Genomic DNA, 57,291 nt, shown 5'->3' on the forward strand with positions numbered 1-57,291 from the left:
ACACGTCGTGCGGCCAGTTGCCGTTGCGCAGCGCGCCGCGCGGCGCGATGCCCGAGCTGCTGAAGAACACCCAGCGTCGGCCGTCGCCGGCGTCGGCCACGCCGATTCCGTGCATGAAGCGCCGCGGGTCGCCGCTGTCCTGCGGCGACGCGGGCGCCCGCACCGTGACGGTGTGCACGACCGGCGCGCCGGCGAACGTGTGCGACGGTGCCGCGACGGCGCAACATGCGCCGCAGAGCACGGTCGCGACACGCCACGCGGCGGCGCGCGCGCCCGCATGGGCGCGCACGGTGGCGATCGGCGCCGCGACCGGCCGTCGCATCATTCGACGGTGACGGATTTAGCGAGGTTGCGCGGCTTGTCGACGTCGGCGCCGCGCGCGCACCCGACGTGATACGCGAGCAGCTGCAACGGGATCACGTTGACGATCGGCGACAGCGCGTCCCCCGATTCGCGCACGCGGATCAGGTGCGTGTCGCGATCGGCGTCGATCTCGAGATGATGGCCCGCGAGTACGTACAGCCGCCCGCCGCGTGCGCGCACCTCGGCCATGTTGGACTTCAGCTTCTGGAACAGGCGGTCGTCCGGCGCGATCGTGACGACCGGCATCGCGCTCGTGACGAGTGCGAGCGGGCCATGCTTCAGTTCGCCGGCCGGATAGCCTTCCGCATGGATGTACGACACTTCCTTGAGCTTCAGCGCACCTTCCAGCGCGATCGGATAGTGAATGCCGCGCCCGAGGAACAGCGCGTTCTCGGTGCGCGCGAACTTCGCGGCCCAGCCCATGATCTGCGTTTCCAGCGCGAGTGCGTGAGCGATGCGATCCGGCAGTTCGTGCAGTTTCTTCAGGTGCATCGCGACATGTGCCGCATCGAGCCGGCCGCGTTGCTGCGCGAGCGTCAGCGTCAGCACGAACAGCGCGACGAGCTGCGTCGTGAACGCCTTGGTCGATGCGACGCCGAGCTCGATGCCGGCGCGCGTCAGGAAGCTGAGTGGCGCGCCGCGCGCGATCGAGCTGGTCGCCACGTTGCAGATCGCCATCGACATATCCTGGCCCATCGCGCGCGCGCGCTCGATCGCGCCGATGGTGTCGGCAGTTTCGCCGGACTGCGAAATACCGACGACCAGCGTGCGCGGATCGGGCACGGTGTCGCGGTAGCGGTATTCGCTCGCGATCTCGACCTGCGCCGGAATGCCTGCGATGCTCTCGAGCCAGTATTTCGCAGTGAGGCCCGCGTAGTAGCTGGTGCCGCAGCCGAGCAGCAGCACGCTCCGGGTCTTCGACAGCAGCGCGCGCGTGCTGTCGCTGCCGCCGAACAGCGCGGGCGAAATCGTGTCGACACCATCGATCGTGGCGGCGATCGCCTTCGGCTGTTCGAAGATTTCCTTCTGCATGAAGTGCTGATACGGGCCGAGCGCGGCGTCGTCGTCGCGCGCCTTGACCAGGCATAGCGGACGCTGGGCCTCGCTCCCGATCGCGTCCACCACGTCGATCCGTTCCGGCGTGATCAGCGCGACGTCGCCGTCTTCCAGGTAGACGAAGCGGTCGGTCAGGTCGCCGAGCGCCGCGCAGTCGGACGCGAGGTAGTTCTGGTCCGCGCCGATGCCGATCACGAGCGGCGAGCCCGCGCGCGCGGCGACGAGCCGCTGCGGCTCGCGCGCGCTCAGCACGGCGATCGCGTACGCGCCGTGCAGCCGCTTGACCGCGCGGGTGACGGCATCGAACAGGTCGTCGCGATACATGCTGTGGATCAGATGCGCGATCACCTCGGTGTCGGTCTCGCCGCGAAACGTGTAGCCGCGCTCCCGCAGTTCGGCACGCAACGCATCGTGGTTTTCGATGATCCCGTTGTGCACGACCGCGATCGTGTCGCCCGACATGATCGGGTGCGCGTTCATTTCCGACGGCGCGCCGTGCGTCGCCCAGCGCGTGTGCGCGATGCACGTCTGCGCTTCGAGGCCGAGCGTCACCACGCGGTCTTGCAGGTCCGCCACGCGTCGCAGCGTGCGTTCGCTGCGCAGGCGGCCGTCACGCAGCACGGCGATGCCGCACGAGTCGTAACCGCGATATTCGAGCCGGCTCAGTGCATTGACCAGTTGCGGCACCTGATTGTTCAGGCCGCTTGCTCCGACGATTCCGCACATGATTCACCTCGTCTACAGGAAGTTGCCGGCCGGCGCACGAGCGCGACGGCGCGAATTCGGGAGCCGTGTCGCGTCGCACGGCAGGCGTCGCGTCCGGCGCGGCACGTCTCCGGTGACCTACTCGCGCGGCTGCGGTCCCGCATGCGCGATCCATTCGATGCCCGAGATCGAGCCGTTCGCATCGTGCGACGCGACGAGAATGCGCGACGTGCGCCGCGCGCCGCGCCGGCGGGCGCCCGCGAGCGCGGTCGGCGGCACCGAGCGCATCTTCACGCTGGCAGAGCGCCGCAGCATCTTCGACACGCGCAGCCGGTACGCGAGCGGATGCACGACACGTCCCGCGATCAGCCACGTGACGATCGTGCCGGCGATCAGCGCGATGCTCGTCACGTAGAACACGATCTGCTCGATCGGCATCTCGGCCTGGTTGAACGGCAGCAGGTAGCGGTACGTATAGATGCAGATCGATGCCCACACACCTCCGACGAGCGCGGGCCGCACGAGGCGGAACCATGCGACGAGCACAGGCCCGACGATGCCGCCGCGTTCGGCGATCAGTTCGCGCGGGGCGCGCAGGGAAAGATCAATAATCGGCGCGTTCTTCATGTTGAATGCCTCGGTCGGGACTGACCCAAACGGCGCGCTTGCCGCGGCCCCGCAATACGACGGCGGGCAGGGCGACGACGGTGGTGACCATGCTGATCAACCAGAACGCGACGGGGTACCAGACGGTGTCAAGGAAATACATCAGGAGTTTTTCGTCGTAACGACGATCGATCATGCTGCCGATGATCAGCTGCAGGATGCAGGTCGCGACCAGCAGCATCCCGTGCCAGTGTGGCACCACGGATACATGCCAGGTCTGCGGAAGCGGGTAGACGACGTCGATCAGCGCGAGCAGCAGGATGAACGACATCGAATAGGCCCACGCGATGCCGATCAGGTACTCGACGAACAGCGGCCACATCATCATCTGCGTCGGTCGCGCGAGCGTGCCCGCGTACTTGAGCAGCACCTGGATGCCGCCCTTCGCCCAGCGCAGCCGCTGCCGGTAGAGCCCCTTCAGCGTCTCGGGCATCAGGATCCAGCTGAGCGCGTGCGGCTCGTACACGACGCGCCAGTCGCGGCACTGCAGCTTCCAGCTGATGTCGATGTCCTCGGTCAGCATGTCCGAGCTCCAGTAGCCGACATCGGCGAGCGCGGTCTTGCGGAACATCGTGATCACGCCCGATACCGTGAAGATGCGGCCGTACACCTGCTGCGTGCGCTTGATCAGCCCGACGATCGACGAGAATTCGCCGACCTGCATGCGCCCCAGCAGCGATGTGCGTGTGCGGATGCGCGGGTTGCCCGTGACCGCGCCGACGCCCGGATCGGTCAGGAAATGCTCGAGCATCCAGCCGATCGCGTCGTGCGCGAGCAGCGCGTCGCCGTCGATGCAGAGCAGGTAATCCGCGTTCGATACCGCGGCCGCGGTGGTGAGCCCGACCGCCTTGCCTTCGTTGCGCGCGTGATGGATCACGAGCAGCCGCGGGATCTCGACGGCCAGCTCGTTGAGGATCTCGCCGGTGCGGTCCTTGCTGCCGTCGTTGACCGCGATGATGTCGTAGTTCGGGTAGTCCATCGCGTTCAGGTGGCGGATCACGCCGCGTGCGTTCGCCGCTTCGTTGAAGCACGGCACGACGATCGAGATCTTCGGGATTCCGCTCGCCGCGATCGTGCGCGTCGACAGCTCGCGGCCTTCCTCGAGCAGGAAGTAATGGACGACGCCACCGATCATCCACAGATACGACATGAAGAACGGATAGTAGAAGACGAAATCCTGCAGGCGCTGGATGATGCTGTGGGTGGTCATGGCGTCTTGGTTCCCTGCGCATGCTGCATCTGCATCAGCGCGTTGATCGAGGTCGGATCGAGCCGCGACTTCAGCGACATCACGTCGCGCATCGCGTCGAGCTCCGGCTGGCCGTTCAGGAAGTTGTCGGGGTAGTAGCCGAAATTCACCGCGCCCTCGCTGCGCAGTCGCCGCATCTGAGCGAGCAGCGTGCGGGCCGGCACGTCCTTGTGCGCGTGCCAGTCGTACGACTGCAGTTCGAACACGGTGCGCTGCAGCCCGCGCTGCTTCGTACGGACGGTGCGCACGAGCTGGTCGAGCCAGCCCTCGGGGTCCTTCGCCTGTTCCATGTACGGCATCGCCATCAGCGCGACGTAGTCGTAGGTGGCAAGGAAATCGTCGTAGTTCTGCGCGTACCACGCTTCCGACTCGGGCTTGAGCACCGGCATCGCGAAGATGTTGCGCGCGGTCAGCACGTCGCCCACGTTCTGGTGCGCCAGCACGATCTGCTCGAGCTGGCGGGTCAGGTCGATCAGGTAGCGCGACTTCTGGCGCGTCCAGCGCTTCATCAGGTCGGGGTTCTCGCGGATCTTGCCGACGTCGGCCGGCAGCCCCCACTGCGAATAGGTACGCAGCGCATGTCGGCCCGCATCCTCGTAGTCGTCGAGCACGGCGTCGTCGCTGAACAGGATGCCGCTGAACGACGCGTGCTTGCTGAGATCCTCGTAGACCTGCTGGATCATCAGCCGCGCTTCCGGATCGAACGGGCTCAGCCGGAACACGCGCGTGCCGTTCTCGCGGGCCGGCGCGCCGCCGTATGCACTGACGGCCTCGAGCCCCTGATGCTTGTCCGGCGGCGGCCGGAACGCGAGCACCGGCATCCACGCGTACACCTGCACGTTGGAGCGCGTGTTGAGCTGCCACGCGGCGCGCGAGAACAGGTCGGCGCGCATCGGCAGGTGCCGGTTCGGGAAATATACGGCTTCGGCCACGCCCGTGCCTTTCGGGTCGGCATAGGCCTGCAGGTACACCGATTTCGGCTGCATCCGGTAGATGCGCTCGATCAGCTTGCCGAGATTCGCTTCCTGCCGCGCGGGATCGGGATCGTAGACCTGATCGAGATCGACCTGCACGATGCGCTCGGGCACGTCGACGTCGCCGCGGTTGGATGCCGGCTCGCGCATCGAGCGCTCGAACCCGCCGATGTCGACGTCGTACATCATCAGGATCCGCCTCAGCCGGTCCAGCGGCACGTCCGGCGTATTCGGGCCGGCATCGAGGCTGAACTGGATGTCCATGCCGAGCGACGTCGATATCTTGCGCACGGGCTGGTTTTCCGCGCCGTATGGCCACACCATCGAGCGTGCGACGATGCCGGTGCGTTCGCGGATCTGCCGCACGCATGTCTGAAGGTCGTCGTGCACGCGCGCTTCGAATTCGGCGTCGGTTTCATAGCGCTTCTCGTTCTGCAGGTAGAGGTGCGACGTGGTCGCCGGCAATTCGTTGCCTTGTGGATTCGCGACCGCGCCGTGATGGAGGTTGTGGGTGTGGCAGCCGAGCTCGACGAGGTGAGATTGACCGACCTTCTGCACCTCCTCCCACGACATGAAGTAGTCGCGCGGCACCTGGATCTTGTCGCTGATGCGGATCGGCGCATTCGGCGGCGCATCGATCCACGCGGTGACGATGCCCATCACGGCCGGATACTTGAAGCGCTCGAGCAGCGGCAGCACCTTCGTGTAGTGGCTGCGGTAGCCGTCGTCGAACGTGAGGAGCACCGCGCGCGGCGGCAGCGGCTTGCCGCCGTGCCGCGATTCCTCGATCTGCTTGACCGTGATGGTGTGGTAGTTGTTGGTCTGCAGCCACGAGAAGATCGCGGTCAGCGTGCCGGTATCGACCGCGAACGGGTCGACCATTGCCGACGGGGAGGAGAACGACGCCATCAGGTTGTCGCGCACGTCGTGCAGGCAGATCACGCGGAACGTCTTGCCGTCGGCCGGATCGGACGGCGGCAGCAGGTCGATCATCCGGGCGTTCGTCACGCCCGGGAACAGCGAACAGGCGGCGAACGTGCCGAGGCATCCGCACATGAAGGTCCGTCTGGTTTGCATTGCGCGATCTCCTTGCTAGAACGGCAGGTTGACCGACAGGAAGCCGGTTTCGGAGCGCTCGCGCTGGCCGTCGTACGCGTGGCTGCTGACCTCGACGCCATAGCTCAGCGTGATGTCGTGCTTGAACGTCCACGCGTGCTCGAGGCGTGCGCTCCAAAGCGGGCTGGTGCCGAAGCCGCGCTCGTTGTACACGCCGCCCGACACCGATACGCGCTGCTGCAGCGACATGTCGCCCTTCTTCCACAGCGTCAGCTGGTGCATGACGGTCGCCGCGGCCGCGTAATCGCGGCTCGGGCTGAAGTAGGGCGCGTCGTGGCGCGTGTTGCTGTCGGTGCCGAGGTCCAGCGATACGTTGACGAGCTGATTGGCGGACGTGTACACGCGCTGCGTGGCGATTGCCGTGATTTCCTGGTGCAGGTTCGAATCGCTGTACCGGCTCACGCCGTAGTTCAGCTTGACCTCGCGACGATCGTTCTGCCGATACACGACCGAGACGTTCGCCGAGCGGCCCCAGATGTGCGCGGCATACGCCTTCCACGGCAGCGAGTTGTCGTTGGTATCGAGCCCGGCGTTGACCGTCCAGTAGTCGTTCAGCGCGTACGCGATCGATCCGCGGCCGCCGGTTCGGCCGTCTGCGCCGAACGAGCGCGTGACTTCGCCCTGCACGGTGAGCGGCCCGTGCCGGTAGTCGCCGCCGACGCCGGTGCGCGTGCGGCTGACGCTGCCGGAGTCAGTCTGCGCATGGCCGAAGAACGTGTGCGAGAAGACGCGCCAGTTGTCGCCGAACGGTTGGGAGTACACATAACTGTCCGACGTGAAGCTGTTGTCGGCCAGCGCGCTGTTGCCGTGCTCGAAACTCAGGTCGGTCGTGAACACGGGGCTGCGGTATGCCTTGTAGTCGCGCTTGAAACCGCGCACGGCGCCGCTGTCCGGAAACACGTTGTCCACGGTCTGGTCGACGTACTTCGCGGTCGCGTAATCGTCCGCCACGAGCGCCGCGCGGCCGAGGCCCGCGAGCATCTCGACGCTGTCCGGGTGGTCGGTCAGCGAAGCGCGATACATCGCGATCGCCTGGCGCGGATGCGCCTGGCCCGACACCGCGTCGGCATGCGCGGCACGGACCTCCGCATTGAACGGCACCTGTTGCTCGAGCTGCTCGAGCGCGGCGATCCCTTCGTCGACGCGGCCCGTATAAATCAGGTATTGCGCGCGTAGCCGGTAGTAGCGCAGAAAGTCGCTTTCTTCCGGACCGTAGTTGCGCACCTCCTTGGCCGGCGGCAGCGAGTTGCCGATGTCGTCGAGCACCTGCTTCGCGTCCGCCGCGCGTCCCTGGTCGACGTACGACCAGAACAGCCCTTCGCGCAGTTCGATCGCACGCGTGCGTGCACCGTACTGGAAGCCGCGAGTCGCGCGGTCCGTCGGCGCGGCGGTCGCCTGCTTCAGCGCGCGCTGGTACACGCCGTTCGCCTTGGCCGGTTCGCTCAGGTAGAGGTAGGCGTCGCCGACGGCCGCCAGCGCGTCGATCGAGATCTCCGCGTCGGACGGAATCGTCTCGAACGTCGCGACGGCCTTCGTCATGTCGCCGCGCGCCGCGTAGGCGACGGTGCGGTCGCCCGCGAGCGCCGTCCTGACCGGCGAATATTCGGGCGTGGCCGGCATCCGCTTGTCGAGGTCGTCCGCGGCGTGCAGCGCGCTGTCGAGGCCGTCGAAGCGGTCGGAACTCGTCATCGAGCGCGACTTGTCACGTCCGCCGCGCACCTGCTGGCGAATCGCCAGTTCCTCCAGCTGCGCGACGTCGACGGCGGAGAACGCATCGGGCCGTGCCTTCGCTTCCTCGAGCGCCTGGATCGCGCCGCCGCTCGCCGCGAGGCCGAACACGTCGTTGCGCACCGTCGCGATGTCGGCGGTACGCAGATTCGGCATCTGGGCATTCGGCGCTTCGACGTCGGGGCCTTGCGATCGTTGCGTCTGCTCGCCGGGCAGCTGGGCGCCGGGCGTCTGTGAATTCGGCGTCACGGAGGACGGGGGTGGCGAGCCCGGTGTCTGGGTGACGGGCGCGGGCGAGCCAGGCATCGGGGTGCCGGAGGCCTGCGCGGTTTGCGTCGCGGAATTCGAGGGCGCGGGGGTTGCGGCCTGCGCGGGTTGCGGCGGCGGCTCCGGTGTGTGCGCGACGGGCGCGGGCGGACTGGACGCAGGTGTGTCGGACGTTGTCGCGGTAGTTTGCGCCGGCGTGTCGGGCGGCTGCGGGTTCGCGGCCTGGGCGACGCCGATCGGCGCGTCCGATGCCTGCGCGACGGGTGCCGGCATATTTGACGGCGCGGTGTCGGATGCCTGGGCCGGCTGCATCGGGGCGCTCGACATCGGCTCGACCGGTGGCGGCGTACTCGGCGGCGCGGTATCGGTCGCCTGGGCGATCTGGATCGGCGCGCCCGGTGCCGGTTCGCTCGGCTGGGCGACGTTGGGGTCCACCACGACCGTGGTCGGCATCGCCTGCGGTGGCGGGTCCGACGCCTGCGCGAGCTGCATCGACGCATCCGATGCCTGCGCGATCGGCGTCGGCGCCTGCGGGGGCAGGGCGTTCCGACCCTGGGCGATTCCCAGCGACGCCGCCGTCGGTTGCATGTCGGGCGGCAGCGCATCCGCCGCGCCGCGCGTCCCGGCGATTTCGCTCGCGCTGCCCGGGGCCGCGTCGCCTTCGGCGGCAAGACAGGAGCCGGACGCGATGAGCAGCAACAGCAATGGCGCATGCAGGAGGATCCGCCGGTTGGGCGGAGCGGCGGTGGTGCATTGTTGCCTACGATTGTTAGCCACGATGTCTCCTCACTCTGAAACGATCACATCGGTTGCACGCCCGACGACGCGCGTCGCCGGTCGTCGTGCCGCCGGCAGCGAGGCCCGGCGGCATCCGGCCGCTTCACAGGCGGTTGCGGATCGCTTGTCCAAGCAGCGCGCGCGATTCGCTGTTTTTCGGGTCGATGGCGAGCGCGCGGCTCGCGTTCTGCTCCACGCAATTCCATTCGTCGATCCGGGCGCACCAGCGCGCCCGGGCCAGTGCGCGCGCGCCTTCCAGTTCGTCGCGCGTGACGCTGGTGGCCTCCATGTGCGGCGAGTCGGCGAGATACGATTGCGGTTGACGACGCGGCGCGGGGTCGGTGTGTTTTTTCGTGCTTGCGAGCGCCTGCGAACGTGACGTACGGTGCGTGTCGCCGGGCCGCGCCGCGCGACCGCCGGCCGATGCGGCGTGCGCGTTGGCCGCGAGCGTCGTGGGCGGCACATGCGCGGGGTGCGGGTGTCTCGCGGCGGCGCGGGCAGTCGTGCGTGGCGGCGCGGCCGGCGCCGCCGTGGCCGACACGGCAGATGTTGCCGACGCAAACGGCGTTCCCGGTACGGAAGGCGTAACCGGCTCGGCCTGCGCGACGGTCGATGCCGCGCGGGAGGCGTCGGCCGTCGCGGCCGCAATGGCGTTGCGATACTTTCCGACGGCGCTGCCGATCATGCCGGCGATGTCGTGCGTCACGGTTGCATGGCCGACTCCCGCGTCCCGCTGGACGTACGCGAAACCGCCGAAGATCGCGGCAAACGCAATGATGCTGAGTGCCGCACTCTTTCCGGGGCCCCAGGCGGGCTTCGACTGACGGACGGGCGAGCCGTCCGGTCGTTCTGCACGAGTCATTCAGTCCTCCTCGATTCGGCGGATCGCAGTGCACGACATGAGCACGTGCCATCGCCATGCGGATTCAATCGACGCTCACCACCGCAACTGCGTGGTGAGTGCGCCCGTTTCGACGACCGCGAATTGGGTCGAGCCCTGATAGGTGCCCTCGACCCGGTAACTTGCATCGGGCACGCTGAACAGACAGCGCGGCCCCGTTGCCTTGAATTCGACGAGCACGCGGCCATGCCGTCGCAGCCGCACCTGCACGTTGGACAGCGGTTGCCCGTTCGCGCCTGATACGAACGACACGCCGAGGTTGTAAGGGCGGCCATCGGGGGGGAGCGGTGCCGTACCGTCGATTCGCGCATCACCGCAGATGTACGAAATCATGTATCGGCCGGCCTCAGCGTCGGACGAGGGCGCCGGGGGCTGGGTCTGTGCCGCGGCGTTGATGCAGAGTGCGGATACGACGATGCCGAGGAGCGGGCGAGCATGCTGTTCAAACGAGGAAGACATTGCAACCTCCATCCGAAATCGCTGACAGCGCATTTATTCCGATTTGAAAATTAGCGACGTTCTTTTTGCGACATGCTATTGATACCCGATGGGTTTTGAACAAACAATCGCGTGTGGCCAGAATGGGACATGCTTTAAATGTCTTATTTAAATAGGATTGGTGCTCATTCGACGAAATGGATCAGCACTGAACAAAGTCGATATTGCCGAACATGAAATTTGCTCGCCGGTAGCGATGACCATTTTGCAAATTTACGACGTAAGTGGTGCCGAACTTTGTGCCGAAAAATAACGACTGATAAAAGGAAGACTTGCCTCTGTCATCGGCGCATCACGATGAATCCTGAAGCACAGGTCAGCTAAATCGAAAGGGCTGGTATGACGTTTTTGGCGAGATTGTCGTTACATGAAAATCGAAACTTTTGATATGTTGTGTAACAGGGTATTTCCGTCATCCAAGTCGACAATTCATTCGGATTCGCAAACGTTTGGCAGTATCGGGGAATTGATCGAGCGTGCGGAACGCATATTGAACACGAAACGGGATCGAAAAATGCTTCGCGACGGCGAACATGAAATACCGGAGCGCCGTGCGGATTGCATCCGCGCGGCGCTCCGGCAAATCGGGCGATGAGGGGCGGTGGAGGGTGTTACCGGCTGCCGCCGGCGCTGCGGCGCGCGATGCGCACGGCCGGCTCGATCGACGGCTCGGCCGCACGCGTGCCGTCGGCCGCGACGCGCGGGCGGTTCATGATGTAGGTCCACAACTGTTCGGCCGCGAGCCCGCGCTTGCGGGCCGACCGGTACAGGCGAATCTCGAGCTCGGTGATCCAGTCCGCCGAACCCGCACGAACGAGCGAACCATCCGCGAGTTCTTTCGCCACGCAGCTTTCGGGCAGCCAGCCGATGCCGTGCCCGGCCACGACCATTCCTTTCAACGCCTCGGACATGTGCGTCTCGAAGCACCGATGCAGCGCATACGATTCGGACGCATTCAGCAGCAGCATCTCGACGACGTTCCCGAGGAACGCGCCCGACGAATACGCGAGGAGCGGCAGCGGCGCGTCCGGCGTGCCGGGCAGTTCGAATAGCGGCTTGCCGCGCGCGTCGGGCGTCGACACCGGCAGGATCCGCTCGACGCCGAGCGTGACGAACGGGAAGTGGTTCGGATCGAGCACGATCGGCAGTTGCGGATGGTGATAGCCGAGCAGCAGATCGCATTCACCTTCGACGAGTTGCTGCACGCCTTCGGGCACGTTCACCGCGTTCACGCGCGCGGTCACGTGGCCGACTTCGCCGTTCAACTGCTTGAGCCATTCGGGGAACAGCGTGAACACGAGCGTATGCGCGACCGCGAAGCGCACGACCTGGTCGCTTGCCGCGAACTGGTCGTAGCCGTTCACGAGGTTGCGTGCCGCATACATGCTGCGCAGGATGTCCGCGGCCAGCCCGCGGAACATCTGCCCGGCCGGCGTCAGCGCGATCGGGTTGATGCTGCGGTCGACCAGCTTCGCGTCCATCCATGTTTCGAGCGCGGCGATTCGTCTGCTGAATGCCGACTGCGTGAGGTGCCGATGACGCGCGGCCCGGGAAAAACTCTTGGTATCCGCAAGGCTCAGGAAATCTTCCAGCCACTTTGCTTCCATGTTGATCTTCGCTTTTTATAGTCGGCGCCGGAAGGCCGCGGCGCCGTTTCACTGAACCGGTTTGGTAGCGTACCGCGCCTCGCGCATCGGAGCCGATGTTTTTTTTCGATCGGTGTTAGTCGAAATATGCATGGGCGTTGTCGGCGGGATTACGGCTACATACGGTTGAGGTGCCGGACCCGGCTAACCGGTTAGTTCACCGCGTCGAACTGCCCGACTTGCCGCAGACGGTACTTCCCCCCAGGGCCGGCCGCGCACCTGCGCGCGCCGGCTCGCCTTTCCGCTATTCCGCCCGGGCAACCGAAGGATGTGGCGCAATCCCCGTCGCGGTGCAGGGCGGGCCGCCGCAATGGCTCGCCGATGCCGCGTCGCGGTTCGCTGCGATGCGGCAAGATCGGGCGGGAAGGTGGCGGGGCGCGGGCGATCGCACGGCGGCGGGGGAAGCCGCGCCGACGCAGGCGCGGCACCGCTGCCGGCCGGCAGCGCGGAGAGTCGCGGCGGCCCGCCGCCAGGGGAAGGATTGGTGCAGTGCAGATTGCACAGTCGTGACACGCGGGGGAACTATGTTCGACAGGCGCGGTGCAGCAGAGGCCGTGCGCGGGCACGGCGCGCCTCCGGCGCGTCCTGCGTCGTGCGCATCGCACCATCGTGGTGCGGCGTGCCGCGGGGGCGTGCCGGCCGTGCGACAAAAAGGGGGAACCTGAGGGAATATCGCAAGGCACGTTCCTTGCAAGGCAGTCAGTACGCCGGTCCGGCATGCGCAATGCCGGGGAAAACGATCGATGGAGAAAAGATCGATGAAGCCATTCGATGAAATGCTGCAATCCGGCGACATGGTGAGGGCGCCTTACGCGCGCCTCAAGCAGTGGCTCGACACGCAGAACCCCGCGAGCCTCGCCCAGAAGGCCCACGACGCGGAAGGCGTGTTCCGCAGGACGGGCATCACGTTCGCCGTATACGGCGACGCGCAGGCCGCCGAGCGGCTGATTCCGTTCGATATCGTGCCGCGGATCATCTCGGGCGCGGAATGGAGCCGGCTGTCGCTCGGCATCGAGCAGCGCGTGATGGCGCTCAACGCGTTCCTCGACGACATCTACCACCGCCAGGAGATCGTGCGCGCCGGCATCGTGCCGAAGCATCTGATCGCGCACAACGAGGCGTTCATCCCGGAGATGATCGATTTCCGGCCGCCCGGGAACGTTTACACGCACATCATCGGCGTCGACATCGTGCGCACCGGCGAGAACGAGTTCTACGTGCTGGAGGACAACGCGCGCACGCCGTCGGGCGTGTCGTACATGCTGGAAAACCGCGAGACGATGATGCAGCTCTTCCCCGAGCTGTTCCAGCAGGTCAAGGTGCGCCCGGTCGAGACCTATCCGCAGATGCTGCGGCAGTCGCTCGCGGCCGTATGCCCGCCGGGCGGCAACGCCGACAACCCGACCATCGCCGTGCTCACGCCCGGCATCCACAATTCCGCGTACTACGAACATTCGTTCCTCGCCGACCAGATGGGCGTGCACCTCGTCGAGGGCAGCGACCTGCAGGTGGTCGACGGCCGCGTCGCGATGCGCACCACCGAAGGCTTCCGGCCGATCGACGTGCTGTACCGCCGCGTCGACGACGCGTTCCTCGATCCGCTCACGTTCCGGCCCGATTCGGTGCTCGGCGTGGCCGGGATCATGGACGTCTACCGCGCCGGCAACATCACGATCGCGAACGCGCCCGGCACCGGCATCGCCGACGACAAGGCGATCTACTCGTACATGCCGGAGATCGTCGAGTTCTACACGGGCCGCAAGGCGCTGCTGGAGAACGTGCCGACCTGGCGCTGCGGCGAGGCCGACAGCCTGAAATACGTGCTCGACCATCTCGACGAACTGGTCGTGAAGGAAGTGCACGGCTCCGGCGGCTACGGGATGCTGGTCGGTCCGTGCGCATCGAAGGCCGAACTCGAGGCGTTCGCCGCGAAGCTGCGCGCGCGCCCCGCGAACTACATCGCGCAACCCACGCTGGCGTTGTCCACGACGCCGATCCTGACCGAAGCCGGCCTCGCGCCGCGCCACGTCGACCTGCGGCCGTTCGTGCTGGTGTCGGACCGGATCCGCATCACGCCGGGCGGGCTCACGCGCGTCGCGCTGCAGGAGGGATCGCTCGTCGTCAACTCGAGCCAGGGCGGCGGCACCAAGGACACCTGGGTGCTGGCCGACTGAGCCGGGCACGACCGCGCGCGCCGCAGCCGGCGCGCGAACCGAACGAAGACGGAGTGGACACGAGATGCTTCTGGGACGAACTGCGAGCGGTCTCTACTGGATGTACCGCTATATCGAGCGCGCGGAGAACATCGCGCGCATCGTGGATGCCGGGCTGCGGATGGCGCTCACGCGCACGTCCGACGCGCCGGCCGAATGGTCGTCGGTGCTGGTCAGCTCGGGCGCGGACGAAGGCTATCGTCAGAAGTACGACGCATATGCCGCCGATACCGTGACCGACTATCTGCTGCGCGATCGCGACAACCCGTCGAGCGTGCTGTCGTGCATCGAGAACGCGCGCTCGAACGCGCGGATGGTGCGCACGGCGCTCACCCGCGAGGCGTGGGAGAGTGTAAACGGCGCATGGCTCGCGCTGCGTCACGCGCTCGCGCAGCCGGTGCCGGAGAGCGGGCTGCCGGCGGTGCTCGACGAAGTGAAGCGTGAAACCGCGCTGATCCTCGGCAGCTTCTACAGCACGATGCTGCGCAACGAGATCTTCGATTTCGCGCAGATCGGTGCGTTCGTCGAGCGCGCCGACAACACCGCGCGGATTATCGATGTGAAATACCACCTGCTGCTGCCGTCGGTGTCGCACGTCGGCACGATCCTCGACAACTACCAGTGGGAGACGATCCTGCGCTGCGTGGCCGCACACCGCTCGTATCGCTGGGTGTACGACGTGCAGTACAAGCCGATGAACATCGCCGATTACCTGATCCTGAACGGCCGCATGCCGCGTTCGCTGCGCTATTGCTACGGGCGCGTGGTGTCGAGCCTGAACATGCTCGCGAAGGATTACGGCGTGACACACCCGTGTCACGACACGGCCACGAAGATTCTGCAGATGCTGTCCGACACCTCGGTCGAGCGCATCTTCAAGAGCGGCCTGCACGAGTTCCTGACCGACTTCATCGGCCGCAACAACAGCCTCGGGATCGACATCGCCCAGGCCTACAACTTCGACTGAGACTTGCCATGCGACTCGCCATCCGACACATCTCGCGTTATCAGTTCGACGATCAAGCCACCTACGCGTTGCAACGGCTGCGGCTGCGCCCGCAATCGGGGCCCGGGCAGACGGTGCGCGCGTGGCAGGTCACGATCGAAGGCGTCGAGCCGGCGCTGTCCTACACGGACGGGCTCGGCAACCGGATCGACCTCGTGCGCCACGACCGCGGCGCGAAGAACGAGATCGTCGTGGTCGCGGCCGGCGTCGTCGAGACGCAGGACCGCGCCGGCATTCTCGGCAACTCCGAGGGCTATGCGCCGCCGTGGATCTTCGAGCGCGAGACCGCGCTCACGAAGGCCGGCGACACCGTGCGCGAACTCACGCAGGCGCTGCCGATCGAGCCGCACAGCCTCGACGCGCTGCACTGGCTGATGACGGAAGTGCATGGCCGCATCGCGTACGCGCCGAACCTGGCCGACGCGCCGGTCGATGCCGAAACCGCGCTGCAAAGCGGCGAGGGCACGAGCCGCGACCATGCGCATGCGTTCATCGCGGCCGCGCGCGCGCTGAAGGTGCCCGCGCGCTATATCTCCGGCTACGTGCTCGCCGACAGCGCGATGCAGCGCATCGCCGACGCGAAGCAGAGCGCGGCGGACGACGAGGAAGAGGAGGCGCTCGCGCTGCAGAGCGGCGACGGCATGCAGCAGGCGCTCGGCGCATCGCACGCGGCGCAGTCGCAGGGCTTGCCGCAGGCGGCGCTCGGCGCGCAGCCGCAGGCCGCCGCGCTGATGCAGCAGCCGGCCGGTCATGCGTGGGCGGAGGCCTACGTCGAAGGGCTCGGCTGGGTCGGCTTCGATCCGTTCATGAACCGCTGCCCGGACGAGCGCTACGTGCGCATCGCCGTCGGCCTCGACGCTCGCGACGCGCAGCCGGTGACGGGACTCGGCGCGAGCATCGTCGGCATCGAGATCAGCGTCGTGCAGTCGCCGGAACTGGTCTGACGCACCCCTTCGCCGAATCCGCCGTGCCGTGCCGCCGCAGCGACGGCGACGCGGCGCGCGCGGCCGGCCCAACCCGAACCGAGCGGCTCTCCCATGCCCATCCACGTCGCGCTGCATCACACCACCCGCTACCGCTACGACCGGCCCGTCAACCTCGGCCCGCAGATCGTGCGGCTGCGGCCCGCGCCGCACTGCCGGACGCCGATCGTCGCGTATTCGATGACGGTCGAGCCCGCGCAGCACTTCATCAACTGGCAGCAGGACCCGTTCTCGAACTATCTCGCGCGGCTCGTGTTTCCGGAACGCACCGAACACTTCGAGATCACGATCGACCTGGTTGCCGAGATGTCGGTGTACAACCCGTTCGACTTCTTTCTGGAAGCGAGCGCGGAGCAATATCCGTTCAACTATGACGATGCGCTGAAGACGGAACTCGCGCCGTACCTCGCGTGCGATCCGCAGACGAGCGCGGCGCCGCTGTTCCGCGCGTATCTCGACGGCGTCGACCGCACGCCGGCCGGCACCGTGAACTTCCTCGTCGCGCTGAACCAGCAGCTGCAGCACGACATCGGGTATCTCGTGCGGATGGAGCCGGGCGTGCAGACGCCCGAGCAGACGCTCGAGCTCGCGTCCGGGTCGTGCCGCGACAGCGCATGGCTGCTCGTGCAGCTGTGCCGGCACCTCGGCATCGCCGCGCGCTTCGTGTCCGGCTACCTGATCCAGCTCACGCCCGACGTGAAGGCGCTCGACGGCCCGAGCGGCACGTCGGTCGATTTCACCGACCTGCACGCGTGGTGCGAAGTCTATCTGCCGGGCGCGGGCTGGATCGGCTTCGATCCGACCTCGGGCCTGCTTGCCGGCGAAGGGCACATCCCGCTCGCGTGCACGCCGCAGCCGACCAGCGCCGCGCCGGTCGAAGGGCTGATCGACGAGTGCGAAGTCGCGTTCGAACACGAGATGGCGGTGACGCGCGTATACGAATCGCCGCGCGTGACGAAGCCGTATACCGAGTCGCAGTGGGACGCCGTGCGCACGCTCGGCGCGCAGGTCGACGGCGCGCTGACGGCCGGCGACGTGCGGCTCACCCAGGGCGGCGAGCCGACCTTCGTGTCGATCGACGATCGCGACGGCGCCGAGTGGAACACCGATGCGCTCGGCCCGACCAAGCGCGGCTACGCGACCGAACTCGTGCAGCGGCTGCGCGCCGAATACGGCGAAGGCGGCTTCCTGCATTTCGGGCAGGGCAAGTGGTATCCGGGCGAACAGTTGCCGCGCTGGGCGCTGTCGATCTTCTGGCGCGCCGACGGCCAGCCCGTGTGGCACGATCCGTCGTTGTTCGCCGACGAGCGCGAGCCGTCCGCGTGCACGACCGACGACGCGAAGCGCTTCATCGACGCGCTGGCCGCGCGCCTCGGCCTGACCGACGAATTCGTGCGGCCCGGCTACGAGGATGTCTGGTACTACCTGTGGCGCGAGCGCCGGCTGCCCGTCAACGTCGATCCGTTCGATTCGCGCCTCGACGACGAGCTCGAACGCGCGCGGTTGCGCAAGGTGTTCGACCAGCAGCTCGACAGCGTGGTCGGCTACGTGCTGCCGATCAAGCGCGCGGACGATGTGCCGGGTCGGCCGGGTCTCGACGGCCCGCGCTGGCAGACGGGCCCGTGGTTCTTCCGCGACGAGCGGATGTATCTCGTGCCCGGCGATTCGCCGATGGGCTATCGGCTGCCGCTCGATTCGCTGCCGTGGGTCGCCGGCGCCGACTATCCGTACCTGGTCGAACGCGATCCGTTCGCGCCGCGCGACGCGCTGCCGGACGCGGCCGCGTTCCGTGCGCGTCACGCGGGCACGGCCGACGCGCCGCGCTATCTGGCCGGCGCGCATCGCGAAGCACCCGTGCAAACGGTCATGCAGTGGCGCGGCGACGGCACGGCCGCCGGCGGACGGCACGCGCATGGCACGGCGGACGCCCAGCGCCGCCCCGAGCGCTTCGAATCGGCCGCGTGGATCACGCGTACCGCACTGTGCGCCGAAGTGCGCAACGGCATCCTGTATCTGTTCATGCCGCCGCTCGCCGCGCTCGAAGATTATCTCGACCTGCTCGCCGCGATCGAGCTGACCGCGCACGCGCTCGACGTGAAGCTCGTGCTCGAGGGCTATCCGCCGCCGCGCGACGCACGGCTCAAGCTGCTGCAGGTCACGCCCGATCCCGGCGTGATCGAGGTGAACATCCATCCGGCGAAGAGCTTCGACGAACTCGTCGGCCAGACCGAATTCCTGTACGACGCTGCGTGGCAGTCGCGCCTGTCCAGCGAGAAGTTCATGGTCGACGGCCGGCACGTCGGCACGGGCGGCGGCAACCACTTCGTGCTCGGCGGCGCGACGCCGGCCGACAGCCCGTTCCTGCGCCGCCCGGACCTGCTCGCGAGCCTGATCGCGTACTGGCACAACCATCCGTCGCTGTCGTACCTGTTCTCGGGGCTGTTCATCGGTCCGACGAGCCAGGCGCCGCGCGTCGACGAGGCGCGCAACGACCAGGTCTACGAGCTCGACATCGCATTCGCGGAAATCCAGCGCAACAAGCTGCTGTACGGGCAGGACATGCCGCCGTGGCTCGTCGACCGCGTGCTGCGCAACCTGCTGATCGACGTGACCGGCAACACGCACCGCAGCGAATTCTGCATCGACAAGCTGTATTCGCCCGATTCGTCGACCGGGCGGCTCGGCCTGCTCGAACTGCGCGCGTTCGAGATGCCGCCGCATGCGCGGATGAGCATCGTGCAGCAACTGCTGCTGCGCGCGCTGGTCGCGCGTTTCTGGGCCGCGCCGTACACGACGCCGCTCACGCGCTGGGGCACCGCGCTGCACGATCGCTTCATGCTGCCCGCGTTCCTGAAGATGGATTTCGACGACGTGCTGGCCGAGCTGCGCGACGCCGGTTTCGCGTTCGATGCGGCGTGGTTCGCGCCGCACTTCGAATTCCGCTTCCCGCTGTTCGGCCAGATCGCGGTGAACGGGATGCAGCTGTCGCTGCGCGGCGCGCTGGAGCCGTGGCACGTGATGGGCGAGGAGGGCGCGACCGGCGGCACGGTGCGCTACGTCGATTCGTCGGTCGAACGGCTCGAAGTGCGCGTGACCGGGCTGAACGACAACCGGCACGTCGTGACCGTCAACGGCCGCGCGCTGCCGCTGCAGCCGACCGGCACCGTCGGCGAATACGTCGCGGGCGTGCGCTACAAGGCATGGGCGCCGCCGTCGGCGCTGCATCCGACCATCGGCGTGCATGCGCCGCTCACGTTCGACATCGTCGATACGTGGCTGCAACGCTCGCTCGGCGGCTGCCGGTATCACGTCGCGCATCCGGGCGGGCGCAACTACGCGACGTTCCCGGTCAACGCGTACGAGGCCGAGAGCCGCCGGCTCGCGCGCTTCGTCGCGATGGGGCACACGCCGGGGCGGATGAACGTGTCGGCCGCCGCGCCGAGCCGCGAATTCCCGTTCACGCTCGACCTGCGACGGCCTTGATCCTCGGATGAAAGCACGGACGACGATGCGCGGTTCGCGACCTCCCGGCGCGCCGGCCGGAGTGCTAGGATGCGGGCAGAACGCGGCCGCCCGCCGCGTCCGCCGTGCCCGGCCGCCGGTGCGGCGGCGCGCGGGTGCGCTCGCCCCCTGACGACGCAACGATATCGACCGTGCCGCCCATTCACCCCGACGATCTCGCCGACGCCGACGCGATGCCCACGCTCTTCGATACCGGCGCGCAGCCGGATGCCGCGGAACTGGCCGCCGCGCTCGCGGCGCCGGCCGCGGCCGGCCGCTACGACGAACTGCGCGGCAGCGCCGCCGGCCTCACCGCGCCGCTGCTCGCGCCTGCATGGCGCAGCTTCTTCACGTCGATCGGCAGCGACGGCGTGGCCGACCTCGACCGCCGCGCCGACGCGCTGCAGCGCCGCATGCGCGAGAACGGCCTGTTCTATCAGCTCCACGAACAACGCGCGGGCGACGGCGCGGCCGGCCCGTGGTCGCTCGACCTGCTGCCGCTGATCGTCACGCCCGAGGACTGGGTCGCGATCGAGCGCGGCGTGCTGCAACGCGTGCGGCTGCTCAACGCGACGATGGCCGACCTGTACGGGCCGCAGACGATCCTGCAGCGCGGGCTGCTGCCGCCCGCGCTCGTGACCGGGCATCCGGGCTACCTGCGCGCGATGCGCGGCGCACGCGTGCCGGGCGATACGTGGCTGCACGTCGTCGCGTTCGACCTCGCGCGCGGCTCCGACGGGCAATGGCGGATCGTCGCGCAGCACACGCAGGGCCCGTCCGGGCTCGGCTATCTGCTCGAGAACCGGCTGATCGTGTCGCGGCTCTTTCCGCGCGGCTTCCGTGGGCTGCGCGTGCAGCGGCTCGCGTCCGCGTACCGGTCGCTGCTGCAGAGCATGCAGGCGCTCAGCCCGGCCGCCAGGAATTCGCGGATCGTGCTGTTGACGCCGGGGCCGCACAGCGCCACGTATTTCGAGCACGCGTATCTCGCGCGCTATCTCGGCCTCACGCTCGTCGAGGGCGGCGACCTGACCGCGCGTGACAACCGTGTATTCCTGAAGACTTTGCGCGGGCTCGAACCCGTGCACGGCATCCTGCGGCGCGTCGACGACGCGTGGCTCGATCCGCTCGAACTGCGGCCCGATTCGCTGCTCGGCGTGCCGGGGCTGCTGCAGGCCGTGCGCGCCGGCAACGTGCTGCTCGCGAATGCGCCGGGCTCCGGCTTCCTCGAATCGCCGGGCATGCTCGGTTTCATGCCGCGCCTCGCGGAAGGGCTGCTCGGCGAAACGCTGACGTTGCCCGCCGTGCATTCGTGGTGGTGCGGCGAGGCGGCGGCATGCGACGACGCGCTGCCGCAGCTCGCGCGCTGTATCGTGAAGCCGTCGTATCCGCCCGACGCGCAGGCCGGCGGCGCGTTCGACCCGGTGATCGGCGCGCGGCTCACGCCGGCGCAGCTGGCCGAATGGCGTGCGCGAATCCTGGCCCGGCCCGAGCATTACACGGTGCAGGCCGACCTGCCGCTGTCGCAGGCGCCGACCTGGCCGGGGCCCGACACGCCCGACGGCTCCGGCGGCGCGCGCATCGTGCCGAAGCCGCTGCTGCTGCGCGTGTTCGCGCTCGCCGATGGCGCGCAACGCTGGCGGCTCCTGCCGGGCGGGCTGTCGCGGGTCGGCACGCGCGATACGCTGTTCAACGCGCCGATGCCGCGCGGCGGCAGCACCGTCGATACGTGGGTGATGACCGAAGGCATCGTCGATTCGACGACGCTGCTGCAGACCCGTCTCGGCCCCGACGATCTGGTCGAGCGCCCGCGCGCGATCGCGAGCCGCGCGGCCGAGAACCTGTTCTGGCTCGGCCGCTACACCGAGCGCGCGACCAACCTGATGCGTCTCGCGCGCGCCGCGCTGGAGCGGCTGCGCGGCGAGGACGACGTCGACAGTCCCGCGCATCTGGAATTGATCGACACGCTATGCCGCGACACCGGGCTGATCGCGCCCGACGCACCGAACGCCGTCGATGCGCCGCGCGCGTTCCAGCACGCGCTCGCGACGTCGCTGACGCGCGGCGCGGACCGTACGTCGGGCATCGCGTCGTGCCTGTTCGGGATGCGCGCGGCCGCCGCCGCGATCCGCGAGCGGCTGTCGAGCGATCAGTGGCGGCTGATCGACGACGCGACGCAACTGTTCGCCGACAGCGCCGATCATCCGGAAGCCGAGGAGCAGATCGGCAACGAGGCGCTGCAGCTGCTCGAGCGGCTGGGGCTGCTGCTCGGCGCGATCACCGGCGCGCAGACCGACAACATGACGCGCGACGACGGCTGGCGACTGCTGTCGATCGGCCGGCAGATCGACCGGCTGGACTTCCTGTGCAGCGTGCTGAAGTTCGCGTTCGACGATGGCGCCGTGCATCGGCAGGACGGCTTCGAACTCGTGCTGGAACTGTTCGACAGCACGATCACGTTCCGCTCGCGGTTCCAGCGCGGCTTCGACGTCGCGCCGCTGCTGTCGCTCGTGGTGCTCGACACCGACAACCCGCGCTCGCTGGGCTGGGTCGTGCAGGCGCTGCGCGGCCGGCTGACGAAGGTCGAGCGCAGCGAGGGCTATGCGCTGTCCGAACTGGCCGAGACGATTCCGGACGTGCCCGCGTGGTCGCTGCACGAGCTGTGCGAAACCGGCGACGACGGCCGGCACGACAAGCTGCTCGATGCGCTCGACACGACCGTGAAGGCCGTGTGGGAGCTGTCGAACCGGATCGGCGAGCGCTATTTCAGCCACGTGCGCGAGGCGGGCAGGACGCTATGGTGACGACGAAACACGCGGCGAAGACGCCGCCTGCGACCGGTTCCGGCAGCGCGAAGGAGGCGGCCGCGCCCGCCGCACCCGCAACGCCGGCGGCCGTCGCGGCCGGCCGCGTGCTGCGTGTCACGCACGACACCGAATACCGCTACGCCGCCCGCGTCGAATCCGCCCAGCACCAGGCGCGGCTGCAGCCGCTCGCGACACCTCGCCAGCAGGTGCTGTCGTTCGCGCTCGACATCGAGCCCGCGCCGGAAGCGGTCTGCACCGAGATCGACGCATTCGGCAATGCGCGCGCATCGTTCGCGCTGAACCAGCCTCACGACGCGCTGCTCGTGCGCAGCCGCAGCACGGTGCGCGTGAGCCCGCCCGTCTGGTCGCAGGGCGCACGCGGCGCGCCGCCGCCCGCGATCGCGCATCCCGACGCCGAACATGCAACGGCATGGGAAGCCGTGCGCGACCGCTTGCGGTTTCGTGCCGGGCAGCCGTACGACGCGGCGAGCGAGTTCGTGTTCGCGTCGCCGCACGTCGCGTGCGATCCCGAACTAGCCGCGTATGCGGCCGCCAGCTTCACGCCGCGGCGGCCGCTCGTGCAGGCCGCGTGGGACCTGATGCGGCGGATTCACGCCGACTTCGCGTATACGCCGAACAGCACCGACATCACGACGACGGCGCTCGATGCGTTGCGATTGCGCAAGGGCGTCTGCCAGGATTTCGCGCACGTGATGATCGGCGCGCTGCGCTCGCTCGGGCTCGCCGCGCGCTACGTGAGCGGTTATCTGCTGACGCAGCCACCGCCCGGACAGCCGCGGCTGATCGGCGCGGATGCGTCGCATGCATGGGTCGACGTCTACGACCCGGCGTGGCCCGAAGACGGCGGCTGGCTGCAGCTCGATCCGACCAACGACCGCGCGCCGGGCGACGACTACGTAATGCTGTCGATCGGCCGCGACTACGCGGACGTGACGCCGCTGCGCGGCGTGATCCGCGGCGGCGGCGCGGATCAGGAGCTGAAGGTCGGCGTGACGGTCGAGCCGCTCGATACGCCGTAAGTCACGCGGCATGGTCGCGCCGGCGCCGCGCGCGTCGACCGTTTAAGTCTTCGTTAATTCTGCCCGCCTAGCATGGTGATGCCGACGAACGGACCGGATCCGGGTCCGGCGCCGGCGGCACGCACGGGTGCGTCGACGTCACGGCGCCGCGCCGTCGCGCGTGGCCATTTCATTGCAACGGCGGCAGACATGATCAAGAACTTCGACTACCCGCTCGGTAACGAGACGATCGCGCTCTGCGCGAGCTTCGGCGCGGGCCCCGCATTCCGTCGCGTGCTCGTGAGCCGCGCGGATTCGATGGAGACGCTCGTGGTGCTCGATGCGCGCGGCCTGTCGGGCCTGCTGAAGGTCGCGACCGAGCAGCCCGAAGGATTGCTCGACGATGCGATCCGCAAGGTCGGCGACGAACAGCTCGTCGAGCGCGCGATCAGCGGCCGGACGATCGTCGAAGCCGCGCTTTGAGCGGGCGGCGCGTGCAGGCCGGCATTGCCGGCTGCAACGTGCCGCCTGGCGTTGCGGCTTACGCGGCGAACCGGTCCGTCGCGGCGAGCAGTGCCTTCAGGATGCCCGGTTCGTTGTACGCATGCCCGGCGTCCGGCACGATCTCGAACGTCGCGTCGGGCCATGCCTTCGCGAGGTCCCACGCGGTGCGCGCGGGCGTCGCGATGTCGTAGCGGCCTTGCACGATCACACCCGGAATGCCGGCGAGGCGATGCGCGTCGCGCAGCAACTGGCCTTCGTCGACGAAACCGCGGTTCACGAAGTAGTGGTTTTCGATTCGTGCGAACGCGAGCGCGTAGTGGCCGTCCGCGAAGTGCGCGGCTAACGCCGGATCGGGCAGCAGCGTGATCGTGCGGCCTTCCCAGATGCTCCATGCGCGCGCGGCTTCGAGCTTCGCGGCTTCGTCGTCGCCCGTCAGCCGGCGATGGTATGCGGCCATCAGGTCGCCACGCTCGGCTTCCGGGATCGGCGCGAGGAATTCCTCCCACAGGTCCGGGAACAACCACGACGCGCCTTCCTGGTAGTACCACAGCAACTCCGCGCGGCGCATCGTGAAGATGCCGCGCACGACGAGCGCGCTCACGCGCCGCGGGTGCGTTTCCGCGTAGGCGAGGCCGAGCGCGCTGCCCCACGAGCCGCCGAACACGAGCCATTGTTCCGCGCCCACCATCTCGCGCAGCCGCTCGATGTCGGCCACCAGGTCCCAGGTCGTGTTGTTGTCGAGGCTCGCGTGCGGCGTCGAACGTCCGCAGCCGCGCTGGTCGAACAGCAGGATGTCGTAGCGCTCGGGATCGAACAGGCGGCGATGGTCGGGGCTGCAGCCCGCACCCGGGCCGCCGTGCAGGAACACCGCCGGCTTGCCGGACGGGTTGCCGCAGCGCTCCCAGTAGATGCGGTGGCCGTCGCCGGTGTCGAGGTGGCCATGGGCGTAGGGTTCGATCGGTGGGTACACGGGGCAGGCTCCGGGGTGAAGGTCGGCAGGAGGGCGGACGAGGTACGGGCCGGTGTGCGATCGGAATACCGCGGCGCCGGTATCGCGGATATTGCGGCGCCGCAAAATTCGTTGTGTCTGCATCGGACCGGCCGCCGCCGGACAAGGCTTGTCATTATGCCCATTCATTCCGCCCGTCGTGCGCCGGCCGGCATCGGGTGTGTGGCGCGGCCATTTCGGCCGACAGGCGCACCGAAATTTTTTGAAGCAATTTCGTTCCGATATTTTTCAGACAAAATCCCGGCGACATATCGGCGAGCCGGTCGCGGGCGCCGGCCTTCATACCGTTCCTCCACCGTGCCAACGGGAAACGAGCCGATGAACCATCGCGTCAAGCAGCTGACCGGGTTGCGCGCCGTCGCGGTCACGATGGTCGTCGTCGGCCATGCGGAGCACGTGCTGCCAGGCGGCTACACGGGCTGGTTCGCGCCGCTGCGGCTGATCGCCGACGGCCGGCTCGGCGTGCTGATCTTCTTCGTCCTCAGCGGCTTCCTGATCACCAACGTGCTGCGCGCGGAATTCGCGCGCACCGGCGGGATCGCGCTGACGTCGTTCTACGTGCGCCGCGCGTTGCGGATCTGGCCGGCCTGCTACGTGTATCTCGCGACCGTCGGCGTGCTCGCCATCGCCGGCTGGCTCGACGTCGATCGCCGGCAGTGGCTGTATGCGGCGCTGCATCTGTGGAATTACTCGGCGTGGTTCGGGCTGACCGGCGACAACACGCTGCATCCGGCCGGCGCGTGGTATCTCGGCCATTTCTGGTCGCTCGCGCTCGAGGAGCAGTTCTACTGGTTCTGGCCGCTGCTGTTCGTGTACGGCGCCCGCCGTCGCGGCACGCGCTGGCTGGCCGTGCTGATCCTCATCGTGCCGCTGGTGCGCGCGCTCACGTATTTCGTCGCACCGGCGCTGCGCGGGCAACTCGGGATGATGTTGCATACGGGCGTCGATCCGATCCTGATCGGCTGCTACGCGGCGCTCAACCGCGAACGGCTCGAAGCATGGATCCGCTCGTGGCGCGGCGAGACGCGCATCGTGACGGCGCTCGTCGTCATCGTGCTGTTCGGGATGCCCGTTGCCGAGCATCGGCTCGGTGGCTTCTGGAATGCAACCTACGGCGTGACGCTCGAGGCCGCGCTGATCGCGATCTTGATCGTCGTGCTGAATTTCCGCAGCGAGTTCTGGTGCGCGCGGTGGCTGCGCGCCGCGCCGGTCGTGTTCGTCGGCACGATCTCGTTCAGCCTGTATCTGTGGCAGCAGCCGTTCGCGAATCCGGATCTGGCGGTTCCACACGCGTTCCCGCTCGGTATCGTGTGGGCGCTGCTGGCCGCGACGGCGAGCTATTTCCTCGTCGAGAAGCCGTTCCTGCGGTTGAAGGATCGCTACGCCGCGCGCGAGGCGCGACGCATGCGCGACGATGCGCTGCGGATGCCGGTGCCGGCCGATGCGATCGGGCCGAAGGTGGTGGAGTAGGGCGTCGCGTGCTCGCCTGCCGTCTCACTTGAAACGCTTCAGGGCCTCGGACGAATGCGCGTCTTCGCTTCGCGCGTTGCCTGTGCCGGCGGCGAGCGCGAGCAGAGGCAAAAGGCGAAGGTGTGTCGTCATGGTCATGATCGAAAATGCTGCGCGGCTTTCCGGGGAGTGCGCTACCGGCCCGAAGCCCGCTTTCCGCGCCGTCCGATCGCACGTCGCTGTTCGGCGAAGAACGGACAGCGCGTGATGCGCCTATTGCTTCTGTTTCGCTGCGACAGGCGTGTCGCTCGTCTGTAGGCCGTGCCGCCGAAGGACGATGGAAACGACTGACCACATCTGATTGTTGACTTGCTGAGACAGCGCGGCCATATAGCGCGTCGTATCGCCATCCCGCATCGCGACCGTCCATCGTTGCATGACCGGATCCTGAAGCATGGCGAGGAGATGCCGGAGTTCATCGTCCGAGAATTTGGCATTCTTGATGAAACGCCTTGCCAGAAGCGCCTGTTCGCCGTACCCCGGCCTGATCTTGTTCGAGATGATTTCATCGACGTCGGCGCGCACGGATTGCCACGTATTGTCCGGAACGTTCGCATTGAATCGTTTGGACGCATCGATCAGATAACCTGCCATGGTCTTTTCCATGCTGGCAGGATCCCCGCGCTCGGTCAGCGCGACCGCCTGATCGATCAGGGCCTCGGTCGCGGCGTTGCTCTCTGTGGCGGCGTGAGCGGGCCCACCCGGAAGGACGAAGCACAGCGACGCCGTGATGACTCCTGCCCGGGCGAAGGCGACACGATTCCTGATCATGGGCTTCCAGTCGTTGATTGGGGGATTTCGCATCGCACCGTGCGTTGTTCGCCGAGTTGGGAAATTCGAGGATGCGCGATGGAGGTGCGATAGCGTGCAGATTCTACACACGATGTCCCATTCGACCGAACCCGAACGACCCGTATCACATTCGCCGAAAAATCGGCGCAAATGAAAAAGGCCCTTGCGGGCCTCAGGTCGACGAGAAAGGTCAGCCGTTTACCGCGTCAACTCGGTAAAACCGTCCAGCAACCGCTCAACATCGGCCGGCTGAATCGCGCCCATCGTCGAGATGCGGAACAGTTCCTTCGACAACCCGCCTTGCCCCGCGTAGATGACGAAGCCGCGCGCCTTCAGGCCGTCGTGCAGCGTCTCGTACGTGACGCCCTGCGGCAGCCGGTACGCGCGCAGCACGACCGACGATGCGCCTTCGGGCAGCACGAGCGGCATCCCGCGCGCGGCGAGGCCGGCCTGCGCCTGATCCGCGAGCGCCTTGTAGTGCGCATGGCGCGCACGCCAGCCACCGGCTTCGTCGAACTCGCGCAGCGCTTCGACGAGCGCGTAATACGCGTGCACGGACGGCGTGAACGGCGTATTGCGCTGGTCCTGAAGCTTCGCGAGGCGACCGAGATCGAGGTAATACGTGCGGCTCGCGGCCTTCGCAAGCGCGCCGCGGCGCACGATCACGAACGCCGCGCCCGGCACGCCGTGCAGGCACTTGTTCGCGGTCGCGGCGACCGCGTCGATCATGCCGCCGGCGAAGTCGATCGCTTCCGCGCCGAAGCTGCTGACGCCGTCGACGAGCATTTTCACGCCGCGCGCGCGGCACACGTCGGCGATCGCGCCGAGGTCGTTCAGCCGGCCGGTCGTCGTTTCGTGATGAATTACCGCGACGTGCGAATAACCGCCCGCGTCGAGACGCGCGGCGATCTGCGCGAGATCGGGCACCTGCATCCATTCGTGCTTCAGCACGTCGTGCGCGATGCCGTACTGCGTCGCGATCTGCGTGATGCGCTCGCCGTACACGCCGTTCTCGATCACGAGCAGCTTGCCGTCCTGCGGCACGAGCGCCGCGATCATGCTTTCGACGGCGGCGGTGCCCGAGCCCGTCATCAGCACGGCGGCCCATTCGGCCGGATCGAGCTCGTACGCGGCGACGAGGCGCGCACGCGCTTCATCCTGCAGATCGAAGAATTCGCTTTCGCGATGGCACAGGTCAGGTTGCAGCAGGCTGCGGCGCACGCGTTCGGTCAGCGTTACCGGGCCGGGATTCAGCAGCAGCATCAATGAGCTCCTTCGGCATGGGCTTCAGCCTGCGCGGCGCCGATATGCCGCATCAGGCGGGTCTTGACCTCGACCGGCGTGACGGTCGGGCGGGGCAGGCCGTCGGGCACGCCCGTGCGGATCGCCACGCGCACGAACTGCGCACCGTCGGCTTGCGTCGCGAGCGTCGCATCGAGCACGTCGAGCGTATCGCCTTCGACGGCCGATGCGTAGCCGCATGCGGCCGCGACGCCCGCGAACGACACGTGCCGCGACACGGTCGCCTGACCGCCGGTCGATTCGTGCGCGCCGTTGTCGAGCAGCACGTGCGTGAGGTTGGACGGACCGTAGGTGCCGAGTGTCGCGAACACGCCCATCCGCATCAGCGCGGCGCCGTCGCCGTCGACGGCCACCACGCGCAGGTCGGGGCGCGCGAGCGCGAGACCCAGCGCGAGCGGCGTCACGCAGCCCATCGAGCCGACCATGTACAGCTGGTTCGGGCGGTCGTCGATGGCATAGAGTTCGCGGCCGCAGAAGCCGGTCGACGCGAGCACGACGGTCGAATCGACCGGCGTGTGCGCGATCACGCGCTGCAGCGCGTCGTGGCGGGTCGGCCACGCGGCGGGCGCTTCGGCGCGTGCCGCCGACTGCGCGGCGACGTGCGCGCGCGGCGGCGCCGCCGGGTTCGCCTTCAGTTCATACGGCGCGACGCTGCCTTTCTGCATCACGAGCGCGTACGGGCGGCCCGTTGCGTCCATGTGCGCGATCGCGCGGTCGAGTGCCGGGCCGACCTGTTCGGGGTCGGTCGGGAACGTCTCCCACGGGATCTCCATCGTGTCGAGCATCGCGGGCGTGATCGGCCCCATCAGCGCATGCTGCGGCTCGTCGGCCACGCCCGGCTGGCCGCGCCACGTGACGATCAGCAGCTGCGGCAGCCGGAACGTCCAGGTCAGCGACGTGAGCGGGCTCACCGCGTTGCCGAGCCCCGAGTTCTGCATCATCGCGATCCCGCGCTTGCCGCCGAGCGTGGCGCCCGCGATCAGCGCGACCGCGTCGCCTTCGTTGGCCGCCGACAGGTAATGCAGCGTCGGGTCCTGCAGCACGTAGTTGATGAACGGCGTCAGGTACGAGCAGGGCACGCCCGCGTACCAGTCGAAGCCGCGTTCGCGCGCGGCCTCGACGAACTGGGCCGCTTCGATCATTGCGCGCCCCCGTTGCCGGCGCCCGGCTCCGACAGCGGCGTCTGGCCGTGCGCGAAGTCGCCCGCGCGGCGGAAGTCTTCGAGATCGTTGACGCCGCGCCAGTGGCCGTGCACGTACTGCACCTCGATCTTCTCGCCGGCGGCGATCAGTTCGTTGAGCAGGGACGGGATGTCGAGCGTGTCGAAATCGGGGCGCGCCTGCAGCGTCGCGAGCATCGCCTTCAGACGATCGACGCCTGCGCCGCGCACGTTCAGCAGACCGATCCAGCGGCCGTGCGGCGTGCCGGCGGCGGCGACGTCGCTCGATACACGTTGCAGATACGTCTTCTGGCCGAACAGGCCGCGATCGTCCGCGGCCGAGCAGAGCGCGAAGTCGCGCACGCTCTGGTGGGTCTCCGTGAGCGACGAATCGACGACGACGCTGAACTCGGCCTCGCTCTCCGCCAGGTCGCGCAGGATGTAGCTGCGGAACAGCAGGTCGCCGTACGAGATCACGGTGTCGCCGGTCAGGCGTTCGGCCGCGCATGCGAGCGACGTGAGTTCGCCCGTCTGCGCATGGCGCTCGTTGACGACGAGCTTGATGCCCGACGTGTCGATCGCGTCGGCGCGATAGCCGCCGACCACGGTGATGTCGTTCACGCCATGCTTCTTGAAGCCATCGACGAGCCAGCGCAGGAGCGGCTTGCCGGCGACCGGCAGCATGACCTTGGGCTTGTCTTCGGTGACGGCCTCGAGCCCCTTGCCGCGGCTCGCGGCGAGCACGATCGCGGCGTTCGACGCGCGCGACGACGACGACAGGTAGATACGCTCGGCCGCCGAGTATTCGTCGGCGTCCTGCAGGCGGAAGATTTCGTTGACCGACGCGACGCGGTCCTCGACGTTGATCAGCGTCTGGTTTTCGTGGATCTCGCGTGCGACGGACTGCATCGCCGATGCCGACGCACGGATCAGGTGGTTCGCCCAGATCACGGTGCTGATGCCGGCCTGGCGGAACACGTCGGTCGGCGTGCTGTAGTACTTGGTCGGCACGATCACGAGCGGCGCGCGGCCGCTCCATTCGCGCGCGAACTGCAGGATCTCGTCCGGGCGCGACAGCTTGCTGTGAATCAGGATCGCGTCGGCGCCGGCTTCCGCATACGCGTTCGCGCGGCGCAGCGCCTCGTCCATCCCCCAGCCCGCGATCAGCGCCTCGACGCGCGCGACGATCGAGAAGTCGGGATCGCTCTGCGAATCCTTGCCGGCCTTGATCTTGCCGCAGAACTCGTCGATCTCGGCGAGCGGCTGGCGCTCGCCGTCGATGAAGCTGTTCGTCTTCGGGAACTGCTTGTCCTCGATGCACACGCCGGCGATGCCGCGCTGCTCGAGCTTTTTCACGAGGCGGCGCACGTTGTTGAAGTTGCCGTAGCCGGTGTCGCCGTCGAGCAGGATCGGCAGGTCGCTCGCGTCGGCCATGAACTCGAGCACGTCGACGACCTGGGTCCAGCTCGCTTCGTTGTTGTCGCGCACGCCGAATTGCGCGGAGATCGCAAGGCCCGATGCCCAGATGCCCTTGAAGCCGGCTTCGCGGACGATCCGTGCCGACAGGCCGTTGTGCGCTTCCATCAGGAATTCGAGGTCGCTGCTGACGAGCATGCGGCGCAGGCGTGCGCTGCGCGATTCGGAGAAGTTGGGTTCGCGTGCGTTCATCGTGCGGCTCCTGCGGTCGTGCGTTGAATCAGGGGAAGAATTTCTTGCGTGGCGCGTGCGACGTCGTTCGGGAAGTCGATCTCGATCCACGGCGAGCCCGTGACGTCGGCGACGTCGAACGAATGGCCGCCTTCGAGCAGCAGGTCGCGCACGGCTTCCTCGTGCGGCATGTTCGCGCGGCCGCTGTCGACGTAGCCCGCGACGATCGTCGCGAGGCGGCGCGCGGTGCCTTCGGTGAAGCGGAAGAAGCCGACCGACTCGCCGATCGTGTCGTATTCGAGGTCGACCGCGAGCTGCTTGCGCAGCTCGACCGGCACGCCGTTCTTCAGGCACAGCTTGACGGGCTCGTCGCCGGCCTCGAAGTCGCGATCGATCAGCAGGCGGTCCACCGATTTGTCCGGATCGGCGACCAGCGCGTGCAGGATGTTCTCGTCGTACAGCACGTCCGCGTCCATCAGCAGCACGTCGCCGCCGCGCGTCATCGCATCGGCGACGGTGTGCACGGTCAGCACGCTGCCGAGGTCGTAGCGCTCGTTCACCACGATCTCGGCGCTGCGGCCGAGGCGCTCGAGTTCCTGCTCGACCTTCCCGGCCTGGAAGCCGAGCCCGAGCACGATTTCATCGACGCCGGCGGCGTCGAGCACGCGCAGATGGCGCTCGAGCAGCGACACGTCGTCGAAGCGCAGCAGGCACTTCGGGAATTGCGCCTCGGGCGGTTGTTGCAGGCGCAAGCCGAGGCCTGCCGCAAGAATGATGGCTCGCATGGGTTCTCCAACCAAAAAGCCGGCGGATCTGAACGATCAGTCGGCGATGGGCTGCGGCGCGCGGCGCCGCTGCCAGTTTCTTTCACTGAAATGCAGATAGAGCAGGCCGGGCAGGCCGAGCGCGAGTTCGCGCGCGCGCTTCGCGAGCGACAGCGCGAGCGCCGCGTCGGGCGGCAGGCCGACCAGCGGCGCGAGCAGCAGGTAACCGCCTTCCTGTGCGCCGAGCGAGCCCGGGATCGCGAATGCCGCACCGCGAATCGCCTGGCCGACGCTCTCGAGCAGCAGCGCGTCGAGCCAGCTGACCGGGTGCCCGAGGAAGTGCAGCGCGAGCCACACTTCGGCGGTGCCGACGATCCAGCCGGCGAGGCTCAATGCGAAGGTCTTCGCGACTTTCGCGCGATCGCGGTAGAGCGCGCCGACGGCGTCGTCGATCGCGTCCGCGCGCGTCGCCAGCGACGACCAGTCGCGCGGGCCGAGCAGCTTCGACGCGAGACGCAGCCCGCGGCCGAACAGCCCGCGCCGCTGCGCCACGTAGAACGCGACCGCGAGGGCGCCGAGCACGCCGGTGGCGATCAGCGCCGGCGTGCGCAGGTGAGCGACGGACTCGTGCGTCGCATACACGCTGAACGCGGCGATGCCGATCAGCGCGAACGCCATCTGCGCGAGCGCCTGCATCGTCGTGCTGACGGTGACCGCGGCGGCGGCATCGGCCATCCGCGTGCCGCGCTGCGCGAGGTGGCGCACCATCAGCACCGGGCCGCCGATCTGCCCGGCGGGCAGCAGGCTGTTCACCGATTCGCCGACCCAGCGCGCGCGCAGCGCGTTGCCGAGCTCGGCGCCCGGCTGGCCGCGGCGGAACATCACCGAGATCGCCAGCGCGTCGATCACGAGCGGTACGACGTGGAATGCGGCGACGAGCGCAAGGCCCCAGCCGGCCGCGAGAAACGTCGACGCGACCGCGCCGACGCCCTGCCACGCGAGCAGGGCGACGAAGAGTGCCGTTCCGAGGGACAGCAGGATCAGGCCGGCGCGTGTCATGACCCGGCCGACCGTCGCGTGGCCAGCTGCTTGAACACCTGGCGGAAACCGAAATACGCGATCGCGTCCTTCATGTTCGAGATGAAGCGCTTCCACGGCCGCATGCCGGGGTTGGTCACGTATTCGAAAGTGAGCGACACGCGCGTCTCGTTCTGGCCGAGCGGCGTGACGCGATGCCGCAGCTTGTCGCCGTCGAACAGCACGATGCCGCCGTCGGCGATCTGCACGGAGCCCGGCGTGTCGGGCACGTCCGGATTGCGCGTATGCAGCTCGTAGTCGAGCCGGCACGACGACTCGTCGATCACGCCGATCAGCAGCGTGTAGCGGCGGCCGTCGTAGTACGACGTGTCGTAATGCCAGCCGATGTGGTCGCCCGGCTTCGTGTAGTAGTACAGCGCGTACGCGTGCGGATCGTCGTCCGGCGAAAGCATCAGCTTGTCGCCGGTGATCTTCTCGAGGAAGCCGATCAGCGCCTTCGACCGGTACAGCTCGGCGATGTACGGCGCCTGTTCGTCGATCGTGTGCCGGCTCACGCTGCCGCCTTGTTTGTGGCCGGGCAGGTAATTGCGGTTCAGGCCGGCCTGCATCGCGCGGGCGGCGGCGGCGAGTTTCGCGTGCGCGTCGGCCGGCAGGAAGGTATCGAGGTACAGGAACGACCCCTGGCGCGTGTAGTCGCCGCGCAGGCGGTCGAGGTCGAGACGGCCGACGCAGTCGGCCACGGTGCGATCGGGATCGGCCGCTGCCGCGCGCGCAGGCGCGGGGCGTGCCGGGCTCAGCACGGAGTCGTCGCGCGTGCTAGGAGTCATTTGGAAGCCTGGATTTCGGTTGAATTCTGAGGGGCGCCGCTTCGCCGAACGATGCGCCACCAGTCGATCACGACCCACGCGGCGAACAGCGGGGCGCCAATCGATGCCGCGAGCAGGAACGGCTGGACGCCGTCGACGAGCGTCACGATCGGCAGCAGATAGAGCACGTCTTCCGTCTCGAAGCCGCCGGCGAACGCCTGCTTGGTGCCGGCCTTGCCGGCGATCGATTCGATCCGCATGCGCAGGAAGAAGATCAGCGCGACGGCTGCGCCGGCCACCGCGCCGAGCAGCACCGGCGACGCGGCCATCTGGCCGCCCTGGGCGACGATGCCGACGCCCATGCTGACGAACAGCGCGACCGTCACGAGCGCGTCGGCCGCGAGGTCGTAAAAGTGACCGATCTTGCTGGACTTGCCGCTGATGCGCGCGAGTTCGCCGTCGGTGTGATCGACGAAGTTCGACAACACGATCAGGAATGCGCCCGCGTTGCTCCAGCCGAAGCCGCCGTGCGCAAGGCACCAGGCGCCGGCGAGGCCGATCAGCAGACGAAGGGTGGTGAGGTGATTCGGGGTAATGGGCGTGTCGATCAGCGGTCGGACGAGCGAGCGCGCGAGCCGAGCATCCCAGGTGCGCGGCAGGGGCGGTTCGGAGCGTGTAGCGGTTTTTCTTTGGTCCATCGGCGAAATATATACGGAATTGTAATTTGTTGCTTTTTCTTCGACCAATGTCCTGACATACGGGAGTGTTACCGCGCATTCCGGGCATCGGCCGGTTGCAAACCGGATGCGCGAAACGGCGTTCGCGCAGGCGGACCCTGTCTGATCCAGTGTGGTTCGCCTCACGCCGCTGTCAAGGGCGGACGGGCCTTGCACGCGGGCCTGGCGGCGATTCGCGCGCGTCGATGCGTTGACGTGCATCAGGCCCGCAACCGCCGCGACGGGCGACAATCGGCCGCGGCGATCGCCGATTGGCCATCGCATGCGGATTCTTCGCGGAGATGCGACTAATCCGGAAAGGAATCGGTCGATTCGCGTTCAGCCGTTCGTAATTTTCGCGCGGAAAACTGGCGGTCCGCTTTCGCGCACCTTTCGGATGTATGCGCTTGCGGCCGCCGCGGGCTGTCACAGAACTGTCGTTCGATACCCGGTGCATTCAGCAAGTATCTTTTGCATCCAGCGGACATTTCGCGGCGATGGCCTCTGCGATACTCCGACCGTGCCCGTGGTGCCGGGCCGCCCCTCGCGGCCCCAAGGGCTTCGCGTCGCTCAGGAGACACCCCCCCGCGACGTCAACGACAGACCAAAGCGTCAGATATACAGCCATGTCTTCTTCACGCATCCTCGCTCCCGCCCTGCGTTCGCTCGTCCGCACCGCTGACGAAGCCGCCGCACTGATCCGCCCCGGCATGACCGTCGCCATGAGCGGCTTCACCGGATCCGGCTATCCGAAGGCCGTGCCCGCCGCGCTCGCCGCCCACATCGACGCGGCCCACGCGCGCGGCGAGGACTTCCGGATCAACGTGCTGACGGGCGCGTCGACCGCGCCGGAACTCGACGGCGCGCTCGCCCGCACCGACGGCATCTCGATGCGCCTGCCGTACCAGTCCGACCCGACGCTGCGCGACAAGATCAACGCCGGTGAAGTCGACTACCAGGACGTCCACCTGAGCCACGTCGCGCAATACGCATGGTTCGGGCTGTATGGCGAGCTCGACGTCGCGATCGTCGAAGTCGCGGGCATCCGCGAGGACGGGCTGCTGATTCCGTCCGCGTCGATCGGCAACAACAAGACGTGGCTCGAGCAGGCCAAGCACGTGATCCTCGAAGTCAACGCGCGTCAGCCGCTCGGTCTCGACGGGATGCACGACGTCTATTACGGCACCGCGCTGCCGCCGCACCGCAAGCCGATTCCGCTGACGAAAAGCGACGACCGGATCGGCGAGCCGTACCTGCGCTGCCCGGCGGAGAAGATCGTCGCGATCGTCGAGACCGACGCGCCGGATCGCAGCAACGCGTTCTCCGCGCCGGACGCCACGTCGAAGCAGATCGCGCTGCAGCTGATCGACTTCCTGCGCCATGAAGTGAAGCGCGGCCGCCTGCCGGAAAACCTGCTGCCGCTGCAGTCGGGCGTCGGCAACATCACGAACGCGGTGCTCGCGGAACTGAGCTCGGCCGGCTTCTCGAACCTGACTGCTTATACCGAAGTGATCCAGGACGGCATGCTCGACCTGCTCGACGACGGCACGCTGAGCTTCGCGTCGGCCACGGCGCTGTCGCTGAGCCCGGCCGCCGTGCAGCGTTTCGCCGACGAGATCGCAACGTTCCGCGAAAAGATCCTGCTGCGCCCGCAGGAGATCAGCAACCATCCGGAACTCGTGCGCCGCCTCGGCTGCATCGCGATGAACGGGATGATCGAGGCCGACATCTACGGCAACGTGAACTCGACGCACGTGATGGGCACGAAGATCCAGAACGGCATCGGCGGCTCGGGCGACTTCGCGCGCAACGGCTACCTGTCGTGCTTCATGTCGGCCAGCACCGCGAAGGGCGGCGCGATCTCGCGGATCGTGCCGATGGCGAGCCACGTCGACCATACCGAGCACGACGTCGCGGTGGTCGTCACCGAGCAGGGGCTCGCCGACCTGCGCGGCCTGTCGCCGAAGCAGCGCGCGCGCAAGATCATCGCGACCTGCGCGCATCCCGACTACCGGCCGATGCTTGAGGACTACTTCGAGCGCGCGTCGCGCGAGAGCTTCGGCAAGCACACGCCGCACCTGCTCGCCGAGGCGTTGTCGTGGCACGAGCGTTACGTGCGCACCGGGACGATGAAGGCCTGACGTTGCGGCCTGCGGCGGGTATGCGCCCGTCGCATCGTCAATCCATCGCCGCGTGCGCGACGTCGACGCTCGCCGTTTTCTGCGGCGGGCGGATGAGCAGCAACAATGGGATCATCAGCAGCGTCGCGACGAACATCAGCTTGAAGTCGTTCAGGTAGGCGATCATCGCGGCCTGCTGGTTGATCGTGCGGTCGAGCAGCGCGATGTCGACGTGGCTGCCGGCCATCGCCTGCACGGCCGGGTCGAACGGCGTGATGTGGGTCGCGAGGTCGGCATGCGCGACCTGCGTGTTGCGCGTCATCAGCGTCTGCACGATCGAGATGCCGATACTGCTGCCGATGTTGCGCATCAGGCTGTAGGTGGCCGTGCCGTCCGCGCGCAGCTCCGGCTGCAGCGTCGAGAACGACAGCGCGCTCAGCGGCACGAACACGAGGCCCAGCCCGAAGCCCTGGACCACCCCGGGCCACACGATGTCCGCCTCGGACAGCACGATCGTGTACTGCATCATCTGCCACAGCGCGAGCGCGGAAATCGCCAGCCCGGCGAACAACAGCGCCCGCGCATCCACGTATTTCAACAAGCGCCCGACGAACAGCATCGCGATCATCGTGCCGGCACCGCTCGGCGCGGTGACGAGGCCCGTCGTCGCGACCGGATAGCCCATCAGGTTCTGCAGCATCGGCGGCAACAGCGCGCGCGTCGCGTACAGCACCGCGCCGACGACGAAGATGAACAGCGTGCCGGTCGCGAAGTTCGGGTCGCGCAGCAGCTCCGACTTGAAGAACGACGCCTTGCCGACGGTTGCCGTATGCACGAGGAAGAACGCGAAGCTCAGGGCCGCGACGAGCGCCTCGATGCGTATTTCGTACGAGCCGAACCAGTCGAGCTGTTCGCCGCGGTCGAGCATCGCCTGGAACGCGCCGATCGCGAGCGTGAGCGTCGCGAAGCCGAACGCGTCGAATTTGACGTGCGGACGCGGCGCGCGCGCGGGCAGGAAGGTCAGCACGCCGGCCAGCGCGAACGCGCCGATCGGCACGTTGATGAAGAATACCCAGCGCCAGTTGTAGCTGTCGGTGAGCCAGCCGCCGAGCGTCGGGCCGAGGATCGGGCCGACCATCACGCCCATCCCCCAGATCGCCATCGCCTGGCCCTGTTTCTCGCGCGGGTTGATGTCGAGCAGGATCGACTGCGACAGCGGCACCAGCGCGGCGCCGAACACGCCCTGCAGCAGCCGCGCGCCGACGATCTGCACGAGCGATTCGGACAGTCCGCACAGCGCGGACGCGATCGTGAAGCCCGCGATCGAGATCGTCAGCAGCCGCTTCATGCTGAGGCGGTCGGACAGCCAGCCGGTCAGCGGCGTCGCGATCGCCGCGGCGACGATGTAGGAGGTCAGCACCCAGGTGATTTCGTCCTGCGATGCGGACAGCGTGCCCTGCATGTGGGGCAGTGCGACGTTCGCGATCGTGCTGTCGAGGGTCTGGATCAGCGTCGCGAGCATGATCGACAGGGTCAGCATCGGGCGGTTGAGCGCGGGCGGTGAGGCGGGGGCGTCGTCGGCGGTGGGGTTCAAGCGAGTGTCTCCGTGGGGCGGTCGCCGTGGGCGGCGATCCGGTATGGCTCGAATTATAAGCATGCTTATTATGTTCGTGCTCATCGCCTGGCCTGAGCCCCGGGTGATTCGCGGCCTGCCCCTATAATCGCCGCATGGACAAGACTTACGAGAACCGGATCGGCTACCTGATTTCCGACGTGGCCCGCCTGCAAGGACGCCTGTTCGACCGGCGCGCGAAGCGCATCGGATTGACGCGCGCGCAAAGCCGCGTGCTCGCGTACCTGACGTGGAAGGGCGAGATGAATCAGGCGCGGCTCGCGGAATGGCTCGAGATCACGCCGATCTCGCTGACGCGGCTGCTCGACCGGATGGAAGTTTGCGGATGGATCGAACGCATCGCGAACGACGACGATCGCCGCGCGTTCGTGATCCGGCTGACCGACAAGTCACGCGACATCTTTCCGCAGATGCTGGAGGTGGGCGACACGGTCACCGACGACGGGTTGCGCGGCTTCACGCGCGACGAGCGCGACACGCTCGTGCGTCTGCTCGGGCGCGTGCGCCACAACCTGATCGACAGCGGCGGCGAATGAACGCGGTGCGCGGCGCCCAACGACCCGGTGCCGGCGGTTCATGGCGGTCCAGGCTTGTATCGAAGGAGTCGAGCGGCTATCTTGCGACTTCAAGTTCACTTGAGATCGAGCATGAGCCGCCTGGACATTGCCGAAGTCGCGCGCCGCTCGGGCTTGCCCGCGTCGACGCTGCGCTACTACGAGGAAAAGGGATTGATCGTGCCGAACGGCCGTCACGGGCTGCGGCGCCAGTACGACGAGTCGGTGCTGGAGCGTCTTGCGCTGATCGCGCTCGGCCGTGAGGCCGGCTTTTCGCTGGACGACATCCTCGCGATGTTCGGCGCGGACGGCCGGCCCGCGATCGATCGCGCGAAGCTCGACGACAAGGCCGACGAGCTCGACCGTACGATCCGCCGTCTCGGCGCGGTGCGCGACGCGTTGCGGCACGCGGCCGTCTGCCCGGCGCCGAGTCATCTCGAGTGTCCGTCGTTCCGCAAGCTGCTGCGCATCGTGGCGCATCGGCATCCAGCGCGCCGCACGAAGACGGAAGGAGCGTAAGCGGTCAGGCGGTCCGGTTTGCCGAAGCGTGGACGCTCGAGCGCGCCACGGGGCGGCCGCATCGCCACGGCTGGCGCCACGAGCGCCTCATCCCGCGTAATACACGCGGCATTCCATCTCGCGTCCGCGCACGATGCGCTTGCCGACGAGCGAGCCGAGCGTTTCGGTGACGACGGTCCGCTGGTTCTCGCATTGCAACGCATCATAGAAGTAGAGCGCGACCCAGTCCGCGGTGCGCCCCGACTCTTGCGGGCGCGCGGGATATGGGCACAGCGCGGTGAAATGCCAGCCGCCTTTCGTCATGTGCATCACGGGCGGCTGAATGCTCACATCCGCGTTCAGCCGGCGTGACACGAGCGTGGGCAGGATGCCGGCGGCGGCCTTGTTGCGGTACAGGCGGTCGATGTACAGCAGCAGTTCGACGGGCGGCTCGGTGCCGAGGCTGGCGTCGCGTGCGTGGCCTTGCCAGCGCCGGCGCCGGCTCAGCACGTCGTCGAGCGCCGCGCGGATGCCGGCCGCGCGCCGCGGGCCGACGCCCGGAATCGCCTCGAGCTGGCCGCTGCGGGCCGCGCGTTCAAGATCCTCGAGCGTATCGATGTGCAATTGGTCGTGAATCCGCAGTGCGAGCGCGTGGCCGATGCCCGGCACGGCTTCGAATGCGGATGCGCGCTCCGCGTCGCCGCGCAGCCGGTCGAGCAGCCGCCAGCGTCCGGTCACCAGCAGTTCGGCGATCGCCTCTGCGACGCCCGTGCCGACCTCGGGCAGTGCGTCGAGCGCATCGACGCCGCCCGCGTCGAACCGCGTGCGGATACCGTCTTCGAGCGACTCGATCGTATCGGCCGATGCGCGGTAGGCGGCAACCCGATAAGGATTCGCGCCCTGGTCGGCAAGCAACTGCGCGGCCTCGCGCAGGCAGGCCGCGATCTGCCGGTTTTCCTCGTGTGTTTGGCCGATGGTCGTTTGCATGTGCGGAGCCCGGAGATGTGCAAACGGAATGGACACGGCGCGCAACGCCCCGGTCCACCTCTTATTTCAGCACATTGTCACGGCAAGCGACGAGCAAAAATTGATGTGCGTCAACGGCAAACGTTGCACGGGCGGGACCGGTCCCGCGCGCGTTCGTGCCGGCGTGCAGCACGAGCGCGCGACCCGTTACGCGTCGAGGAACGACTGCGCGCCCTCGGCCTCCGCGGCCATGCGCAGCGTGGCGAGCGCGCGCTTCTCGATCTGCCGCACGCGTTCGCGCGACATCCCCGCGTCCTGCGCGATCGCATCGTAGGTGTCGGGCTCGGCGCCGCCGAGGCCGAACCGCCGGCGCAGCACGTCGGCCTCGGCCGGCGTGACCGAGCGCAGCAGCGACGTCACGCATTCGCGCATGCGCGTGTCGGCCAGACGCTCGAACGGGCTCGCCGATGCCTGGTCCTCGAGCAGATCGACGAGGCCGGTATCCGCGTCGGGCAGCGGCGTGTCGAGCGACAGCGGCTCGGCAGGCAGCGCGAGCACGGCGCGCAGCTTGTCCTCCGCGAGCCCGGTCTCGGCCGCGAGTTCGGCCGGCGTCGCGCGGCGGCCCGTGCGCTGGCGAAAGCGCAGCGCATGGCGCTGCACGCGCTGGTACTGGTCGCCGACGTGCACGGGCACGCGGATCGTGCGCGAGCGGTCGGCCACCGCGCGCGCGACCGCCTGCCGGATCCACCAGGTCGCGTAGGTCGAGAACTTGAAGCCGCGCCGGTATTCGAACTTCTCAATCGCGCGCATCAGGCCGAGGCAGCCGTCCTGCACGAGATCCGGCAGGTCGACGCCGCGGTTCATGTACTTGCGCGCGATCGACAGCACGAGGCGCAGGTTCGCCTCGAGCATCGCGCGCGTACCGTCGCGCACTTTTTGCTGGCCGTCGCTCAGCGCGGCGCCGAGCGCGCGCCGCGCGACCGGATCGAAGCACGCGGCATCGGCGCCCGCGGTGGCGTCCGCTCCAGCTTCGACCGGGGCAGTGGCGAGCGCGCGCACGACGCGGCTCGCTTCGTCGACGGCCGGTGCAACCCATGCGAGCGAACCGAGCAGCGCGGCCAGGCGGTTACGCGCGTCGCGGTACTCGGCCGAGCGGCAGCCCTGCGCATGCAATGCGTCGCGCACGGTCGCAACCGCGCCTTGAAGCGTGTCGTAGCGCGCAGGCGCCTGAGCGTCATTGCCGCCGTCGTCGCCTTCGTCGGTGGTCGCGGCGGTTGCACGCGTTGCGGCATGGCGCGCGAGCAACGCCTCGACGGCCGTGGGACAGCCGGCCAGCGCGTGCAGGATCTGATGGCGGCCCGTTTCGATCTCGCGGGCAAGCACGATTTCGTCCTCGCGCTTGAGCAGCGGCACCGCATGGATGCGCCGCATGTAGAGGGCGAGCGGATCGGTCGATGCGCCGGTGCCGCGCGCGAGATCGCCAAGCAGCGCGCGGCCCTCGTCGAGGGCGTCGCGATCGACGTCGACCGGTGCCGCGCCCGTGAACGGCGCCGGCGCGGCGGGCTCGTCGAGCACGGCGATGCCGATGTCCGCGAGCGCGGCGCGCACGACGTCCAGCGCGTCGGGGCTGTCGCTTTCCGGCGGCAGCGCGTCGACGAGGTCGGCGTGCGTCAGATAACCCTGTTCGCCGGCGAGCGCCAGCAGCTGGATGATCGGATCGAGGGGCGTGTCCGCCCGAAGCGTGGGGCGTGGCGTAGTCATGTCGATGGCGGCGCGAGCCGCGCTCCTGTCTGGGCGGGCCGAAGTCCGCGGGTTTCAGGCTCCCGGGGGCCGCGAACACCCGTCCGCGCCGGCCAGCCTGACTCGATATTCAACTTGAGGGCATTTGCGCCAACTTCAACGCCGGCGTGGCTGACGCGCGAGCATGCGGCATGCCCGCGCGGTCGCGCCCCGTTCTTGTTGCCGCGAAACAAAAAGTAACGGATCAAACCCGCAGAAATATGCGGGGGACGTAAGCTAGAGTCAGGCGCGCGCCACGCGGCGACGCACCGATTCCCTGCGGAGCCTCGAATGAACCCGATTCCCGCCGCGCGGCCTGCCGTCATGGCGCTGGCCATGTTCGCGCTGAGCGGCTGTTATTACACCAGCCCATACGGCTATGCACCGTATTACGCACCCGTGCCTGCCACGGTGTCGCAGCGAGAAATCCCGGTGGCGCCGGCAACCGCCGCACCGGTCGCGCCGTCGACGCCCGCGGTGCCGCCGCCGGCAGACGATTACGCCTACGTACCGGCCCCGGTATATGTCGCGCCGGCCTATGTGCCTTACCCGGCCTACTATCCCGCGTACTACCCGGGCTGGTATGGGCCGCCCGTCACGATCGGCCTCGGTTTCTGGGGGCATTGGGGCGGCGGCTACCGGGGCGGATACTGGCACCGTCCGTGGGGCGGCGGTCACTGGGGAGGCGGGCATGGGGGCGGGGGCCATCGACACTGACCGACGCGCGGTGGCACCGCGCGGGAGAGCATCATGAGCAACACGATCATCCGAAGTTTGTGCGTCGTCCTGTTCGGCATCGCCGCGGTGCCGGGCATCGCCGACGCCCAAAGCAGCGCCTACACGAACTCGCCGGCCGAAATCTATGCGGGGCCGGCACCCGATTATCCGGTCGTCGCGCAGGTTCCGCCCGGCACCGCGCTGGACGTGTTCGGCTGCCTGAGCGACTACTCGTGGTGCGACGTTGCGCTGCCGGGCGTGCGCGGCTGGATCGACGCGGAGCAGCTCGACTATCCGTATCAAGGCAATTACGTACCGTTGCTCGAATACGGCGCGATCATCGGCGTGCCGGTGACCGGCTTCGCGATCGGCGCGTACTGGGACCGCTACTACCGCCATCGGCCGTGGTTTCACGATCGCGACCGCTGGGAGCGTCGTGCCGAGCCGCGCGTCGGTCCCGGCGGGATGCCGCCCGCTTACGGACACCCGCAGCCGGGCGGGCCGAACCAGCGCGCGCCGGGCGGTGGGGCGCCCGAGCGGCATGATGCACGGCCGTCGGCCACGCGCGGTGGCTGGAACGGCCCGAACCGCGCGCCGGCGCCACAACAGGCTGCGCCGATGCCCGGCGCCCGTCAGCCGCAGCCGCAGCCGCAGCCGCAGCCGCAGCCGCAGCAGCCGGCGCAGCAGCCCGCGCCCAACGGTGGTGCGGCCCGGATGATGGCGCCGCCCACGTATCAGGGCGGCGGCGGTTACGGCGCACGGCCGCAAGGCGGTGGAAACAGCGGCGGGAACCGCGGCGGTGGGAACCACGGCGGCGGTGGAGGCGGATGGGGCACCGACGAGTTCCGTCATTGATCGACTGACGGCGCCGGTGCCGCGGCTTCGGGCCGGCGCCGGACGAAAAAAAGCCGCTCCGAGGAGCGGCTTCCGAATCACGCACGCGGGCCGTTCGCGCGGCCCGTCGTCCGGTGTCAGTCGTCGAGCAGCGACAGGTCGCGCACGGCGCCCTTGTCGGCCGACATCACCAGCTTCGCATAGGCCTTCAGCGCCGCGGACACCTTGCGCGGGCGCGGTTGCGCCGGCTTCCAGCCTTTCGCGTTTTGCTCTTCGCGGCGACGCGCGAGTTCCTCATCCGACACCAGCGCGTCGATCGTACGGTTCGGGATGTCGATGCGGATCCGGTCGCCGTCGCGCACGAGGCCGATCGCGCCGCCCGCTGCCGCTTCCGGCGAGCAGTGACCGATCGACAGGCCCGACGTGCCGCCCGAGAAGCGGCCGTCCGTCAGCAGCGCGCATGCCTTGCCGAGGCCCTTCGACTTGATGTAGCTCGTCGGGTACAGCATTTCCTGCATGCCGGGGCCGCCCTTCGGGCCTTCGTAGCGCACGATCACCACGTCGCCGGCCTTGACCTTGTCGTTCAGGATGTTCTCGACCGCTTCGTCCTGCGATTCGGTCACGTGCGCCGAACCCTCGAACACAAGGATGCTTTCGTCGACGCCGGCCGTTTTCACCACGCAGCCGTCAAGCGCGATGTTGCCGGTCAGCACGGCCAGGCCGCCTTCCTTCGAGAATGCATGCTCGTACGAGCGGATGCAGCCTTCGGCGCGGTCGAGGTCGAGGCTCGGCCAGCGCGTGTCCTGGCTGAACGCGACCTGCGTCGGGATCCCGGCCGGGCCGGCCAGGTAGAACGTGCGGACCGCTTCGTCTTCCGTGCGGACGATGTCCCACTGGTCGAGCGCATCCTTCAGCGTCGGCGCGTGCACGGTCGGCACGTCGGTGTGCAGCTTGCCGGCGCGGTCCAGCTCGCCGAGGATCGCCATGATGCCGCCCGCGCGGTGCACGTCCTCGATGTGGTACTTGTTCGTGTTCGGCGCGACCTTGCACAGCTGCGGCACGATGCGCGACAGGCGATCGATGTCCTTCATCGTGAAGTCGATGCCGGCTTCCTGCGCGATCGCCAGCAGGTGCAGGATCGTGTTGGTCGAACCGCCCATCGCGATGTCGAGCGTCATCGCGTTCTCGAACGCCTTGAAGCCGACCGAGCGCGGCAGCACGCGCATGTCGTCCTGCTCGTAGTGCTGGCGGGTCAGTTCGACGATGCGGCGGCCGGCGCGCTTGAACAGCTGCTCGCGATCCGCGTGCGTTGCGACGACCGTGCCGTTGCCGGGCAGCGACAGGCCGAGCGCCTCGGTCAGGCAGTTCATCGAGTTCGCGGTGAACATGCCCGAGCACGAACCGCAGGTCGGGCAGGCCGAGCGCTCGACTTCGGCGACGTCGGCATCCGAATACGACTGGTCGGCCGCGATCACCATCGCGTCGACGAGGTCGAGCTTCTTCAGTTCGACGGTCTTGGTGACCGGGTTCGCGAGGCGCGTCTTGCCGGCTTCCATCGGGCCGCCCGACACGAAGATCACCGGGATGTTGAGGCGCATCGCGGCCATCAGCATCCCCGGCGTGATCTTGTCGCAGTTCGAGATGCACACCATCGCGTCCGCGCAGTGCGCGTTCACCATGTACTCCACCGAGTCGGCGATGATGTCGCGGCTCGGCAGCGAATAGAGCATGCCGTCATGGCCCATCGCGATGCCGTCGTCGACCGCGATCGTGTTGAATTCCTTCGCGACGCCGCCGGCGGCCTCGATCTCGCGCGCGACGAGCTGGCCGAGATCCTTCAGGTGCACGTGCCCGGGCACGAACTGCGTGAACGAGTTGACGACCGCGATGATCGGCTTCGAGAAATCGTCGTCTTTCATGCCGGTGGCGCGCCACAGCGAGCGCGCACCTGCCATGTTGCGACCGGCGGTGGAGGTTTTGGAACGGTATGTGGGCATGGTGATGGCTGAAGAATTATCGCGAAAAAGGGTGGAGGCACGGGAATGGAGGCCTCTCGCGCGCCCGTGCGAACAACCTCTTGAGCTGCGCCCTGGGCAAACCCGTCGATTATCCCACAGCCGCCGGGCATGCGGCCGCCCGCGGGCGCGAGCGAGCGGGCGCCGGGCTGGGCGCCTGGACGCGGGCGCGGGACACGCCGGTCGAACCGGACGGCGGCTTCATCGCCCGTCCTGCCGGCGATGAAGCCGCGCCTGGCGATCGCGCGTCAGTCGAGCAGCGTCAGGATTTCGTCGTACAGCGCCTTCGGAATCCGCACGCCGTGCGCAATGCTGCGCGCGCGAGCGTCGAAGCGCCGCTGCGACGGCAGCCGCGCGCCTTGCCCGGTGATCGACGCGAACATCCGCTCGCCGCGCGCGAGGCCCGCGTCGAGATCGTCGCCGAGGAACACTTTCGGGTCGAATGCGATCACGAGCTCGCCATGGCACGGCGTCGCGCCGACGCCTGCGTCGAAGTCCATCGATTCCTGACTCGTCATGTCGCCGATCAGCGCGCCGCCGAGCAGTTCGACCATCGCCGCGAGCGCCGAGCCCTTGTGCCCGCCGAACGTGCGCATCGCGCCGTGCAGCGCGGCCTTCGGATCAGTGGTCGGCTGGCCGTCGGCGTCGATCGCCCAGTGCGGCGGGATCGCCTTGCCCTGTTTCGCGTGCAGCTCGATGTCGCCGCGCGCGATCGCGCTCGTCGCGAAGTCGAACACAAACGGCTCGCCGTCCGGGCGCGGCCACGCGAACGCGATCGGGTTCGTGCCGAACACCGGCTCGCGGCCGCCTTCCGGCGCGACCCAGCTGTGGCTCGGGTTCATCGCGATGCCAACCAGCCCCTTGGCGGCGATCGCCTCGACCTCGGGCCACAGCGCCGAAAAGTGGTAGCAGTGGTTGATCGCCATCGCGGCGATCCCGTGCTGCTTCGCCATCTCGACGAGCACCGGCAGGCCGGTTTCGAAGCTCAGCAGCGAGAAGCCGCGATGGGCGTCGACCGCGACGATCGACGACGACAGCCGGCGCAGCGTCGGCACGGCTTGCGGGTCGACCTTGCCCTTCTTCAGCGAGCGCACGCACACGAGCAGCCGATACACGCCGTGCGAGTGGCACTCGTCGCGCTGGCCCTGCGTGATCACGCCCGCGATCGCCCGCGCGTGCGCATCGGACAGCCCGTGGTGCGTCAGCACCCGCAGCGCGAGCGCATGGACCTCATCGAGCGACAGGACGACTTCGGCGAGCGGCTCAGACATCGCGCGCTTCCCGGGGCGCCGGCACGCCGTCGATGCGTTGCGGCACGTTCAGCGGGTTGCCGTTGCGGATGGCGTCGGGCAGCAGCGCGTCCGGCACGTCCTGGTACGACACGGGGCGCAGGAAACGCTCGATCGCGCGTGCGCCGACCGACGTCGTGCGCGTGTCGGACGTGGCCGGGAACGGACCGCCGTGCACCATCGCATGACCGACCTCGACGCCCGTGCCGAAGCCGTTGACGAGAATGCGGCCGGCCTTGCGCTCGAGCGTCGGGCGCAGCGCGGCGAACAGCGCGGCGTCGCCGTCGGCGAGATGCGCGGCGATCGTCAGTTGCCCTTCGAGCGACTTCAGCACGCGATGCAGCGTATCGGCATCCGGGCAGCGCACGATCAGCGATGCCGGACCGAACACTTCGTCACGCAGTTCGGGATGGGCGATGAATGCGTCCGCCGAGGTTGCGAACAGCGCCGCGCGCGCCTGGAAGCGACCGCCTTCCACGCCTTGCGCCAGCAGTTCGACCGCGTCGTGCGCGCGCAGGGTGGCCACGCCTTGCACATAGCTCGCGTGGATGTGCGGCGTCAGCATCGTCTGCGCGACGGTCGCCTGCACGGCGGTGGCCGCCGCGGCTTCGAACGCGCGCAGCGCGGGGCCGTCGACGGCGAGCACGAGGCCCGGGTTGGTGCAGAACTGGCCGGCGCCGAGGGCGAGCGATGCGACGAACTGCGGCGCGATCGCATCGTGGCGCGCGTCGAGCGCGGCCGGGAACAGCAGCACCGGGTTGATCGAGCTCATTTCCGCATAGACCGGAATCGGCTCGTGGCGCGCGGCCGCGATGTTCATCAGCGCCACGCCGCCACGGCGCGAGCCGGTGAAGCCGACGGCCTTGATGCGCGGATCGGCGACGAGCGCCTGGCCGATTTCGCGCGACGCGTCGAACAGCAGCGAGAACACGCCGGCCGGCAGCCCGCATTCGCGCACGGCCTGCTGGATCGCACGGCCGACGAGCTCGGACGTGCCCGGATGCGCGGAGTGCGCCTTGACGATCACCGGGCAGCCGGCGGCGAGTGCCGACGCGGTGTCGCCACCCGCGACCGAGAACGCGAGCGGGAAGTTCGACGCGCCGAATACGGCGACCGGCCCGATCGCGACGTTGCGCAGGCGCAGGTCGACGCGCGGCAGCGGCTTGCGGTCCGGGCGGGCCGGATCGATGCGCGCATCGACGTAACCGCCGTCGCGCACGAGCGACGCGAACAGCGCGAGCTGACCGACCGTGCGGCCGCGTTCGCCTTCGATGCGTGCGCGCGGCAGGCCCGTTTCGGTGACGCAGCGCTCGATCAGGTCGTCGCCGAGCGCCAGGATGTTGCGGCCGATCGCATCGAGAAACGCCGCGCGTTGCTCGGGGCTCGTCTCGCGATACGTGTCGAAGGCTTCGTCGGCGAGCGCGCAGGCCGTCTCCAGGTCGTGCAGGCTCGCGCCGCCGAATGCGGGTTCGAGCGGTTCGCCGGTCGCGGCGGCGATCGCGTGAAGGGTGCCGTTCTGTCCGGCGATGGCCGACTGGCCGATCAGGAGCTGACCTGTGAGTTGCATGGGTTTTCCTCGGAAAATGCGGGGCCGGGCATGGTGCGCCCGGCCGGAATGAAAAGGGGAAGCGGGTGTGTCAGTCTTCGTCGTCGTCGAGTTGCAGCTTGTCGGAACGGATGCCGGTATTGGCGCCCCAGTAGTAGATGACGAGCGCGACGGCCGCGACGACGACCGTGTCGTACGGATGCGCGAGCTGGCCCGTGCCGCCGAAGCCGCCGAAGTAGGACAGCACGATCATGGCCGCGTAGAACGCGATCAGCCACGCGGACGAACGCACCTGCTCGGCGAGGCTCAGGTGCGCGGTCGGCACCCAGCGGCGGCACGCGAGATAGATCACGAACATGACGATCTGCAGGCCGAGCAGCCAGGACACCGTGCCCCAGCCCGACCAGTAGACGATCAGCGCGGCGATCACGAACGATGCGGGGCCGGTGATGCCGAACGCCACCGCGCGGAACGGCCGCGGCAGGTCGGGCGCGGTGCGGCGCAGCGCGGCGACCGACACGGGCGCGACCGCATAGCTCAGCACGAGCGCGGCCGACACGATGTTGATCAGCGCTTCCCACGACGGGAACGGCATGGTCCAGAAGATCGCGAGGCCGAACGTGAGCCACAGGCCCGCACGCGGGATGCCCGATGCCTCGTCGACGCGCGTGAACACCTTGAAGAACGTGCCCGTCTTCGCCCAGCCGTAGACGACGCGCGGCGTCGCGTTCATGTAGATGTTGCCGCAGCCGCTCGGCGAGATCATCGCGTCGGCGACCACCATCACCGCGAGCCAGCCCACGCCGAGCGCGAGCGCGATGTCGCGGTACGGCAGCGAGAAGGCCTTGCTCACGTCGTGCCAGCCGGCGGCCAGCATGTCGGTCGGGATGCTGCCGATGAACGCGAGCTGCAGCAGCACGTAGATCAGCGTGGACAGCAGGATCGACAGGATCAGCGCGATCGGGATCGTGCGCTGCGGATTGCGCACTTCGCTCGCGACCGACACGATCGGCGTGAGGCCGAGATACGCGAAGATGATGCCGCCGGCCGACACGGCCATCTCGATGCCCGGCATGCCGAACGGCGCGAAACCGTGCGCGGTGAGGTTGGCGGGCTTGAAGAACGTGAACAGCACCGCGATCACCGACAGCGGCACGATGAACTTGAAGATGCTGATGATGTTGTTCGCCTTCGCGAACGTCTTCACGCTCGAATAGTTCAGGTAAAAGAAGAAGCACAGCAGCGCGGCCTGCACGAGCCAGCCGATCGTCGTCGGGTCGCTCGATCCGGCCTTGGTGAGGCCCGGGAACCACGCGGCCGCGTACTGGCGCGCGGCGACCACTTCGATCGCGATCAGGCTCGAGAACGCGATCAGCGTGATGAAGCCCATCAGGTAGCCGAGCAACGGGCCGTGCGAGAACACCGGGTAGCGGACCACGCCGCCCGCGCGCGGCAGCGCGGCGCCGAGCTCGCAGTAGACGATGCCGAGCAGCAGCACCGCGAAGCCGCCGAGCAGCCACGAGAAGATGCCGGCCGGGCCGGCGATCGTCGACACGTGACTCGCGGCGAACAGCCACCCCGAACCGAAGATCGCACCGAGGCCGATGAACGTCAGGTCGGTCAGCGACAGCTGCTTCTTGAACTTGCCGTGACCGCCGTCGGCGGGCACGGAACGGGAAAGCGGGACGGACGGGTGTGTGTTGCCTTGACCTGGCATGGGTTTGTCTCCTGGGAAATATCGGGGCAGGTGCGGCCTGCGCCGCGCTCTGGGGCGCAGCAGGCGCAACGCCTGCCGGCCGGCGTGCGACCGGTTCGAACGACCGCGAGGGCCGGGGCCCGCTCGAGTGCGGCGCGGGCAGGCGCTGCGGCGAACGGGCCCGTGCCGGCCATGCCGGACACGGAAGTGGCGATGCGACGGGGGGAGGCCGCCGCACCGCCGGGGGGAAATCGGTCAGCGGTTCGCGCCGTTCCGTTCGGCGCGGTGCGCGGCGTCGAAAGCGATGGAAGCGTCCGGTACGAACCGGTGGCTGAGGGCGGGGAAAACTCCGGTCCGCTGGATGGCGTTTCGGCTCACTGCAATCTCCTGCTTCGTATCGGTCGACGACAGGCGCGTCGACGTGCAACCAGTATCGCCGTGCAAACACCCATCACGCTTGAGCCGTATCGCGGAGCAAAATGACGAAATCGGCACAGTGGCAGCAAGGGCCGCGACACGCGTTCCGCACTATGCCGATTTCGTCGTCGTCCTCATCGAAAAGCCACAAGCGGACGGACGCGCGACGGAGGAAGCTATGCTCCTTTCCCCACTTCGAACGGCTCATGATGAAGCGCATCCAGATCATCGATTCGCACACGGGCGGCGAACCCACGCGGCTCGTCGTGTCCGGTTTCCCCTCGCTCGGCAACGGCACGATGGCCGAGCGCCGCGACGTGCTCGCGCGCGAGCACGATCGCTATCGCACCGCGTGCATTCTCGAGCCGCGCGGCAGCGACGTGCTGGTCGGCGCGCTGCTGTGCGAACCCGTGTCGCCGGAGGCGGCGGCCGGCGTGATCTTCTTCAACAACAGCGGTTACCTCGGCATGTGCGGGCACGGCACGATCGGCGTGGTGCGCACGCTGCATCACATGGGCCGCATCGAGCCGGGCGTGCACCGGATCGAAACGCCGGTCGGCACCGTCGAGGCGACGCTGCACGACGACCTGTCGGTCAGCGTGCGCAACGTGCTCGCGTACCGCCATGCGAAGGCCGTCGACGTCGATGTGCCAGGTTACGGTCCCGTGAAGGGCGACATCGCGTGGGGCGGCAACTGGTTCTTCCTGATCAGCGATCACGGCCAGCGCGTGGCCGGCGACAACGTGGCGGCGCTGACCGCCTATTCGTCCGCGGTGCGTGCCGGGCTCGAACGCGCGGGCATCACCGGCGCGAACGGCGGCGAGATCGACCATATCGAACTGTTCGCGGACGATCCCGAGCACGACAGCCGCAGCTTCGTGCTGTGCCCGGGCCATGCGTACGACCGTTCCCCGTGCGGCACCGGCACGAGCGCGAAGCTCGCGTGCCTCGCGGCCGACGGCAAGCTCGAAGCGGGCGTCGTGTGGCGTCAGGCGAGCGTGATCGGCAGCGTGTTCCAGGCGAGCTACGCGCAGGCCGACGGCGGCATCGTGCCGACGATTCGCGGCAGCGCGCACCTGAGCGCGGAAGCGACGCTGCTGATCGAGGAAGACGATCCGTTCGGCTGGGGCATCGTGTCGTGAGCGAGACCCGGACCGACGTCGTCGTGATCGGCGCCGGCATCGTCGGCGCGGCGTGCGCGCATGAACTCGCGCAGCGCGGGCTGCGCGTGCTCGTCGTCGACGACGCGAGCGGCGGCGCGACCGGCGCCGGCATGGGGCACCTCGTCGCGATGGACGACAACGCGGCGGAGCTCGCGCTGAGCCATTATTCGATCGAATTGTGGCGCGCGCTCGCCGGCGAGATGCCGGACGGCTGCGCGTACCGCAACTGCGGCACGCTGTGGCTCGCGGCCGACGCGCACGAAATGGATCTCGCGCGCACCAAGCAGGCGACACTCGCCGCGCACGGCGTGGCGGGCGAGCTGATCGACGCGGTGACGCTCGCGCGGCTGGAGCCGATGCTGCGCGCGGGCCTCGGCGGCGCGCTGAAGATCCACGGCGACGCGATTCTCTATGCGCCCGTCGCCGCGAGCTGGCTGTTGCAGCGCGCGCCGGGCATCACGTTGCGGCGCGATCGTGCGGTGGCGGTCGACGGTCCGAGCGTGACGCTCGCGAGCGGCGACACGCTGCGTGCGGAGCGCGTGGTCGTCGCGAACGGCGTCGCCGCGCGCACGCTGTTGCCTGAATTGCCATTGCGCCCGAAGAAGGGCCACCTGCTGATCACCGATCGTTACCCGGGCCAGGTGTCGCACCAGCTCGTCGAACTCGGCTATGCGGCGAGCGCGCACGCGAGCGACGGCACGTCGGTCGCGTTCAACGTGCAGCCGCGGCCCACCGGCCAGCTGCTGATCGGCTCGTCGCGCCAGTTCGACACCGAGGACGCGCGCGTCGAGCCGCCGGTCCTCGCGCGCATGCTGCGCCGCGCGGCCGGCTACCTGCCGGATCTGGCCGACCTGAACGGAATTCGCGCATGGACGGGCTTCCGTTCCGCGAGCCCCGACGGTCTGCCGCTGCTCGGTGAGCATCCGGCGCGGCCGGGCGTATGGCTCGCGGTCGGGCACGAAGGGCTCGGCGTGACGACCGCGCCGGGCAGTGCGCGGCTCGTCGCCGCGCTGATGACCGGCGAACGGCCGCCCATCGACATCGAACCGTATTTGCCGGGACGTTTTCTGACGACGTCCCCCGTAGCCGGAGCGCTGACATGATCATTCATCTGGACGGCCGCGCGCTGACGGTGGCCGACGGCGCGACCGTCGCGGCCGCCGTCGCGGCGAGCGGCGACGACACGACGCGCGTGTCGTGCACGGGTGCGGCGCGCGCGCCGTTTTGCGGTATGGGCATCTGCCAGGAGTGCAGGATGACGATCGACGGCCGCCGCCGTCTGGCTTGCCAGACGCTGTGCCGCGACGGGATGCGGGTGGAGCGCACGCGATGAAACAGGAACGACTGAGCGTCGACGTCGCGATCGTCGGCGCGGGCCCGGCCGGATTGTCGGCCGCGCGGGCCGCCGCACGAAGCGGCGCGACGATCGCGATCGTCGACGACAACCCGCGCGCGGGCGGGCAGATCTGGCGCCAGGTGGCGGCCGCGACGCCGGTGCCGGCCGCGGCGGAACGCCTTGCCGTGCTGCGTCGGCCGAACGTCACGCATCTGGCTGCCACGCGCATCGTCGCCGAGACGCAGCCGGGCACGTTGCTGCTGGAGGACGACGAGCGCGGGTTCCTGCTGGAATTCCGCACGCTGATCGTGTGCTGCGGCGCGCGCGAGCTGCTGCTGCCGTTTCCCGGCTGGACGCTGCCGGGCGTCACCGGCGCGGGCGGCCTGCAGGCGCTGATCAAGTACGGTCTCGACGTGCGCGGGCAGCGCACCGTGATCGCCGGCAGCGGCCCGCTGCTGCTCGCGAGCGCGGCGACGGCCCGGCAGGCCGGCGCGCAGGTGTCGCACGTGCTCGAACAGGCTGCGTGGGGCGATGTCGCCGGTTTCGGCGCGGGGCTGTGGCGCTGGCCGTCGAAACTCGCGCAGGCCGCGAAGCTCGTCACCGCCGCCTATCGGCCTGGCGCACACGTCGTCGAAGCGTTCGGCGACAAGCGGCTCGAACGCGTGCGGATCCGGCAGGGCGAGCGTGAATTCGAGGTCGACTGCGACCGGCTCGCATGCGGCTTCGGCCTCGTGCCGAACACCGTGCTGCCGAGCCATCTCGGCTGCCGGATCGAGAACGGCGCGGTCGTGGTCGACGCGCACCAGCGCACGAGCCGCGACGGCTGTTTCGCGGCGGGCGAGTGCACGGGTGTCGGCGGCAGCGAACTGGCGATGGTCGAAGGCGAGATTGCCGGCTGCGCGGCCACCGGGCAGACGGCGCCGCTGGCCGGGCTGATTGCGCAGCGCGCGCGCTGGCAGGCATTCGCGGACGCGGTGCGCGAACGCTTCGCGATCCGCGAGCCGATCCGCCGGCTCGCGCGGCCCGATACGCTGCTGTGCCGTTGCGAGGACGTGCGCTTCGACGCGGTCGCGCCGGCGCCCGGCTGGACGGCCGCGAAGCTGCAGACGCGCTGCGGGATGGGGGCATGCCAGGGCCGCGTGTGCGGTGCGGCCGCGCAGGCGCTGTTCGGCTGGACGCCGCCGGTGCCGCGCACGCCGCTCGTGCCCGCGCGGGTCGGCACGCTGATGCTGGACGACACGGCGTCCTGCGACGGCGCTTGACGCGCCAGCGCGAGGCGGCCCGGTTCGCAGCGGGCCGCCTCGCCGTTCATTCCGTCTTCACTTTCTCCCATCCGCCCACCTGCGGCGCCGCACAGGCACGCAGGCACTCGATCGCGGCGGCCACGGCCGCGCGATTCGCGCTGTCCGGATGCCAGTACATCGACACCGCGCCCTGGCCCTCGAGCCGCATCGGCAGGATGCGGATCGCGTTCAACTGCTCGAAGCGGCGCGCGGCACGATGCGATGCGACGCCGAGCAGGTCGGTGTTGTTCAGCAGCGTGAGGTTCAGGATCGACGAATTCGATTCGACGCAATGCGGCGGCTGTACGCGGCCGGCGGCCGTCAGCGCGACTTGCAGCGCGTTGTGCACGGGTGTGCCGGACGGCCAGACGATCCACGAGTGGGCCAGCACCTCGTCCCAGCCGACGGAGGCCGCGCCGACGAGCGGATGATCGGGCCGCGCGACGAACACCACCGGATCGACGTAGAGCGCTTCGGCGTGCAGGTGCGGATCGACGGACGCGGAGCCCGAGCGGCCGACGACGATGTCGAGTTCGCCGCGCGCGAGTTGCGGCATCAGCTGGTTCATCGTGCTCTCGGTGAGCCGCACCTGCGCGCGCGGCATCCGCTTCAGCAACTGCGACACCGCGAGCGGTACGGTATCGGCCGCCGCGACGCCCGACGTGCCGATCGTGACCAGACCGCTGCCGCCTTCGCGCAGCGCGGCCATGTCGTCGCGCGCGACGTCGAGCTGCGCCTCCACACGGCGCGCGTGCTCGATCAGCGCATCGCCGTAAGCCGTCGGCCGCAGGCCGCGCGCGTGCCGCTCGAACAGCGGCAGCCCGACATCCTCTTCCAGTTCCTTCAGCCATTTCGACAGCGCGGGCTGGGTGGTCGCCAGCGCCGTCGCGGACTGACTCAGGTTGCCCGTGCTGGCCAGGCTCAGCAGCACCTGGAGGTGCCGCAATCGCAGCCGGTAGGTCCAGTCCATCGCGTGCTCCGTGTCGGAAGGTATATCCGAAATCGTATGGATTAGATGATTTCGCCATTTTACCGGGTATGTCTGCGTCGAATATAAATGCGCTAACGGACTGAAGCACGCGGTCCCCGACCCGACACAGCACCGACCGCGATCGGCCGCCCCAAGGAGACATCATGACCAGCCGACACCCGGATACGTCGCGCGCCGACTACTACGCACGGATCGCCGAACAGCGCCTCGCGCCGTTGTGGGAGTCGCTGCACAACCTCGTGCCGAAAGCGCCGCAGCCGGCCGCGCAGGCCGCGATCTGGAAGTACGCGCAGGTGCGCGACCTGGTGATGCAGGCCGGCGGCGTGATCAGCGCGGAAGAAGCCGTGCGCCGCGTGCTGGTGCTGGAGAACCCGGGGCTGCCCGGCAAGTCGAGCATGACGCCAAGCCTGTACGCGGGCCTGCAGCTGATCCTGCCGGGCGAGATCGCGCCGAGCCACCGGCATACGCAGTCGGCATTGCGTTTCATCGTCGAGGGCAAGGGCGCGTGGACCGCAGTGAACGGCGAGCGCACGACGATGCATCCGGGCGACTTCATCATCACGCCGTCGTGGGCGTGGCACGACCACGGCAACCCGTCGGCGGAAGATGGCGGCGAGCCGGTCGTGTGGCTCGACGGGCTCGACATCCCGCTGGTCGGGTACCTCGACGCGGGCTTCGCGGAGAACTATCCGGAAGCCGAGCAGCCCGTCAGCCGCGCGGAAGGCGACAGCTTCGCGCGCTTCGGCCACAACATGGTGCCGGTGCGCCATCGCGCGAGCGATCCGACGTCGCCGGTGTTCAGCTATCCGTACGCGCGCACCCGCGAGGCCCTTGACGCGCTGTACCGCAACGGCGAGCTCGACGCGTGGGACGGCGTGAAGCTGCGCTACGTGAATCCCGCGACGGGCGGCTGGCCGATGCCGACGATCGCGACCTTCATGCAGTTCCTGCCAGCCGGCTTCGACGGCCGCACGTATCGCAGCACCGACGCGACGATCTACTGCGTCGTCGAAGGCAGCGGCACCGCGCACATCGGCGGCGACACGTTCGCATTCGAGCCGCACGACATCTTCGTCGCGCCGTCGTGGGCGCCGGTGCGGCTGTCGGCGTCGTCCGACAGCGTGCTGTTCAGCTATTCCGACCGGCCGGTGCTGTCCGCGCTGAACCTGCTGCGCGAAGCGCGCGACTGACGCCGCCGGCTGGCCCGATTTTCCCGATTTCCTCGATTCGTCCAGTGCGCCGCCGAGGCGGCGCGCGTTCCTTCCTGCCTACGCTGGAGCCGTTCATGACTTACGTTTTTCCGCCCGAAGCGCCGGTGGCGCTTCCCGTCGCCGGCAGCGACGCCCGCTTCGCGGTTCGTCGCGTGTACTGCGTCGGCCGCAACTACGCGGCCCATGCGCGCGAGATGGGCTTCGATCCCGATCGCGAACCGCCATTCTTCTTCTGCAAGCCGGCCGACTCGATCGTGCCGGTCGTCTACGGCGAAACGCTCGATTTGGCGTATCCGTCGCAGACGCAGAACTATCACTACGAAGCTGAACTCGTCGCGGTGATCGGCAAGGGCGGTTCCGACATTCCGCTCGAGCGCGCGCTCGAGCACGTGTGGGGTTATGCGGTCGGCCTCGACATGACGCGCCGCGACTTGCAGATGAAGATGCGCGAGATGGGCCGGCCGTGGGAAATCGGCAAGGCGTTCGACCGTTCCGCGCCGATCGGCCCCGTGCATCCGGCGAGCG

Annotated in this window: 47 protein-coding genes and 1 pseudogene (2 of these 48 cut by a window edge); 20 read left to right on the forward strand and 28 right to left on the reverse strand. The window is 68.5% G+C overall.

Annotated elements, in window-relative coordinates:
• From HWX22_RS00530 to HWX22_RS00565, 8 genes are all read right to left on the reverse strand, one after another.
• Window positions 1-322, reverse strand: the start of a protein-coding gene (locus tag HWX22_RS00530; RefSeq protein WP_175914942.1) for a hypothetical protein. 977 nt of this gene lie to the left of the window's left edge; the window shows 322 of its 1,299 coding nt (coding positions 1-322); its start codon is at window positions 320-322; its stop codon lies off the left edge, out of view.
• Window positions 322-2,145 (reverse strand): glutamine--fructose-6-phosphate transaminase (isomerizing), encoded by a 1,824-nt coding sequence (glmS, locus tag HWX22_RS00535; RefSeq protein ID WP_059818888.1) that lies wholly within the window; start codon window positions 2,143-2,145, stop codon window positions 322-324. Before glmS ends, HWX22_RS00530 begins: the two co-directional genes overlap by 1 nt.
• A gap of 117 nt (window positions 2,146-2,262) precedes the next feature.
• Window positions 2,263-2,751: a Biofilm PGA synthesis auxiliary protein PgaD gene (locus HWX22_RS00540; protein ID WP_175914817.1), complete on the reverse strand. Its 489-nt coding sequence runs from the start codon at window positions 2,749-2,751 to the stop codon at window positions 2,263-2,265.
• On the reverse strand, window positions 2,729-4,000 hold the full coding sequence (gene pgaC, locus HWX22_RS00545; RefSeq protein ID WP_175914818.1) for a poly-beta-1,6-N-acetyl-D-glucosamine synthase: 1,272 nt from the start codon (window positions 3,998-4,000) through the stop codon (window positions 2,729-2,731). The genes HWX22_RS00540 and pgaC overlap by 23 nt, the downstream gene beginning before the upstream one ends.
• The gene (pgaB, locus tag HWX22_RS00550; protein WP_175914819.1) at window positions 3,997-6,090 is read right to left on the reverse strand and encodes a poly-beta-1,6-N-acetyl-D-glucosamine N-deacetylase PgaB; all 2,094 of its coding nucleotides are present in this window, start codon (window positions 6,088-6,090) and stop codon (window positions 3,997-3,999) included. Before pgaB ends, pgaC begins: the two co-directional genes overlap by 4 nt.
• A gap of 15 nt (window positions 6,091-6,105) precedes the next feature.
• A complete protein-coding gene (pgaA, locus tag HWX22_RS00555) occupies window positions 6,106-8,901 on the reverse strand; it encodes a poly-beta-1,6 N-acetyl-D-glucosamine export porin PgaA (RefSeq protein WP_175914820.1) in 2,796 nt (931 codons plus the stop codon).
• 103 nt (window positions 8,902-9,004) lie between these two features.
• Window positions 9,005-9,763, reverse strand: coding sequence for a hypothetical protein (locus HWX22_RS00560; RefSeq protein WP_175914821.1), 759 nt, complete (start codon window positions 9,761-9,763; stop codon window positions 9,005-9,007).
• Window positions 9,764-9,838: 75 nt separating this feature from the next.
• Entirely contained in the window at window positions 9,839-10,261 is a 423-nt protein-coding gene (locus HWX22_RS00565) for a hypothetical protein (RefSeq protein ID WP_059525671.1), read from the reverse strand.
• A 406-nt stretch (window positions 10,262-10,667) separates the two neighbouring features.
• Here HWX22_RS00565 and HWX22_RS00570 point away from each other — a divergent pair, with 406 nt between their 5' ends.
• Window positions 10,668-10,895: a hypothetical protein gene (locus HWX22_RS00570; protein ID WP_175907313.1), complete on the forward strand. Its 228-nt coding sequence runs from the start codon at window positions 10,668-10,670 to the stop codon at window positions 10,893-10,895.
• 16 nt (window positions 10,896-10,911) lie between these two features.
• Here the strand turns inward: HWX22_RS00570 and HWX22_RS00575 are convergent, their stop codons facing one another.
• Window positions 10,912-11,907, reverse strand: a complete 996-nt coding sequence (locus HWX22_RS00575) for a LysR substrate-binding domain-containing protein (protein ID WP_175907311.1) — start codon at window positions 11,905-11,907, stop codon at window positions 10,912-10,914.
• A 797-nt stretch (window positions 11,908-12,704) separates the two neighbouring features.
• On the opposite strand from HWX22_RS00575, the gene HWX22_RS00580 reads away from it, so the two are divergent.
• From HWX22_RS00580 to HWX22_RS00610, 7 genes are all read left to right on the forward strand, one after another.
• Window positions 12,705-14,120 (forward strand): circularly permuted type 2 ATP-grasp protein, encoded by a 1,416-nt coding sequence (locus HWX22_RS00580; RefSeq protein WP_059450610.1) that lies wholly within the window; start codon window positions 12,705-12,707, stop codon window positions 14,118-14,120.
• 64 nt (window positions 14,121-14,184) lie between these two features.
• Window positions 14,185-15,126, forward strand: a complete 942-nt coding sequence (locus HWX22_RS00585) for an alpha-E domain-containing protein (RefSeq protein WP_059818894.1) — start codon at window positions 14,185-14,187, stop codon at window positions 15,124-15,126.
• An 8-nt stretch (window positions 15,127-15,134) separates the two neighbouring features.
• Complete coding sequence (locus HWX22_RS00590) at window positions 15,135-16,109, forward strand: transglutaminase family protein (protein ID WP_175907309.1); 975 nt, start codon at window positions 15,135-15,137, stop codon at window positions 16,107-16,109.
• A 93-nt stretch (window positions 16,110-16,202) separates the two neighbouring features.
• The gene (locus HWX22_RS00595; RefSeq protein WP_175914822.1) at window positions 16,203-19,631 is read left to right on the forward strand and encodes a transglutaminase family protein; all 3,429 of its coding nucleotides are present in this window, start codon (window positions 16,203-16,205) and stop codon (window positions 19,629-19,631) included.
• A gap of 212 nt (window positions 19,632-19,843) precedes the next feature.
• Window positions 19,844-22,450 carry a circularly permuted type 2 ATP-grasp protein gene (locus HWX22_RS00600; RefSeq protein WP_175914943.1) on the forward strand — a complete coding sequence of 869 codons (2,607 nt, stop codon included), beginning with the start codon at window positions 19,844-19,846 and terminating at the stop codon, window positions 22,448-22,450.
• On the forward strand, window positions 22,444-23,493 hold the full coding sequence (locus HWX22_RS00605) for a transglutaminase family protein (protein WP_175907305.1): 1,050 nt from the start codon (window positions 22,444-22,446) through the stop codon (window positions 23,491-23,493). The genes HWX22_RS00600 and HWX22_RS00605 overlap by 7 nt, the downstream gene beginning before the upstream one ends.
• A 189-nt stretch (window positions 23,494-23,682) precedes the next feature.
• Complete coding sequence (locus HWX22_RS00610; RefSeq protein WP_059525674.1) at window positions 23,683-23,955, forward strand: hypothetical protein; 273 nt, start codon at window positions 23,683-23,685, stop codon at window positions 23,953-23,955.
• 58 nt (window positions 23,956-24,013) lie between these two features.
• Here HWX22_RS00610 and pip read toward each other — a convergent pair whose 3' ends face one another.
• Both pip and HWX22_RS00620 read right to left on the reverse strand, forming a co-directional pair.
• Window positions 24,014-24,946 carry a prolyl aminopeptidase gene (gene pip / locus HWX22_RS00615; RefSeq protein ID WP_059524980.1) on the reverse strand — a complete coding sequence of 311 codons (933 nt, stop codon included), beginning with the start codon at window positions 24,944-24,946 and terminating at the stop codon, window positions 24,014-24,016.
• A 154-nt stretch (window positions 24,947-25,100) separates the two neighbouring features.
• Entirely contained in the window at window positions 25,101-25,268 is a 168-nt protein-coding gene (locus HWX22_RS00620) for a hypothetical protein (RefSeq protein WP_175907299.1), read from the reverse strand.
• 35 nt (window positions 25,269-25,303) lie between these two features.
• Between HWX22_RS00620 and HWX22_RS00625 the strand changes: the two genes are divergently transcribed.
• Complete coding sequence (locus HWX22_RS00625) at window positions 25,304-26,455, forward strand: acyltransferase (protein WP_175914823.1); 1,152 nt, start codon at window positions 25,304-25,306, stop codon at window positions 26,453-26,455.
• Window positions 26,456-26,707: 252 nt separating this feature from the next.
• Here the strand turns inward: HWX22_RS00625 and HWX22_RS00630 are convergent, their stop codons facing one another.
• The 8 genes from HWX22_RS00630 to HWX22_RS00665 all read right to left on the reverse strand — a co-directional run bounded on the left by HWX22_RS00630 (window position 26,708) and on the right by HWX22_RS00665 (window position 34,700).
• Entirely contained in the window at window positions 26,708-27,265 is a 558-nt protein-coding gene (locus HWX22_RS00630; RefSeq protein ID WP_175914824.1) for a hypothetical protein, read from the reverse strand.
• A 219-nt stretch (window positions 27,266-27,484) separates the two neighbouring features.
• Window positions 27,485-28,549: a 2-aminoethylphosphonate aminotransferase gene (locus HWX22_RS00635; RefSeq protein ID WP_175914825.1), complete on the reverse strand. Its 1,065-nt coding sequence runs from the start codon at window positions 28,547-28,549 to the stop codon at window positions 27,485-27,487.
• Window positions 28,549-29,730: a phosphonopyruvate decarboxylase gene (gene aepY / locus HWX22_RS00640; protein ID WP_175907290.1), complete on the reverse strand. Its 1,182-nt coding sequence runs from the start codon at window positions 29,728-29,730 to the stop codon at window positions 28,549-28,551. The genes HWX22_RS00635 and aepY overlap by 1 nt, the downstream gene beginning before the upstream one ends.
• The gene (gene aepX / locus HWX22_RS00645) at window positions 29,727-31,415 is read right to left on the reverse strand and encodes a phosphoenolpyruvate mutase (protein WP_175907288.1); all 1,689 of its coding nucleotides are present in this window, start codon (window positions 31,413-31,415) and stop codon (window positions 29,727-29,729) included. The genes aepY and aepX overlap by 4 nt, the downstream gene beginning before the upstream one ends.
• On the reverse strand, window positions 31,412-32,179 hold the full coding sequence (locus tag HWX22_RS00650; RefSeq protein ID WP_059524991.1) for a phosphocholine cytidylyltransferase family protein: 768 nt from the start codon (window positions 32,177-32,179) through the stop codon (window positions 31,412-31,414). Before HWX22_RS00650 ends, aepX begins: the two co-directional genes overlap by 4 nt.
• A 36-nt stretch (window positions 32,180-32,215) precedes the next feature.
• The gene (locus HWX22_RS00655; RefSeq protein ID WP_175907286.1) at window positions 32,216-33,217 is read right to left on the reverse strand and encodes an HpnL family protein; all 1,002 of its coding nucleotides are present in this window, start codon (window positions 33,215-33,217) and stop codon (window positions 32,216-32,218) included.
• A complete protein-coding gene (locus tag HWX22_RS00660) occupies window positions 33,214-34,023 on the reverse strand; it encodes a 2OG-Fe(II) oxygenase (protein ID WP_175907284.1) in 810 nt (269 codons plus the stop codon). Before HWX22_RS00660 ends, HWX22_RS00655 begins: the two co-directional genes overlap by 4 nt.
• Window positions 34,020-34,700, reverse strand: a complete 681-nt coding sequence (locus HWX22_RS00665) for a CDP-alcohol phosphatidyltransferase family protein (RefSeq protein ID WP_175914944.1) — start codon at window positions 34,698-34,700, stop codon at window positions 34,020-34,022. Before HWX22_RS00665 ends, HWX22_RS00660 begins: the two co-directional genes overlap by 4 nt.
• Before the next feature lie 644 nt (window positions 34,701-35,344).
• Between HWX22_RS00665 and HWX22_RS00670 the strand changes: the two genes are divergently transcribed.
• Entirely contained in the window at window positions 35,345-36,859 is a 1,515-nt protein-coding gene (locus HWX22_RS00670) for an acetyl-CoA hydrolase/transferase family protein (RefSeq protein ID WP_059524999.1), read from the forward strand.
• 37 nt (window positions 36,860-36,896) lie between these two features.
• On the opposite strand, the gene HWX22_RS00675 is transcribed toward HWX22_RS00670, so the two are convergent.
• Window positions 36,897-38,378, reverse strand: a complete 1,482-nt coding sequence (locus tag HWX22_RS00675) for a DHA2 family efflux MFS transporter permease subunit (protein WP_175914945.1) — start codon at window positions 38,376-38,378, stop codon at window positions 36,897-36,899.
• A 188-nt stretch (window positions 38,379-38,566) separates the two neighbouring features.
• Here HWX22_RS00675 and HWX22_RS00680 point away from each other — a divergent pair, with 188 nt between their 5' ends.
• Together HWX22_RS00680 and HWX22_RS00685 are read left to right on the forward strand one after the other, a co-directional pair.
• Window positions 38,567-39,007 carry a MarR family transcriptional regulator gene (locus HWX22_RS00680; RefSeq protein ID WP_059818904.1) on the forward strand — a complete coding sequence of 147 codons (441 nt, stop codon included), beginning with the start codon at window positions 38,567-38,569 and terminating at the stop codon, window positions 39,005-39,007.
• A gap of 111 nt (window positions 39,008-39,118) precedes the next feature.
• Complete coding sequence (locus tag HWX22_RS00685; protein ID WP_175914826.1) at window positions 39,119-39,544, forward strand: helix-turn-helix domain-containing protein; 426 nt, start codon at window positions 39,119-39,121, stop codon at window positions 39,542-39,544.
• Window positions 39,545-39,631: 87 nt separating this feature from the next.
• Here HWX22_RS00685 and HWX22_RS00690 read toward each other — a convergent pair whose 3' ends face one another.
• A complete protein-coding gene (locus tag HWX22_RS00690) occupies window positions 39,632-40,510 on the reverse strand; it encodes a helix-hairpin-helix domain-containing protein (protein WP_059818906.1) in 879 nt (292 codons plus the stop codon).
• A gap of 186 nt (window positions 40,511-40,696) precedes the next feature.
• Complete coding sequence (locus HWX22_RS00695) at window positions 40,697-42,250, reverse strand: sigma-70 family RNA polymerase sigma factor (RefSeq protein WP_175914827.1); 1,554 nt, start codon at window positions 42,248-42,250, stop codon at window positions 40,697-40,699.
• 309 nt (window positions 42,251-42,559) lie between these two features.
• Between HWX22_RS00695 and HWX22_RS00700 the strand changes: the two genes are divergently transcribed.
• Together HWX22_RS00700 and HWX22_RS00705 are read left to right on the forward strand one after the other, a co-directional pair.
• Window positions 42,560-42,985 carry a hypothetical protein gene (locus HWX22_RS00700; RefSeq protein WP_082750647.1) on the forward strand — a complete coding sequence of 142 codons (426 nt, stop codon included), beginning with the start codon at window positions 42,560-42,562 and terminating at the stop codon, window positions 42,983-42,985.
• 33 nt (window positions 42,986-43,018) lie between these two features.
• On the forward strand, window positions 43,019-43,840 hold the full coding sequence (locus HWX22_RS00705) for an SH3 domain-containing protein (RefSeq protein ID WP_175914828.1): 822 nt from the start codon (window positions 43,019-43,021) through the stop codon (window positions 43,838-43,840).
• 116 nt (window positions 43,841-43,956) lie between these two features.
• On the opposite strand, the gene ilvD is transcribed toward HWX22_RS00705, so the two are convergent.
• The 5 genes and pseudogenes from ilvD to HWX22_RS32335 form a co-directional block, all read right to left on the reverse strand.
• Window positions 43,957-45,816 (reverse strand): dihydroxy-acid dehydratase, encoded by a 1,860-nt coding sequence (gene ilvD, locus HWX22_RS00710; RefSeq protein WP_175914829.1) that lies wholly within the window; start codon window positions 45,814-45,816, stop codon window positions 43,957-43,959.
• Between the two features lie 266 nt (window positions 45,817-46,082).
• Window positions 46,083-47,105, reverse strand: coding sequence for an Ldh family oxidoreductase (locus tag HWX22_RS00715; RefSeq protein ID WP_175914830.1), 1,023 nt, complete (start codon window positions 47,103-47,105; stop codon window positions 46,083-46,085).
• Complete coding sequence (locus tag HWX22_RS00720; RefSeq protein WP_175914831.1) at window positions 47,098-48,690, reverse strand: aldehyde dehydrogenase (NADP(+)); 1,593 nt, start codon at window positions 48,688-48,690, stop codon at window positions 47,098-47,100. Before HWX22_RS00720 ends, HWX22_RS00715 begins: the two co-directional genes overlap by 8 nt.
• A 70-nt stretch (window positions 48,691-48,760) precedes the next feature.
• A complete protein-coding gene (locus tag HWX22_RS00725) occupies window positions 48,761-50,386 on the reverse strand; it encodes an APC family permease (protein ID WP_059525015.1) in 1,626 nt (541 codons plus the stop codon).
• 249 nt (window positions 50,387-50,635) lie between these two features.
• A pseudogene (locus tag HWX22_RS32335) lies at window positions 50,636-50,743 on the reverse strand (dihydrodipicolinate synthase family protein); the annotation flags it as partial.
• Between the two features lie 248 nt (window positions 50,744-50,991).
• Here HWX22_RS32335 and HWX22_RS00730 point away from each other — a divergent pair.
• Genes HWX22_RS00730 through HWX22_RS00745 form a run of 4 tightly spaced genes read left to right on the forward strand, consistent with a single transcriptional unit; the run spans window position 50,992 to window position 54,543 of the window.
• Entirely contained in the window at window positions 50,992-51,924 is a 933-nt protein-coding gene (locus tag HWX22_RS00730) for a 4-hydroxyproline epimerase (RefSeq protein WP_175914946.1), read from the forward strand.
• Window positions 51,921-53,048 carry an FAD-dependent oxidoreductase gene (locus HWX22_RS00735; RefSeq protein ID WP_175914832.1) on the forward strand — a complete coding sequence of 376 codons (1,128 nt, stop codon included), beginning with the start codon at window positions 51,921-51,923 and terminating at the stop codon, window positions 53,046-53,048. Before HWX22_RS00730 ends, HWX22_RS00735 begins: the two co-directional genes overlap by 4 nt.
• Window positions 53,045-53,278 (forward strand): 2Fe-2S iron-sulfur cluster-binding protein, encoded by a 234-nt coding sequence (locus HWX22_RS00740; RefSeq protein ID WP_011658575.1) that lies wholly within the window; start codon window positions 53,045-53,047, stop codon window positions 53,276-53,278. Before HWX22_RS00735 ends, HWX22_RS00740 begins: the two co-directional genes overlap by 4 nt.
• Entirely contained in the window at window positions 53,275-54,543 is a 1,269-nt protein-coding gene (locus tag HWX22_RS00745) for an FAD/NAD(P)-binding oxidoreductase (RefSeq protein WP_175914833.1), read from the forward strand. Before HWX22_RS00740 ends, HWX22_RS00745 begins: the two co-directional genes overlap by 4 nt.
• 46 nt (window positions 54,544-54,589) lie before the next feature.
• Here the strand turns inward: HWX22_RS00745 and HWX22_RS00750 are convergent, their stop codons facing one another.
• Complete coding sequence (locus HWX22_RS00750; RefSeq protein WP_059689902.1) at window positions 54,590-55,534, reverse strand: LysR substrate-binding domain-containing protein; 945 nt, start codon at window positions 55,532-55,534, stop codon at window positions 54,590-54,592.
• Between the two features lie 164 nt (window positions 55,535-55,698).
• Between HWX22_RS00750 and gtdA the strand changes: the two genes are divergently transcribed.
• A complete protein-coding gene (gtdA, locus tag HWX22_RS00755) occupies window positions 55,699-56,745 on the forward strand; it encodes a gentisate 1,2-dioxygenase (RefSeq protein WP_059818915.1) in 1,047 nt (348 codons plus the stop codon).
• A 95-nt stretch (window positions 56,746-56,840) separates the two neighbouring features.
• Window positions 56,841-57,291 carry the 5' portion of a fumarylacetoacetate hydrolase family protein gene (locus HWX22_RS00760; RefSeq protein WP_175914834.1) on the forward strand. Its footprint extends 248 nt past the window's final position, so the window shows 451 of its 699 coding nt (coding positions 1-451); its start codon is at window positions 56,841-56,843; its stop codon lies beyond the right edge, outside the window.

This window comes from Burkholderia sp. BCC1638 (assembly GCF_902833195.1).
Taxonomy (GTDB): Bacteria; Pseudomonadota; Gammaproteobacteria; order Burkholderiales; family Burkholderiaceae; genus Burkholderia; species Burkholderia diffusa.

What these genes read in the sequence shown, in the direction of transcription:
- HWX22_RS00675 (WP_175914945.1), bottom strand. Translation starts at nt 38,378, where the DNA reads ATGCTGACCCTGTCGATCATGCTCGCGACGCTGATCCAGACCCTCGAC.
- HWX22_RS00650 (WP_059524991.1), bottom strand. Translation starts at nt 32,179, where the DNA reads ATGCGAGCCATCATTCTTGCGGCAGGCCTCGGCTTGCGCCTGCAACAA.
- HWX22_RS00595 (WP_175914822.1), top strand. Translation starts at nt 16,203, where the DNA reads ATGCCCATCCACGTCGCGCTGCATCACACCACCCGCTACCGCTACGAC.
- aepY (WP_175907290.1), bottom strand. Translation starts at nt 29,730, where the DNA reads ATGATCGAAGCGGCCCAGTTCGTCGAGGCCGCGCGCGAACGCGGCTTC.
- HWX22_RS00565 (WP_059525671.1), bottom strand. Translation starts at nt 10,261, where the DNA reads ATGTCTTCCTCGTTTGAACAGCATGCTCGCCCGCTCCTCGGCATCGTC.
- HWX22_RS00590 (WP_175907309.1), top strand. Translation starts at nt 15,135, where the DNA reads ATGCGACTCGCCATCCGACACATCTCGCGTTATCAGTTCGACGATCAA.
- HWX22_RS00560 (WP_175914821.1), bottom strand. Translation starts at nt 9,763, where the DNA reads ATGACTCGTGCAGAACGACCGGACGGCTCGCCCGTCCGTCAGTCGAAG.
- pgaB (WP_175914819.1), bottom strand. Translation starts at nt 6,090, where the DNA reads ATGCAAACCAGACGGACCTTCATGTGCGGATGCCTCGGCACGTTCGCC.
- HWX22_RS00660 (WP_175907284.1), bottom strand. Translation starts at nt 34,023, where the DNA reads ATGACTCCTAGCACGCGCGACGACTCCGTGCTGAGCCCGGCACGCCCC.
- HWX22_RS00705 (WP_175914828.1), top strand. Translation starts at nt 43,019, where the DNA reads ATGAGCAACACGATCATCCGAAGTTTGTGCGTCGTCCTGTTCGGCATC.
- HWX22_RS00600 (WP_175914943.1), top strand. Translation starts at nt 19,844, where the DNA reads ATGCCCACGCTCTTCGATACCGGCGCGCAGCCGGATGCCGCGGAACTG.
- HWX22_RS00750 (WP_059689902.1), bottom strand. Translation starts at nt 55,534, where the DNA reads ATGGACTGGACCTACCGGCTGCGATTGCGGCACCTCCAGGTGCTGCTG.
- ilvD (WP_175914829.1), bottom strand. Translation starts at nt 45,816, where the DNA reads ATGCCCACATACCGTTCCAAAACCTCCACCGCCGGTCGCAACATGGCA.
- HWX22_RS00630 (WP_175914824.1), bottom strand. Translation starts at nt 27,265, where the DNA reads ATGATCAGGAATCGTGTCGCCTTCGCCCGGGCAGGAGTCATCACGGCG.
- glmS (WP_059818888.1), bottom strand. Translation starts at nt 2,145, where the DNA reads ATGTGCGGAATCGTCGGAGCAAGCGGCCTGAACAATCAGGTGCCGCAA.
- HWX22_RS00625 (WP_175914823.1), top strand. Translation starts at nt 25,304, where the DNA reads ATGAACCATCGCGTCAAGCAGCTGACCGGGTTGCGCGCCGTCGCGGTC.
- aepX (WP_175907288.1), bottom strand. Translation starts at nt 31,415, where the DNA reads ATGAACGCACGCGAACCCAACTTCTCCGAATCGCGCAGCGCACGCCTG.
- HWX22_RS00620 (WP_175907299.1), bottom strand. Translation starts at nt 25,268, where the DNA reads ATGAAGGCCGGCGCCCGCGACCGGCTCGCCGATATGTCGCCGGGATTT.
- HWX22_RS00665 (WP_175914944.1), bottom strand. Translation starts at nt 34,700, where the DNA reads ATGGACCAAAGAAAAACCGCTACACGCTCCGAACCGCCCCTGCCGCGC.
- gtdA (WP_059818915.1), top strand. Translation starts at nt 55,699, where the DNA reads ATGACCAGCCGACACCCGGATACGTCGCGCGCCGACTACTACGCACGG.
- HWX22_RS00720 (WP_175914831.1), bottom strand. Translation starts at nt 48,690, where the DNA reads ATGCAACTCACAGGTCAGCTCCTGATCGGCCAGTCGGCCATCGCCGGA.
- HWX22_RS00585 (WP_059818894.1), top strand. Translation starts at nt 14,185, where the DNA reads ATGCTTCTGGGACGAACTGCGAGCGGTCTCTACTGGATGTACCGCTAT.
- HWX22_RS00745 (WP_175914833.1), top strand. Translation starts at nt 53,275, where the DNA reads ATGAAACAGGAACGACTGAGCGTCGACGTCGCGATCGTCGGCGCGGGC.
- HWX22_RS00695 (WP_175914827.1), bottom strand. Translation starts at nt 42,250, where the DNA reads ATGACTACGCCACGCCCCACGCTTCGGGCGGACACGCCCCTCGATCCG.
- HWX22_RS00690 (WP_059818906.1), bottom strand. Translation starts at nt 40,510, where the DNA reads ATGCAAACGACCATCGGCCAAACACACGAGGAAAACCGGCAGATCGCG.
- HWX22_RS00655 (WP_175907286.1), bottom strand. Translation starts at nt 33,217, where the DNA reads ATGACACGCGCCGGCCTGATCCTGCTGTCCCTCGGAACGGCACTCTTC.
- HWX22_RS00570 (WP_175907313.1), top strand. Translation starts at nt 10,668, where the DNA reads ATGAAAATCGAAACTTTTGATATGTTGTGTAACAGGGTATTTCCGTCA.
- HWX22_RS00670 (WP_059524999.1), top strand. Translation starts at nt 35,345, where the DNA reads ATGTCTTCTTCACGCATCCTCGCTCCCGCCCTGCGTTCGCTCGTCCGC.
- HWX22_RS00715 (WP_175914830.1), bottom strand. Translation starts at nt 47,105, where the DNA reads ATGTCTGAGCCGCTCGCCGAAGTCGTCCTGTCGCTCGATGAGGTCCAT.
- HWX22_RS00540 (WP_175914817.1), bottom strand. Translation starts at nt 2,751, where the DNA reads ATGAAGAACGCGCCGATTATTGATCTTTCCCTGCGCGCCCCGCGCGAA.
- HWX22_RS00685 (WP_175914826.1), top strand. Translation starts at nt 39,119, where the DNA reads ATGAGCCGCCTGGACATTGCCGAAGTCGCGCGCCGCTCGGGCTTGCCC.
- HWX22_RS00700 (WP_082750647.1), top strand. Translation starts at nt 42,560, where the DNA reads ATGAACCCGATTCCCGCCGCGCGGCCTGCCGTCATGGCGCTGGCCATG.
- pgaC (WP_175914818.1), bottom strand. Translation starts at nt 4,000, where the DNA reads ATGACCACCCACAGCATCATCCAGCGCCTGCAGGATTTCGTCTTCTAC.
- HWX22_RS00740 (WP_011658575.1), top strand. Translation starts at nt 53,045, where the DNA reads ATGATCATTCATCTGGACGGCCGCGCGCTGACGGTGGCCGACGGCGCG.
- HWX22_RS00680 (WP_059818904.1), top strand. Translation starts at nt 38,567, where the DNA reads ATGGACAAGACTTACGAGAACCGGATCGGCTACCTGATTTCCGACGTG.
- HWX22_RS00580 (WP_059450610.1), top strand. Translation starts at nt 12,705, where the DNA reads ATGAAGCCATTCGATGAAATGCTGCAATCCGGCGACATGGTGAGGGCG.
- HWX22_RS00605 (WP_175907305.1), top strand. Translation starts at nt 22,444, where the DNA reads ATGGTGACGACGAAACACGCGGCGAAGACGCCGCCTGCGACCGGTTCC.
- HWX22_RS00730 (WP_175914946.1), top strand. Translation starts at nt 50,992, where the DNA reads ATGAAGCGCATCCAGATCATCGATTCGCACACGGGCGGCGAACCCACG.
- HWX22_RS00610 (WP_059525674.1), top strand. Translation starts at nt 23,683, where the DNA reads ATGATCAAGAACTTCGACTACCCGCTCGGTAACGAGACGATCGCGCTC.
- HWX22_RS00725 (WP_059525015.1), bottom strand. Translation starts at nt 50,386, where the DNA reads ATGCCAGGTCAAGGCAACACACACCCGTCCGTCCCGCTTTCCCGTTCC.
- HWX22_RS00575 (WP_175907311.1), bottom strand. Translation starts at nt 11,907, where the DNA reads ATGGAAGCAAAGTGGCTGGAAGATTTCCTGAGCCTTGCGGATACCAAG.
- HWX22_RS00635 (WP_175914825.1), bottom strand. Translation starts at nt 28,549, where the DNA reads ATGCTGCTGCTGAATCCCGGCCCGGTAACGCTGACCGAACGCGTGCGC.